Here is a 57671-nt window from a genome sequence, read left to right on the forward strand (position 1 = left end):
CCGAGGGCGCCTTCTCGGCCACAGGTTTCCAGGTCAGTTCGAAATCGCGGTCGGCCGGCACCGGACCTTCGGCCAGGCGAATGATGCTCGTGCCTGCATCTGGCTTTTCGGTCTTGATTGCATGGTGGTGGCTCTTGATCCCGCCGAGCGGGAAGCCGGCCTGCAGCCGCACGGTGATGCGGGTCGGATTGACCGGCGCGTTGGTTGCGGGGTCGAGTACTTCGGGCGAGATGCGGTTACGATCCGGCACGGGATCGGACTTGGCCGAACCCCAGCCGCCGCCGTCGGGCCGGAAGTCGACGCTTTGGACAACCGGCACGGGATTGTAGCGCGGGGCGACCACCATCGGCACCCGCAGCGAGAACTCGTTGCCGGATTGCTGGACCGGCTCCTGATATTCGATCTGCACCAGCACGGTTTCACCGGGACCGATATTGGCGACCGAGTTGGTGAAGATGTTCGGCCGTTCCTGTTCGGTCAGCGCCGCCTTCTGTCCATTTTGCTTGGCCTGTTCGTAGATGATCTTTGCCTGCTGCCGCTCCTTGATATCGCCGACCACGACGCGATCGCCGATCACCATTTTCAGCGTATCGACCGCGCCGCCCGACGGCAGCGGATAGACATAGACTGCTTCGACCCAGTCCTTCGTCGGATTGCGGAAGATCTGCGTGACGCGGGCGCGGACCGTCGGACCCGATACGGTGAGATCGACATCGATGCCGAGCCGCGTCGCGTCGGCATAGCCTTCTTCGTTCTTCAGCAGCAGCGAGCCGGAGCGCGCGTCACCGGGTTTGAGATAGGCGGCCTGCGGGCGTTCAGTCGACCACACCGGTTCAAAGCTCAAAAATAATGCCGCGAACCCGACCAGGATTACGGTAACGCCCTGCATCACGAAGAACAGCACCAGCCTGATCAGGCCGGGCTGTTCGCTGCGTTTGTCGGCCTCGATTTCGTCGCATGTCGTCATGTTGCTCACTCCGAACGGCGATTTCGCCGTGGTGTGAGGGTGCGGAAAGCCGCGATTTGGCGCGAGCGGAATGATCGGCCTAGTTCGGTCGCCCGCCACCGTGCGCCGCCACGGTCGGGACGGTTTTGTGCGGGTTTGTGATGGATTGTGCGTCTGCTAGACTGGCGCGGATAAGCCAGAGGTGACGATGCCGACGTCGGACAAGCAGCTTTCCGCCGAGCAAAGCCGGCAGATCGCCGACACCATTCGTGAGGAGATCGCCCGCCGCCGCATCTCCCGGCAATCGCTGGCCGAACTCGCGAAACTCAGCCTGTCGACGCTGGAGAAGGTGCTCGGCGGCCGCCGGCCGTTCACGCTTGCCACCACCGTCCGCCTCGAGCAGGCGCTCGGCGTCTCCCTGCGCAAGACGCCGGAGGGGCCGGCGCCCGCGGCCACCGCCAACGGCGAGGTTGCGCCGGATGGATTGGGCGCCTATTCGCGCCGCGCGGTAGCCTGGATCGAAGGAACTTATGTCACGGTGCGCCCCTCGTTCGGCGACAAGGACGCGATCTTCGCGTACCGCACCGAGATCACCTGGGACAATGCGGCATCCTCGCTGGTGTTTCACGAAAGTGAACGGCAGGACGCGGCCTTCACCCAGTTCGGCGAGGTGGCGGTGCCGAACCAGTCGAGACATATCTATCTCGTCACCAACCGGCACGGCCAGCATCGCCTGATCACAGTGGCGCATCTGGCGATTTCGGGCGAGATGTACGGGATCATCACGACGCTGCTCGCGGGGCGCGGCTCGTTGCTGACGCCGATCGCGGCACCAATCGCCTATTTGCCGATTAAAATGGTAGCTCATCCGACCTTTGGCAGGGTTTCGCCCGACGATCCCAATTATTCGCTGTACCGCCAGCATTTGCGGCGGACCACTGATGAATCCTTCGCGCTATTCCTGCCGGGATAGCGCCCTGCAGCCTTGCATTCCCAATGAAACCCACTATATGAGCCCTATTCGAATTATCGCTCTGCCTTGTTGACCACGCCGAACCGGCTCTAATCCCCAAGACATCGTTGAAATCGGATCAAACCTGCGCGGAGGTCGTGCGGGCAACAGCGCTTTCGCGCATCTTGGAGATAGTTACATGGCTACCGGAACAGTTAAGTGGTTCAACGCGACCAAGGGTTTTGGCTTCATTCAGCCCGATGATGGTGGAACGGACGTTTTCGTCCACATTTCGGCCGTCGAACGCGCAGGTCTGAGCTCGCTCAACGAAGGTCAGAAGATCTCGTTCGAAGCGAAGAAGGACCCGATGCGCGGCAAGACCAGCGCCGAGAACCTTCGCGTCGATTAAAGGTCGCCGATTTTAGGATTTCCACGGATGTACTGGGATCCTCTGATTGGCCTCTGATACAAGAGCCCGCCGGTGATGAACCGGCGGGCTTTTCGTTTGTCGCATGCCGACGCACGATCATGAGGCAATGGCCGCCTTGTCGGTTGGCCTCAGTGCGCTGAAATTCTTTCGCAATGTCGGCTTGTGGATTTTCCCCGTGGCGTTGCGCGGCAGGGCGTCGACGAACTCGATCAGGCGCGGACATTTGAACCGCGCCAGATTGGCCTGGCAGTGCGCATGGATCTCCTCCGGCCGGAGCGTATGGCCGGGCTTGATCGCCACGATCGCCATGCCGACTTCGCCCCATTGCTCGTTCGGGATACCGATCACGGCAGCCTCGGCGATAGCTGTCAGCTGATGCAGCACGCTTTCGACTTCGGCCGGATAGACGTTCTCGCCGCCGGAAATGTACATGTCCTTCCAGCGATCGACGATGTAGTAGAATCCTTCCTCATCGACGCGCGTGGCATCGCCGGTGTGCAGCCAGCCATCGGTGAATGACGACGCGTTGGCCTCCGGCCTGTTCCAGTAGCCCGGTGTGACGTTCGGTCCCTTGACCCAGAGTTCGCCGAGCTCGCCGACATCCGCATCCGTTCCATCAGGACGGACGATCCGCACTTCCGTGTGCAGCACCGGCTTGCCGGACGAGCCGGCCTTGCGCGCGGCGTCCTCGCGGTCGAGCGCCAGCACGGCCGGAGACGTCTCGGTCATGCCATAGCCCTGCTGCAGGGCGACGCCGCGTTCTTCCCACACTTTCAGGAGCGGTACCGGCATCGGCGCGCCGCCGACGCCGCCGATTACGAGACGGCTGAAATCTGATGTCGCGAACGAAGGATGCTGCGCCATGAACTGGTAGATCGCGGGCACGCCGAAGAATTGGGTAATGCCCCAGGAAGGGTCGCTGATCAGTTGCAGCGCCAGGCCGGGGTCGAACGCGCGCATGATCAACACGGTGCCGCCGGCATGCAGCACCGGGTTGGTGTAGCAATTGAGCCCGCCGGTATGAAACAGCGGCAGCACGGTGAGCAGCACCGTCGACGGCGAGACATAGGCGGGGCCGCCGAGATTGACGCAATTCCAGAACGTCATGCCATGGGTGATGATCGCGCCCTTGGGCAGGCCGGTGGTGCCCGAGGTGTACATGATGGTCGAGATGTCATCATGCGTAACGTCTTCGAACCGGTCGATCGGCTTTGAGTCCGCAATCGCTGCTTCATAGGATCCGCCGGGCCCGAGCAGCAGCGATGAGGAGACGTTGCAGAGCTTTGCGACCGTCAGCGCGATTTCGGCCAGATCAGTGTCGTGGATCATTATCTTCGGCGAGGAATCGCCGACGATGAACTGCAATTCGGGAACCGTAAGCCGCGTGTTCAGCGGCAGGAATACCGCGCCGATCCGGCCGCAGGCGAACTGCACCTCCAGTGTATCGGTCGTATTCAGCGCCAGCACCGCGACGCGGTCGCCACGCACGACCTTGAGCGTGTCCCGCAAGTGGGTGGCAAGACGCGAGATGCGCGCGTCGAACTGCGCGTAGGAAAGCCGGCGATTGCTGGCGAGGTCGATGGCCGCGATCTTGTCCGGCGTGCGGCGGCCGAAATGCGCGATCCAGTCGTAATGGCGAACCGACGACATGTTTCCTCCACGTCCAGCGGTCTCGCGCCGCCTGGTTTGCTTGATGGCATTCTGTCTAGCAGATGAGGGGTCATATGGGGACGCTGTCTTGCGTGGAGTGGCTGGGAGATGACACGACTTCACGATCTCGCGGCCCGATTTGCCCGAGGCTTGCTGTCGAATTTCCTTACCCTCCAGTCAGAGGGCGCAGGGAATGCCGGGTGCACGCTGCACCCGCGGTCTCGTGTGCAAAAATGTGCAAAAAGGCGCACACGAGCATACAGGTTCAGCGGAGGCATCCGACATTCCCTGCGCAATGGCTTTACGGCTTATATCGTGCTCTCCCCGGTCGGGCCGGGCTCGTTGTCACCGTCGCCGGCGGAATTGCTTCCGCCAACTTGACGCCAGCATCGGGGCGTCAGGACCACACGACTTCGCCGTACGCATCAGCGCCGTTCGTCAAAGGCACATCCACGTCCACCGCATCCCATCCCGCGCTTGTGACGATCGCGAAACGCCCCTCGTATCGAGACGGGACCAAATCGATATATTGCTGATTTGGGTCGGCCGTCAATGGAATTTCTGAAAATCAGAAATCAGCGGATGCGACCGCGCACATCAAGTCAGGCCGAGAAGTTCCGAAAGCGGAAGTCGCCTGTCGTTGATCTCGCAGTTCCTATGGTGGTTCTCTGAAATGCCACTCGTCATTCCGGTTAACCCTGTTGGCAAACGCCCTGCACGTGGGTCGGGTTGTGATGTCAGCCGCCGCCAAGTTGCCTCATTAGATCGGAGAATTTCACCGGCACAAATTTAAGTCGGAGGAGCATCATGCTGAGAATGATGTTGTTCGGCCTCCTCATCCCATTGGGTGTAGGAGTACTAGCCGCAATGGAACTCAGAACTCCACCGCGTCGTGCAGTAGCGGTCGTTCAGCCTGTCGCCGAGACAGTCGTGGGCATTTCCGATTCACATGGTGCGTTGGCGAAGGTTGATCGACTTGAAATTACCGCTGCGAGCAGCGAGACACCAGCGCCGCCTGCTCCAGTCGACGAACGCATTTCTCCGTCGGAACGCATTTCTCCGTCGGAAGGCATCGGTATCGGTTCTTCGGCGCCCCCGAGGGTGATCAACCGCCATCAGCATGATCCCAAATCGAAGAAGGTCGCTACCGCTGCCCTTCCTAAGTCGAAGCCAAAGGCAACCGATATCAAGCGAACTACCATTTCCGAGCGTTCAAAGGGCGCCAGCGAAACTGAGCCCTGTCGGCTGAGCGCGTTTGGTGGCCTGCGTAAGGCTTTGAATTCAGTCGACTGCGAAATCTGATTCAGCGAGCATAATCCTCTTGGAACGGCTTCGGTCGCGCTAACCTAATGTTATCTCCAGAACCTGGTGAGCAAGCCCGATCCCTGGCCCAATCCACCCGGCGCGACCGAGATCCGCATCGGATCAATCGCGTCGGTTTACCCCTGAGCCGATGACTTCCGGTCTACGCCGGACATGCCGCTGCAAAGCACTAATTGACGTGATGTGCCAAGAACCGAGGTTGGAGGCCGTGGATGCATGAGGTGCTGGATGATACCATTCAAGCACTATCCATCGGATCGGAGGACAGCATGACCCAGGCTCGGTCCGCGGCGTCACAGGGATATGTACTTGGCCCCGCCGAAGGCGAACATCTCGTTCATTTTCGCGACGTCGGCAATATCTTCATCAAGGTCGGCCCTGCCACGGGCTCGGACAGTCTTGCCTTGGGGACTCAGCAGGTGACGGTCGGTGCGGGTATTCCGATCCACCGACACTTGCTGATGGACGAAGCCTTCTACGTTCTGGAAGGCAGCGGAATTTTCACATTGAACGATACACGATACCCTTTCGAGAGGGGCGGAACGATATTCATTCCCAGGAATGCCTGGCATGGGTTCGCCAATCCCGATCACGAATTGCTCCTGCTCTGGATCATGGCGCCCGCTGGCCTGGATGGCTTTTTCCGCGACACCTGCAATCCGCCCGGGGTCCCGCCAAAGCAGCTGACTCGGGAGCAAGTCAACGAGATCGCCCGCAAATATGCAACCGAATACAGATAATCGGCCCTCGCAATATCCCAAGTGACCGGCTATGCCATTCCGACGATTACCATGGTGCTTTAGCGAAAGCCGTTCCTAGATTCCCGCGCCGCTGATGTCGCAAAGGGTTATTCGCGTTAGTTTGGCCGGGCTACGGCGACTTCCGGTCTACCCCGGTGAACGGACATTCTCGGGATAGGCGGGCATATCTCAAAAGTGCCACGAGCCGACGTGCCGCCAATGTGATCTTCGGCTAAAGTCAAAGGCGACATTAATGGCGGGTTGACGGAGCTTCGAGGGCTTGACTGATGTCAGGCTCCTCAAAGTCCGTCAGTACTGACGCACTCGCACGGCATGCCCGCCCCACACTGACAACCCGGCTCTTCGCTCCAAGCCCGCTTGGGATGATTTTCGCAAACCCGTCCTATTCCGAAGCAGGTGCGACAGTCAGGATTGGTCCTTCCGGGAAAGACTTTTGAACGCACTGGCACGCAGTAAGCCTTTCCGTGTACTTTTTCGTAATTCAGCGATCGACGAGCGCTGCCTCCGCAGGTGCGGCTTTATTGGGCTGCACGAATAGAAATCGGGACGTGGTGGCAATTTGCGCGTCGAGGCGGCCATCTTGGCCGATGAGGATTAATCCCGCTCCGCCATTGGCTACAGTCAAAATGACGGGTTCGGCCTGCCATGTCTTGATGGGCTCCATTCCGATGATCAGAAATTCACCGACCGGCTGATCTAAGTATTGAAGTCTCAGTTGCGGAGCAATCTCCGCTGCCGCAAGTTCGAAACCTAGCTGTTGAGCGCGGGCATAAATTTGTCCCAGCGACGCAGTCTCGGTCTCAAAGCCGAGTTCGGCCGCCGAAACTGCAAAAAGCTCCACGACTGTCTTCGAAGCGCTGAGGGTAAAGGCCGGTCGAGCAAGAATTTCCCTAGCCGAGCTCCCAACGGCACACCCTTTTGCACTCAGCGCGTTACGGAGAGCGAACGAATTTGCAAACGTCCCCACTGAAATCTTCTTCCACGCCGGAACACCGACGGCGGATTTGACCAGGACCTGCGGAATAGCAGGCGATGGGATCTTGTTGCTCCTCAGTTGGTTCTGCAAAACATCTCTCGCCGTGCATTGAGCTTTGGCTTCGCTCGCCAGTACGAGGATGCACGCGTTGCAGAGCATCAGATAGATAAGAGCACCACTGTTGTGCCATCCTGCCGAACGATGCGGGGTAACGATGCCTCGGTTCGGGGCCACGCAGTCGATCTCAATGCGCGTAATCCCAATGTCCATAAGCTCGCTGTCGGTCAGGCGGCATAATTCGGTTTGCAGCCTCCGGCGTTTGCGCCACTCCTGAAATGCCTTCCAGTATGCTTCGAGAGGACTATAGACCGGCCGGTCGGCAGTCGTTGGGTGCCGCAAATTGGTGATCTCTTGGACCGTCCTCATAGCCGCGTGTCCTATCGGGCTTTTTGATCAAATGAACTTGCCCCGGGATGCGGCAGCGCACTTTACATCCGGCTTACATTTTCCTTACCGGCGGCTTATTCTTTGCGTCCGAGCGGCGCCACAACCCGAAGATCGACGGCCGCCTGAGGATCGTCACTTGCGCTATTTCTTCGAGGAGTATGTATTCGACACGGATCGTCGCGAGCTACATCGCGGGGCGAGCCTCGTCTCCATCACGCCGCAGGTATTCGATATACTCGACTACCTGGTCCGCAATAGGGAGCGCGTCGTCAGCAAAGACGACCTTATCAGCGCGGTTTGGAATGGACGCATCGTCTCAGATGTCGCGCTGACGACCCGCCTGAATGCCGCTCGGACCGCAATCGGTGATGATGGCGAGAAGCAACGCCTGATCAAAACATTGCCGCGCAAAGGCTTCCGCTTTGTTGGCGCAGTGAAGGAAGACCGGATGCCCGCAAATGAGACGATTGGCCTAATTGAGCGAACCGGCGAAGCGCCGCCGCGCCTGTCCATCGTCGTGCTACCCTTCGCGAACCTGAGCGGTGATCGTGAGCAGGACTATTTCGCGGACGGTATAACCGAGAGTCTGACCACGGACCTGTCGCGCATCGGTGGTTCATTTGTAATGGCACAGAACAGCGCCGTCTCATACAAGGGCAGAGCTGTCGATGTGCGCCAAGTCGGCCGCGAATTGAATGTTCGCTACGTGCTCGAAGGCTCAGTGCAACGCAGCGGCAAGCGACTTCGGATGAATGTTCAGCTGATCGATGCCAGGAGCGGCCAGCATCTTTGGGCCGAGCGCTTCGAGAAGCCTGTCGTCGACCTGTTCGATATGCAGGACGAAATCGTGTCGAGGCTCGCCGGTACATTAGGTGCCCAGCTCATCGAGGCTGAGGCGCGACGAGCCGAGCGTACGCTGCATCCCGATGCGATGGACTTGTGCTTCCAGGGCCGGGCCTGGTTGATGAAGGGGATTAGCCTTGAATGCGTGACGCAAGCGCGGGGCTTCTTCGAACGCTCGCTGGAGTTCGATCCCGGCAACGTCGAAGCAATGATTGGTCTGGCAAATGTTGATACGGTAGTTGGAGGTAGCTTTACGACGGATGATGGGCCCGCGCGGCTTGCAGCGGCCGAGGCGATGGTGAACAAGGTATTGTCGATTAGGCCGAACAGTGCCTCAGCCCACATGGCTCGGGGTTGGGTCCAGACCTTTACGAACCGGGCCGCCCAAGGCATCCGTGAGTTCGAACATGCGTTGGCGCTGGCTCCGAATTTGGTCCACGCTCGTGCTGCCCTTGGTTTCGCCAAATCCTACATAGGTCGCGCTACCGAGACCGAAGGCCATATACTCGAAGCTTTACGGCTCTCTCCTCGCGACGTTTTCGCCTACCAGTGGGCGTGTTTTGCGGGCGTGGCCAAGCTGCTGCTTGGTTCAGACGTCGAAGCCGTCAGCTGGCTGCGACGAAGCACCGAGGCGAACCGTAACTTTCATCTCGCTCATATATCGCTCGCCGCTGCCTTGGCCTTGACCGGCGCGCTCGATGAGGCGCGAGCTGCTGCGAGAACGGGACTTGCGCTCAACTCAGGTTTCACCATTCGTCGCTTGCTCGCAGCTCAACAAAGCGACAATCCAATTTACCTTGCCGGGCTGCAGCGCTTGTGTGAAGGCTGGCGCCTCGCTGGCGTGCCGGAAGGGTGATGAGCGCTTCGGGCCGACTTCAGTGCTTTACTGCCCTACGTCGGCTTTGGGTCAATCGTGTCGATTTGACCGGACTACGCGACTTCCGGTTTGCCCCGGTGAACCGACATTCTCACCATAGGCAGACATGTCTCAAAGGTGCCATTACCTGCCGTCAGTCGGGCCAGAAAAAGCCCGGCCGTTAAGCCAGGCTCTCCCGTTGGCGTATTTATTTCACTGCGTCTTCTTGCGCGGGTCGTCAGCCGGGTTGATGTAGTCGATGCCTGCTGGCCCGAGATACTGAATTTGGACGATCGCCTCCTCGTTCCCTGTCCAAGCGTAATGTGGGTGTTTTGCCGGGTGCGTATACAACGAACCCGCCTTCAACATCTCGCTTTTCTTTTCTAACTTTTCACCCTCGCCGGTCCCGAAGGTACCGCTGATCACGGTGGCAACCTCGACAAAGGGATGAGTGTGTGGCGGAATTTGATAGTTGGGTGGAAACTTAACGCGTTGGACGACCATCTCAGCTTTTGTCGGATCGCCCAGAATGGTCGTGAATTGAGCACCCTTCGGAAGGCTCGGGCTGTCCTTCCACGTCAGCGCATCGGGTTTCACCACGATCCCCATCATGGCATCTTGCGCCAATGCCGAACCCGCCAACGCGATCAAGCCTACCAAGATCAGAAGCTTTTTCATGGAAGTCCTCCCTGGCATGGTTGACTAAAGTTCTGCGCGCCGCGACCGACACGCGTTCCAACGACGCGCCAAAGGTTCGTAACATTAGGGCAGTCAATGAGCGGCGGCTATATAAAATTGAGCACTACGAGTGACCTCGAAGCGCGCCCAGCCGCCTATGTCGGGCCTGGTTCCCAAACCATTTGGGGGACCGCGCTTGCGCCGGGCTTAGTGAACGGAGGGCTTCGCCTCGGCACTCGGTTGACGGAAGGCGCAGAGGACCGCTTAGGGTCAGAGACGGAAGTCGCCGAACGCTTCGATTAGCTTATGACGCCAGCGCATCGAGCAGCGTCCTGGCCTCTCTTAGATCGAGCGTGTCAAAGCCTTCGGTGAACCAGCCGTAGACCGGAGTGAGCAGTTCGCGAGCTTGTCGCGGCTTGCCCTGGGAGCGCCAAAGACGGGCGAGGCTCATTGCGGAGCGGAGTTCCCAGGATTTGGCCTGTTGTTCGCGGGCTACTGCAAGGGCGCGCTCGAAATACCTTTCTGAGTTCGATGGGTCGCTGAGGGGCGAGTGGAACGTGACTTCGCCTGCTATGCGATTGACCTCAGCCTCGTACCAGCGTTCATCGGTACTTTCGACCGCCATCATGGCCTCGCGGATACAGCGTTCGGCATTCTCGAACTGACCGACTTTCAGATAGGCGCTGGCGAGATAGGACAGATCGGTCGGCGCCCGGTTGGTTGAACCAGTTGACCGACAAGCGTCGCGGCTAGAACGGATCATACTGATAGCGTCGACCGCGTCGCCGACTTCAGCCAAGAGGTACCCTTGCGCTCGAATGCCATATGCCTTCCAAAAGGGCGTACCCTTCTCGTTCGCCAAGACGACGAGTTCGTCCGCCTGCATCTTTGCTCCGGCGTACTTTCCGCACCAAATGTTGGGAAGGAATGCGTAAAATAGGGCCCACATCAAAGTGGCGGCTTGGCCAAACTCGCGTGCATTCCTTAGACAGTCCTCCGCATTTGCGAGCGCCGCATCCGGATAGCCAAGCAACCAAAAAGTCTGAGATCGAAAGCCCAGACCGGATACCGCAGCATCGAGACCAAAGTGCGTCGCCAGAGAACGGTGCTCGGCCGGATTATAGAGCGCAAGTGCCCGATTGTAGTGTGGCAAACTTCCGACGATGTCTCCCGTCGTCATGAGCGAAGTACCCATGAGACGGCTCCCTATCATGAGTGGAGCCGTGGAAGGGTTTTTGTCAGCCAGCGTCAGGAACTGGCGAGCAAGCTCGCGCATCACCTTGCCATTGAAGGCCACGTAGTTATGGATCCAGAAGCTATAGAGTACCGAGAACAACAAGAGGGGGTCTTCATGGTGCTCTCCGAGCATTTCAGCTTGCTGGATCAAAGCGTACGCTTGTTCCGCCGCAGCCATGGTCTCTGGCGCGGCGAAACCCCTCACATGAACAAGCGGTGTAATTTGCGCCACCTGAAGTCTGATTTGCTCACGGCGCAGCGCGGGCGTGCCGGGTAAACTGGCTATCTGGTCGAGAGCACGCGTGAACTGCTCTACGGCCTCGACCAGCGCCGAGCGCTCCAGCGACCGCTGTCCTGCCTTGCCCCACCATTCGATGGCCGCTTCGGTGAGCCCGGCTTGAGTGAAGTGATGCGCCAACAGCTCCGGCACGGCCGCACAGGTGGCGGCAAAATCATCGCGCAACGTTTCGCCGACGCGGCAGTGCAAAACCCGGCGTCGACTCTTAAGCAAATTCTCATAGGCCGCATCCTGGATGAGCACATGCTTGAAGCGATATTCAGATTCCGGTGGCACGCCTCGCACAAGCAGAATGTCTGCCTTGGCGAGCCGTTCCAACGCCCTCTGAAGCGGCACGTCTTCCATCCCGGCCACAGCGCGAAGGAGCAGATAGGAAAAGTCGCGCCCGATGACGGCACCGATCTGCGCCACGTCGCGCGCTGGGCCAAGCCGGTCGAGCCGCGCCGCCAACGATTGTTGCAACGTCGGCGGTATCGCATGGATACCACCATTCTCGCCGCGCTCTATTAGAAGCCGGGTCACTTCCTCAATGAACAGCGGCACGCCGCCAGTGCGCTCGGTCACGCCATCAATCACTTCCTTCGGCAGCGCATGGCGGGCAGCAACCTCGCCAACCATGTGGCGCACTTGCGAGCGATCAAGCGGAGCCAAGGAGATCGTGGTGTGATGCGAGCGCATGCCCCATGGCGGCCTGAACTCCGGCCGGGCGGTGATCAGAACGAACGAGGGTGCGAATGCACCCCGCTCGGCGATGCCGCGCAAGAGATCGAGCGTCGTCGGATCAACCCAATGCACATCTTCCACTGCCAGCACCACCGGCTGAGTTCGCGCGCTGGCCATGACCCAATTGGTGAGCGCCGTCAGCTGTCGGCGCCGCAATTCTTCCGGCGCCAAGGTCGACGCACGCTCCTGTGGCAGCGGAATATCCAACAATGGTGCGAGTAAGGGGGCATTCTCCGCAGGGTCGAGCTTGACCAATTCCAGCGTATTCTCCAGGTCCGCGAGACGCTGCTCAGCAGGTATGTCGGCGCCGCCGAAGCGCTGGCGGCCCCAATCGGCAATCGGGTGCAGCGACGTGTTTTGCAGAAGCTGCGAGCAACTCCATTCTACCCAGGTGTGCGGCTGCTCGCGCAGCCGGGGATGGAATTCCTCGATCAGGCGGGATTTTCCCAATCCCGGCTCGCCCACGATCATCACCAGTTGACCGTCGCCCCGCCGCGCCCTCTCCCAGCGCCGCATCAACATCGCGACTTCTTCCTCGCGACCCACCAGCGGCGTGAGATGGCGCTGTCTCGCGCGGCGCCCGCCACCGCTCGCCCGTACGAGCCGGTACAGTGTCACCGGCTCCGGCACGCCCTTGAGTTCATGGCTGCCGCGTTCCTCAACGACGAACAGACCGGCGACCTGGTGCTGCACCCGCGCCGTTATTACGACCGTAGCTGGCTCCGCTAGCGCCTGCACCCTCGCCGCAATGTTAGGCGCGTCACCGTAAATCTCGCCGGCCGGATCGACCACAACAGCGCCGGTTTCAATCCCGATGCGCGCGTTAAGCGCTGGCTTGCCAGTATCAGCGTTCCCGCGGTTTACCTCAGCGAGCGCCCGTTGGATCGAGAGCGCAGCCCGCGCCGCTCGCTCGGCGTCGTTCTCCTGCGCCACCGGATAACCGAACAGCACCATTAGCCCGTCGCCCAACTTTCTGGCGACATGGCCGCCCATTTCGGTCACAGCAGCGCAGGCGGCATCGAGATAAGCGCAGAGGAGGTCGCGCCACTCCTCGGCATCGAGCTGCGCGGCAATGCTGGTCGAGCCGACGAGATCACAGAACATCACCGTGATATAGCGGCGCTCACCGCTGACCTCGGCTGCGGCGGAGATCGGCCGTGGCGTTGCGGTCGGGACTGGCGCTGACGCGACGGGTGTGTGACGCGGCGCCGCAGTTGCCTTGACGCGCACGGCTGGTGCGTACTTCTCGATTCCATCAATGTCGGCAATCGCACGCAACATTTTTCGGCGATCACCGAGGACGACACCGAGATCTTTTAGGTCCTGATCGGTCAGTTCGCGAAGGACCGAGAAATCAATGTGGTTTTCAGCAAAACGCTGAGCATACTCGGACATGCCGAGCTTTTCGAGCCAGTCGGCAATTTGCTGCATCGCGGCCACCCACGGACTTAACGAATGGCATCTACGCCGCCGTCCCCCACTATTTCCTGCGCCAGTGCCGGGAGCGCATCGACATTCCCTGCTGCGCTCCGAAACTCAAGACGAATATTGCGTCCTTCGACGTGACGAGGTTCGCGCAGAACCCTGCGGGTTAATTCAACCTGCGACGGAACGCCGACGGGGCAAGTTAGATGACGCGCGGCATTCCCGCCACTTGTTGTGCACTCGCCACTTACGGTTCCGCGAGGAGCGTGATGAAGACGCGGTGTCGCAGCGTCGCATATGACCTCGCTGGAAAACCGCTCCGCGCAATTGCCAGACTATAGCAGCCTCAGAGTGTCCGGCCGGTGGTACGGGACCACCGGTCGCAGGCGATAATCAGGTGGGGGATGTCCGAGTTGGGTCAAGAGCGTCGATTTAAACGTCGTCCGGTCATTTCCGATCCACCTCCAACTCCAGACATATCGCTGCGCTGCGCTAGCATACGCGATGGGCCAAGAGCCGACTTTCGCGCCTCGTCGTGACCTTCAAATGCTTAAGAAGCACATCCCAAGAATCTGCCAGCCTTCGGTGGGGGCGAGGCGATTCGATAGAATCTTAGCGATTGCGTTCAAGGGAATTTGAGCGCGAGGGTGGTACCTCGGTCGTATCGCAACCGGAGCTGAAGATCGATGCACCGCCGTAATGCCCTCGTCGTCGCATGGGTCCTTGGCGCGATGTCGTCAGCATCAGCTGTCGAATGCACCATGGGTCAAGTTGCGATCGACTCGGCGTCGGTCATCACGCCCTGCGGCGAACTGCTCGCTGCGCACAACTTGTCGGATCGCGACCGCGCACAGGCGCATTTCGTCCGTGGGCGCGGCTATCACCGCACGCAGCGTCTCAATGAGGCAGCCGAAGACTACCGCGCGGCCTTTGCGCTCGATCCGAAGAACGAGGAAATCCTCGTCTCATGGTCGAATGTCGATCTGCGCCTGCGGCGCATGGACGACTACAAGAGGCGGGTCGAGCAGGCCTATGCGCTCAATCCGAAGAATCCGCGCGTACTCAGGACGGTCGGCGCGCTGCTGTTTAACTTCGGGGAGGGCGACAAGGCGTTCGAGTTCTACAGCAAGGCGATCGAAGTCGATCCGACCGAGGGCTTCGCGCTCTATTATCGCGCGCGCGAATATCGTTTCAAGCGCAAATTCGCGGAGGCGATCGCGGACGCGAGTGCGCTCCTCGCCGTTTCGCAGGCCGGGCTCAACGACGCGCGGAGCTTTCTTGACGAGGACGGGATCGTTCGCGACTTCCGCGTCAAGGCGCTGCTTGAGCGCGCCTATAGCTACCAGGACTCCGGTCGGCTCGATCTTGCCGAAAAGGACTACGACGCGGCAGTCGATGTAGGGCGTTCGGCGCCTGCGCTCGCCGCACGGGCGCATTTCCTCGGCTTCTACGTCCAGCGCAAGGACGACGCGCTGCGCGACCTCACCGAGGCGGTGCATACGGAGCCGCGGAACTCCGCTGCGCTCTATGAGCTCGGCATTTCACTTGCGGGATTCAAGCGCTTTGAGGAGGCTTTCGCGGCCTTCGATGCCGCCGTGACGGCGCGCCCGGATTACACGAGAGGCCTGGTCATGCGAGCACGCATGCACCGCCAGTTCGGGCGCACCGATGCGGCGGTGCGCGACCTGAAAACGGCGGTCTCGCTGGATCGAAGGGATTTGGACGGGTTAAGGGAATTGAACGGGTTGATGAACGCGCTGCGCCACGCCGGCTATTGGAGCGAGCCGGGACTGCCGAGCGGACAAACGCGGGACCTCGATGACGCCATGCGTGCCTGCATGATCGATCCCCAATGCTAGCCGAGGACAGGATGCAAAGCAGAGCCGTATTCGTCGTTGCCTTCCTTCTTCTTTCCAACGCCGCCGCGCTCGCGGAGAGTCGGTCGGCCTGCCAATCCATGCCGCGGCCGCAGGCGAGTTCGTGCGACATAGCAGTTTTGCCCGGCACGCTACGGAGCGATGGGCCATTCGCGCAGACATCTGCAAGCAGCCTGTGTCGACGAAGGGCGCCTCTGTGCACCAGTGCGATCAACTACTCCATCCGGCAACAGTGAGCGTCGAGCCAATGATCGGTCGCCTTGTGCTCGTTGCGTTCGCGCTCGCGCTTGCCTCGCCCGCCTCGGCGAGGGACCCCATCGGCACGGCCGGCTCGTTCCGTTCGGTCGGGTGGGCGCAGTGCCGTGCGCCGTACGAGGAATGGAAGCAAGGCGCGTGCGACCCCGCGCCGGTCGATGCCGCGCTGTCGGGCTCGTCGCTCGCGCGCGCTCACATCGAGCGGTCGGTTGCGCTGCTTGCGCAGACGCGCACGGAGGAAGCGCTCAAGGCGGCGAATGCGGCGGTGGCCATCGATCCGGCGAATGTTTCGTCACTGACATTTCGCGGGCGACTGCTCTCAACGCTGCTGAAGCTCGATGCGGCCGAACGCGACCTCAATGCCGCCCTGATGATCGAGCCGACCAATCCGGTGCTGCTTGCCTCGCGCGCGGAGGTCCTGCTCAACGCCGGGAAGGGGCCCGATGCGATCGCGGACATCACGGCGGCGATCGCGCAGCGGCCGGACGACACCGACATGCTGTCGATCAAGGCGCGCATCCACCTGAGCCGCGGTCAGGTCGATCTCGCGGAGCGCGACCTCGAACATGCGGTTTCGCTCGACCCGAGCGATCCCCGCACGCGGCTAATGAAGGCGCAGGCGCAATTTCGCCTCGGACAGTTCGAGGGCGCGATCGATGACGCGACGAAGACGCTCGCAATTTCGGCGAGCGATCTCATGGCGCGTGAGACACGGGCGCTCGCGCTGATCGCCCTCGATCGGCCGGCGGAGGCGATCGAGGACCTGAATGTGTTGCTCGGCCCGCCCGGCCAGCCGACGACCGCCGTCACCTTGCGCCACAATCGCGAGATCCTGTTCCAGCGCGCGCTGCTGCTGGCGCAACTTGGCAAACGCGAGGAGTCCAACCGCGACATCGAGGCGCTGATGCTCTCGGGCGGCAAGCAGGCGATCCTGCGTGTGCAACTCTACCTGCGCCGCAACGGCTTTCCGGACGTGCGCATCGACGGCGAGCGCGACACTGACTTCGACAATACGCTCAGGAACTGCGTGCTCGACCGCGCATGCGGTCGCGGCATCACGCGGCACATTTGAGCGCGCCTTGCGTCGATCGAGCCGCATTCACCTGCGATGTCGCCATCCAGATGTCCGAAGCCGCCGGATAGATGGCGGCTGGGAGTCGGCTAAGGGGTCATTCGCGACCGGGGCGAGCCCGCAGCAAGGTCCGTCATGTCCGCTATGCCGCCGAAAGCTGAAGACTGTGATCCAGTTCACATTTTTTGCCGGAAGATAGGTGTTAATTGGAGCTGATGGTGCAGATCAACTCGAACAACGAGGTTGGATCATGCCTGCCATATTCGACCTCCTCTACCGCGAATACTGTCGTGCCCGCCTTGCCGAAATGCGGAAGCAACTTCTGATCTCGCCTGCGAGGCACGAGGTCCCGGAAGCGATTTGCGATGCAAAGGATGCTGTCAGTGCGACGGTGGATCGCTCGACAGAAGAACTTCCCAGTCGCCAGAGTGGCCCGCCGGTTCGCGGACGCTAACGCGGATCTATCCACCCACCGGCCACGGAGCAGCGCGCGCCGCTACGACCCCGGAAGTCGCCACGACGCGACTTCGGGTTCAAATTGGTCGAGCGCTCGGTCTTACTTGTGTAATGGCGATAGACTCTAACCTTGCGGGCGCTTGTTGGAGGCGCACGTAGCCGCCGCAGGATCGTCATTGATCCCGCGGCGACGCGATAAATTTATGCGACTTCCTGTTGAACGGCTTCCTGTTGCCGCGCCGGCTCGGCCGGCGTCGCAAGCTCCTTGGCGAGCCTGGTCGCGCCGACATAGTCGGTCTTGCCGGAGCCCAGCAGCGGCACGTTGCCGACCACGCGGATATCCGCCGGCACCGCCAGTTCCGACGCGCCGACGGTCTTGGCCTGGCGCTGCATCGCCGGGCGTTCGGCATCCTTCTGCGTGGTCAGGAGCACGATCCGCTCGCCCTTGCGGGCATCGGGTATAGATACCGCAACCGACATCGCCTGCGGCCACAGCGCTGCGGCCATGGCTTCGACCGCCGACAGCGAGACCATCTCGCCGGCAATCTTGGCGAAGCGTTTGGCGCGGCCCTTGATGACGATGAAACCCGCCGCATCGATGGTGACGATGTCGCCGGTGTCGTGCCAGCCGCCGGCGAGCGGCTCCAGCACGCCGGGATTCTCCGCACGGAGATAACCCAGCATGACGTTGGGCCCGCGCACCGACAGACGTCCGCCTTCCTCGATGCCGGGGACCGGATCGAGGCGGGCTTCCATCAGCGGCGACAGCCGGCCGACGGTGCCCGGACGGTTTGCCATCGGCGTGTTCATCGCGAGCACGGGCGCGGTCTCGGTGACGCCGTAGCCTTCGAGGACGCGGATGCCATAGCGCTCCATATACACTTGCCGCGTGCGGTCCTTCACCGCTTCCGCGCCGGCAATCACGAGGCGCAGGGTGCGGAAGTCGTAGGCATGGGCCGAGCGCGCATAGCCGGAGAGGAAAGTATCCGTGCCGAACAGGATGGTGGCGCCGGTCTGGTAAATCAGTTCCGGCACGATCCGGTAATGCAGCGGCGACGGATACATGAAGATCGGAATGCCGGCCAGCATCGGCATCATCATCCCGCCCGTCAGGCCGAAGGAGTGGAACACGGGCAGTACGTTGAACACCTTGTCATTGGCATTGGCGTCGACCCGCGCCAGCGCCTGCGCCGCATTGGCGAGAATGTTGCGATGGGAGAGCACGACACCCTTGGGCGTGCCTTCCGACCCTGATGTGAACAGGACGACCGCCGGATCGTCCGCCTTGCGGACGACGCGGGGGGCGGCGCCGGCGAGCAGGCCGCGGACCTTGTCGAGCGCACCGATCGAGGTGCGGACATCCTCGAGATACACGACCCTGGCCTGGCCGGCGATGACGGCAATGAGCTTGTCGAGCTTGCCCTTCTCGATGAAGGCCTTCGAGGTCAGCACGGTCTCGACTTGCGCGGCCTGCATCGCCGCCAGCACATTGACCGGACCGGCGGAGAAATTGAGCATCGCGGGCACGCGGCCGATGCTCTGCAGCGACATGAACACGACGGCGACGCCGGCCGAGTTCGGCAGCAGCACGCCGACATTCTCGCCGGCCGTGGTGCCGTTCTCCAGCTTCCGGCTCAGCACCTGCGCGCCGAGGATCAGCTTGCGATAAGTCAAGCTGGTGCCGAGCGCGTCCTCGATGATCGGCTTGCCGGTATCGCGGTCGCGATGGGCATGGGCCAGCGCTTCGAACAGGGTTTGATCCAGCATGGCGTTCTTGACCATGGCGTCGATCATGACGTCCTGCAGCGCCGCGCCTGCCGCGTTACGGCGGGTCTTGCCCTTCAGCGACGGGTCGACCGGCAATTTGACCGGCGGCAGGATCGTGATCGTCACCTTGGGGAACCACGAGCGCTTGATCTCGCCGTTCTTCAGGTAGCTCAGATACGAACGCTGCGCGCCCTCGATGCGGACGGGCACGACGACCGCATCGGCCTTGTCGGCGATCATCGCGGTGCCGTCATAGACCTTCATCAGCGAGCCCGACACCGTGATGCGACCCTCGGGAAAAATCACCACCGGCTCGCCCGATGCCACCAGCTTGATCAGGTCGCGCGCCGCCAGCGGCTTGGTCGGATCCATGGTGTAGTGCTTGATCAGCTTCAGGAACGGCTTCGCCCACCACGCCTTGGAAATCCCGGTGTCGACGGCAAAGCTGGCGTCGATCGGCAGCGTGGCATGCAGCAGCGGGCCATCGACCAGGCTGACATGGTTCGGCGCGATCAGCATGCGGGTGCCGGCCGGCGGCAGATTCTCCATGCCGCGGACCTCGACGCGGAACAGCGCACGAAACAGCAGCGCGCCGAAGTCGCGCACGCCTTCGCGGCCCCATTTGCCGAGCACGAACCAGACCGAGCCGAAGCTTGCGATCGCAAGGCCGAAGAAGATCCAGGCGACCGGAAAACCAAGCGCCTGCAATCCCGCGACGAACAGCGAGCCGGCTACCATGAAGGCAGCCTGCAGCACGTTGCCGGCGGCGATCACGCGGGCCCGTTCCGACGGCGCGGACCATGCCTGGACGGCGGCGAAGGACGGTACCACGAACAAGCCGCCGCCAACGGCGAACAGGAAGAAGTCGGCAAGCATCCGGACACCCGCGAAGGAGGTGGTGAATGCGGCTGCCGTTACGTCAGTTCCGTGCACCGTGCTTCCGATCGCCCAGGCCAGATCGAGACCGACGATGCCCATCACGATGGCGCCGATCGGCACCAGCGCGAGATTCGGACGCACGTGGCTGAGCTGCGCGGCAACCAGCGAGCCCGCGGCAATACCGATCGCGAACACGGCGAGGCAGACCGTCACGACGCCTTCGGTGCCGCCGATGCCGCCCTTGACCAGCGCGGGCAGCAACGACAGCACGATCGCGCCGACCATCCAGAACCAGGACACAATCAACATGCCGTCCCACAGGCGCGGTTCGGCGTGGAGCGTCTTCAAAAGGTGAACGGTGGAGGTCCAGGGATTGGCCGTGATCGGCAGATCAGGCGCGGACGGCTGGCTTACGGGGATACGGGCCGCGAACACCCAGGACAGGATCGATAGCCCGACCACGGCCAGGCAAATCCATCCCATATGCGAGGCGCCTGCGACAAACAGTGCGCCGGCGATTGTGCCGATCAAGATCGCCATGAAGGTCGCGCCCTCGACAAGGGCGTTGCCGGTTGCGAGTTCGGAAACCGACAGCTGGTCGGGAAGGAACGCGTATTTCACCGGGCCGAACAGGGCAGCTATCATGCCGAACAGCGCGAGCGCCACGAACAGCAATGGGATCGAATGCATGTAGAAGCCGGCGGCCGCAAAGCAGGCGGCAAATATTTCGGCAAACTTCAGGCGTCGCGCGACGGCCATTTTGACGAATTTGTCGGCCAGTTCGCCGCCGAGCGCCGAGAGCACGAAAAAGGGAAAGATGAAGACCGCACCGGCCAGCGTCACCAGTGGAGCGCCCTCCTCCGTGGCCACGCCATAGAGCAGCATGATGACGAGCGCATTCTTCAGCACATTGTCGTTCAAGGCCGAACAGAATTGCGACCAGAACAGCGGGGCGAAGCGGCGAGAGGACAGCAATTCCTTGATCATGACTATTTCCTGTTACTTCCGGCGGGCAATCCCGGATGTGGTCTGCAAATCGTGAGCTACTAACGTGAGCGTCGTCGGTGGTGCGAGGTTGTGGCCAATGCGCGAAGTGGTCGCCGGGCACGCTGCATCGAAAGGTTGTACGGAAAGTTATCCGGACATTGTCGCGCGGAACTTGCTGGACGGTTTGCCGCGGCATGGTGACCCCATTCTTACGATTGGAGGCACATTTGAACGAAAGCGGCGGCGCCTCAGGTCAGGTAGTGCAGGGAGGCGAACGGCGACAGCGAGCGCTCCCATGGGCTGCGAGGACGATGGGCCTTCATCATCGCGCGCAGGCGACGCGCCGCCTGCCGGCGGGCCAGAACGCCGCCGACGTCGCAGGCACTGGCAATGCGCTCGATCGGCGCGGTGGCGATATGGACGATAATCTTGCCAAATCCCTTCACGAGTTCGATGGCATCGTCGACGAAAGTGGTGGTCAGCTGGGAAACAAGGGTTTGCATCGGGGTAGCCTCCGGGTTAAATGAACATTGTTCAAAATGTATAGGACAAACGTGAGCGTTGCTCAAGAAGAATCTTTGCGGGACCGCAAAAAAACGTTGCGGCGCCATCTCATGATCGAGATCGCCCGTGGCTCTATTGCCGCTAACGGATTGAGATCATTGAAGGTTCGGGATGTCGCGGAGGCCGCCGATTGCTCGATCGGAAGCGTCTACAACGAGTTCGGAGACTTCGACGGCCTGATCCTGACCGTGAACCGGGAGACGGTTCGGGCCCTGACCGCCCGCCTGGCCGCGGTCCCTGCCGACGACCCGGTTCGCCAGCTCCACGGATTGGCCGAGAGCTACCTGACGTTCGCAACCGATCACGCCAATCTCTTGCGCTCGCTGTTCGAACACCGGATGGAGGGCGACCGGCCGTTCCCCGAAGACATCCTGCTGATGGTGATGCAGGCGTTTGCGCTGATGCATGAGCCGCTGGTCCGGCTCTTGCCCGACCGGGATCCGGAAGAGGTGGCGTTGCTGGCGCGCATGATGTTCTCCGCCGTGCACGGCATCATCTCGCTCGGCCTGGAAGAGCGAATGGTCGCGGTGCCGCCGGAAAAGCTGCGCCAACAGTTGGCGCAGTTCGTGGATACACACCTGGCGGGGCTGGGCATCCCCCTTGGCAAAGCGCGAGACGGCGAGGTCTGACCCTGCCGCGCGAGTGCCTTTCCAGCTCGCCAGTTCAGAAGCCGCGCAGCAATTCGCTGATTACGTTGAACTGGTTGTCCCGAAACTCGACCATATAACCGTCCTTGATCGGACGGTAGTCCGTCGGCGAGGTATTGAGTTTCACCCCTGGCATCAGCATCGGCAGCGCGACGCCCTTGAGGTTGGCCGCCTGCGCCATGATGTTTTCGCGGCTGAGGTCGTTCTTGCACTGTGTCAGCACCACGATCAGCGCCTGGGCCACCATGTAGCCGTATCCCGCTGCCATGTTGGCCGGATCGATATTAGGCAGCCGCGCCTTCATGAAGTCCCGGTAGGTGACCAGGTCCGCGTCGGTGGAATCAACCGAATAGGGTTTTAGCGCCCCGACCGACATGATGCCGGTCGCGGCTTCGAGCCCGGCCGGCACCATCACCGTTTCCTTGTTGGCGCAGCCCGAGGAGATGAACCGCATCGGACGCCAGCCGGTTTCGTACGCCTTTCGGATCGCTTGCGCACACGCGCGCGGTGTCACGCTGTAGATCAGGAAGACGTCGGCCTTGGTGTTGGCGAGCGTGAGGATCTGCGAATCCACCGTGGGATCGGCGACTTCGAAACTCGCAGCCATCGCGATCACCTTGTCGGCGTCCGCGCCAAGCGCTTCCTTGACGCCGCGCAGATAATCCTTTCCGGCGTCGTCGTTCTGATAAAGGATCGCAAAGCGCGCATTGGGATTTTTGGCGCGGGCGAAGCGCACCTCGATGCCGGCTTCCTCGACATAATTGGGCGCCCAGGGCAGCGCCATCAGCCAGCGCTGATTGGTTGGGTCGTTCCATTTCGATGCCGAGCTGATCAGGAACAGATGCGGCACCTTGGCGCCGTTGAGATACTTCGCGGTCGCCGAACTCGGCGCGGTGCCCATGGTTCCGAACATGAAGGCGACGCCGTCATTCTCGACCAGCCGGCGCGTCGCCTCGACCGTCTTCGGCGGCGAAAAACCGTCGTCGAGCGAGATCATGTTGAGCTTGCGTCCGTTGATGCCGCCCTTCTCGTTGATCAGGTCGAAATAGGCCGCAAAAGCCTTGCCGGTGACGCTGAGCGCCGACGCCGGGCCGCTATACGGCATGATGTTGCCGAACTTGATCTCGGTGTCTGATATGCCGGGCTGCTGGGCTGTCGCTGTCGTCGCTGCGCCAAGGGAGAGCAGCGCTGAAGCGAAAAACGCCGGGACGAACTTGCTCGATCGGATCATGCTTCATCCTCCCCGGCGAATGGCCGGCAATGTTGTTATTGGTTTTGAACCAAGGCTAGGGCATGCTCGGGCAACCGGTCTTGCGTTCAGTTGCTGCACACAGCGCGCGTCGGGTTCGCTGGTGCGGCAGACCGCGTCTGCACGATCATGCCAGCCGCTCAACGCAAGTTTGCGAGAGGCAAATCGGGGCATCGTGATTCCTCGGGAGGAAGCCATGCTGGAGCGAACGAAAGCGCAAAGCCCGTTCTATACGGCCGAGCACGAGGCGTTCCGAGACGTGATGCGCCGATTCGTGTCGCGCGAGATCGAGCCCTATGCCCATGAATGGGACGAGGCCGGCGAGTTTCCGCGCGAGCTTTATCGGAAAGCTTCCGAGATCGGGCTGCTCGGGCTCGGCTTCCCGGAAGAATATGGCGGTGTGCCCGCCGACCAGTTCATGAAGATCGTGGCGTCGCAGGAACTGGCGCGCGCCGGCGCGGGCGGGATCAGTTCGAGCCTGATGAGCCACACCATCGGCTCGCCGCCGATCGCGCGCGCCGCGCGGCCCGAGGTCAAGGCGAGGGTGCTGCCGCAAGTCCTGTCGGGTGAGAAAATTTCGGCGCTCGCGATTACCGAGCCGAGCGGCGGTTCCGACGTCGCCAATCTCAGAACCAAGGCGCGGCGTGACGGCGACCATTATGTCGTCAGCGGCGAGAAGACGTTTATCACCTCAGGGATTCGAGCCGACTATCTGACGGTCGCGGTGCGCACCGGCGGCGAGGGGCCGGGCGGTGTCAGTTTGTTGCTGATCGAGGGCGACACGCCGGGCCTGTCGCGCACGAAGCTGAAGAAGATGGGCTGGTGGGCGTCCGACACCGCCACGCTGCATTTCGACGAGTGCCGCGTAAGGTGCGAAAACCTGATCGGCGAGGAGGGCCAGGGTTTCAAGATCATCATGCATAATTTCAACAGCGAGCGCATGGGCATGGCGGCAAGCTGCACGGCCTATGCCCGCGTCTGCGTCGAGGAGGCGATTGCCTATGCCAAGGAACGCAAGACTTTTGGCAAGCCGATCGCACAGCACCAGGTGATCCGTCACAAGCTGGTCGACATGGCGCAGAAGGTGGCGGCGTCGCAGGCGATGCTGGAAATGCTGGCGTGGCGGCTCGGGCAAGGCGAGAGCCCAGTCGCCGAAATCTGCATGATGAAGAACCAGGCGACCCAGACCATGGCGTTCTGCGCCTCCGAGGCGGTGCAGATTTTTGGCGGCGCCGGCTTCATGCGCGGTGTCAAGGTCGAGCGCATCTACCGCGAGGTCAAGGTCAACGCCATCGGCGGCGGCACCGAGGAGATCATGAAGGATCTCGCTTCGCGGCAGATGGGATTGTGACAAGGAAATAAAATGCTCTTCACCGCCGACCACGACGAACCCCGTCGCATCCTGCAAAAGTTCATCGCCGCCGAGATCAACCCCTTCGTCGACGAATGGGAGAGCAACGGCATCTTCCCCGCGCATGAGCTGTTCAAGAAGCTCGGCGATCTCGGCTTCCTCGGCCTCAACAAGCCGGTCGAATTCGGCGGCCAGGGGCTCGATTACTCCTACGCGCTGATGATGGCCGAAGAGCTCGGCGCCATCAAATGCGGCGGCGTGCCGATGGCGATCGGCGTGCAGACCGATATGGCAACGCCTGCGCTGGCGCGGTTCGGTTCAGATGAAGTGCGCCGCGAGTTTCTTAGCCCTGCGATCGCCGGCGACGCGGTGGCCTGTGTCGGCGTGTCCGAACCCGGCGCGGGATCGGATGTTGCCTCGATCAAGACCCAGGCGCGCTCCGATGGTGATGATTACGTCATCAATGGCGGCAAGATGTGGATCACCAACGGCGTGCAGGCCGACTGGATTTGCCTGCTCGCCAACACCAGCGACGATCAGGTCCACCGCAACAAGTCGCTGATCTGTGTGCCGATGAAAGCCAAGGGCGTGCAGGTCGCGCGCAAGCTCGACAAGATGGGCATGCGCTCGTCCGACACCGCGCAGATCTTCTTCGACAACGTCCGGGTCCCCAAGCGCAACCGCATCGGCGAGGAGGGCAAGGGCTTTACCTACCAGATGGTGCAGTCCAGGAGGAGCGGCTGTGGGGCGCGGCCGCCTGCCTCAAGGCGCATGAATTCATCATCGCCGAGACCATCGAATACACGCGCAATCGAAAGGCGTTCGGAAAGTCGATCCTCGACAACCAGACCGTCCATTTCAAGCTGGCGGAGATGCAGACCGAGGTCGAACTGCTGCGCGCGCTGGTCTACCGCGCGGCCGAGGCGCTGGTCGCGGGCGAAGACGTGACACGGCTCGCCACCATGGCCAAGCTCAAGGCGGGTCGTCTGGGGCGTGAACTCACCGATGCCTGCCTGCAATTCTGGGGCGGCATGGGTTTCATGAACGAGACGCCGGTCAGCCGGGCCTATCGCGACAGCCGCCTGACCTCGATCGGCGGCGGCGCCGACGAGGTGATGTTGACAGTGCTGTGCAAGATGATGGGCACGCTGCCGAAAAACTAATAAAAGCCCGATCAGAACTCACGAGGGAATGACTGATGATCACGCTCTATCACTGCGACGGCGCACGCTCATTCCGTCCGCTCTGGATGCTCGAAGAGATGGGCTTGCCCTATGAGCTGAAGATGCTGCCGTTCCCGCCACGCGTGTTCGCCAAGGAATATCTTGCGATCAATCCGCTCGGCACCATTCCGTTCATGATCGACGGCGAGACCAAAATGACGGAATCCTCCGGCATCTGCTATTACCTCGGCACCAAATATGGTCCGACGCCGCTGGTAGTCGGGCAGGACGACCCCGCCTATGGCGCGTTCCTGAACTGGATGTATTTCAGCGACGCCACGCTGACCTTTCCGCAAACGCTGGTGCTGAGATACAGCCAGCTCGAACCGGAGGAGCGGCGGAACCCGCAGGTGGCCGGCGATTACGCGAAATGGTTTTTGGGCCGGCTGCGCGCTGTCGAGGCAGCCACCGCGAATGCCGAAACCTTGTGCGCCGGCCGGTTCACTGCGGCCGACATCGTCAACGGCTATGCATTGCGGCTGGCGGGCAATATTGGCCTGGCTAAGGATTTTGGCCCCAATGTCGCCGCCTATTGGGCCCGGTTGCAGGAACGTGACGGGTACCAGCGGGCGATTGCCGCGGAACGCAGGGCCGGCGTCGAGCAGAACGTGGCACCTCGGATCCGGGCCTGACGGAGCCCCCGTCATTCCGGGTTCGCTTCGCGCCCCGGAATGACAAACTCTTCTCTCGGTGACAGTCCCCAATTTTCCGCTATGGTTGACCCCATCGCAGCGGCCAAAGAGCCGCGCGAGGAGGACACACCATGGACGATGTCGGCCACAAATCCGGCCATCTGATGCTGATCACTCCGGAGCGCGTGTTCTATGCTGGCCTGCTCGGCCGCCCGCGCCAACGCTGTTCGGGCGCCTTCAACATCTATGTCTCGATCGAGGGCGGTCTCTGGCTCACCACCGCCGATGGCCGGGAAACCCATGGCGAAATGGTCGCCCTGTTGCCGAACATCAGGCACACCATCGCCAGCGATTATCGCTCGGTGCTCAGCGTCGTGATCGAGCCGGAGAGCGTTCGCCCCGGTGTGCTCGAAGACCTCGCACGGCGTCTCGCGGGACCTGAAGGCGCAGCGTTCACCAGCCGCATCCGCGTCGCCTATCGCGAACTGCGCGAGCATCACGCCGGCAATGAATATTCCAGCGCCGAATTCGATTGCCTGTGCCTTGGCGAGGCCCTGCCGCAGCGCATACTCGATCCGCGCGTGGTGCGCGCGATTCTGCAGATCGGAAAATTCTCCGGCGAGCCGGTGACGGCAGCGAGCTGCGCCGCGGAGGCGGGACTATCTCCGTCGCGCTTCCTGCATTTGTTCAAGGAAGAGACCGAAATATCATTCCGCTCCTTCCGCGCCTGGAAGCGCGCGCGGCATCTGCTGCACTTCGCCAACCAGGACATCAACCTTGCGCATCTCGCGCAGGATATCGGCTATCCCGACTCCACGCATTTCAGCCACTCGATCCGCCGCTTCTATGGCTTGAAGCCGCGCGCGATCTTTTCAGGTTCGCGCGATCTGGCGATCTATAGCCACCGCCATGCCGCCGCCGACAATAGCGGGTGGACGCAAGAAGCCGGCTGATGCCGGACGCATGATCGCGCCGGACATTTTCGCGATCCCTCGCGTCCCGCTTTCGAAGGTTGATCCATGGGCGACAAGGCCGTCATTACCTGCGCGCTGAACGGCGTGCTGACCGATCCGAAGCAGCACAACGTGCCAGTTACGCCGGAGCAGATGGCGCGGGAGGCCAGGGCCGCGTTCAACGCCGGCGCCAGCATCATGCATGTCCATCTGCGCCAGCAGGAGCCAAACAAGGGACATCTGCCGTCATGGGACGTCAACGTCTCCAAAGAGATCCAGCAGGCCATTCGCGAGGCCTGCCCCGGCGTCATCATCAACCACACCACCGGCACGTCGGGTCCAAAGTATCAGGGCGCGCTTGATTGCGTGCGCGAGACCAAACCTGAGATCGCGGCATGCAACGCCGGTTCGCTGAATTATCTCAAGGTGAAGTCCGACAACACCTGGGCATGGCCGCCGATGATGTTCGATAACGCGGTCGAGAAGGTGCAGGACTATCTCGACGTGATGAAGGAAGCTGGCACGATCCCCGAGTTCGAATGCTTCGACGTCGGCATCGTGCGCTGCGTCGGCATGTACAGGCAGACCGGGATGTATTCCGGCCCGCTCGAATATAATTTTGTGATGGGCGTCGCCTCCGGCATGCCGGCTGATCCGGAATTGCTGCCAATCCTGTTGAAGCTGAAACTGCCGGAAGCGCATTGGCAGGTGACGGCGATCGGCCGCGCCGAAATCTGGCCGCTGCACCAGCGCTGCGCCGATCTCGGCGGGCATCTGCGCACCGGGCTTGAGGACACCTTCTATCTCGCCGACGGCGCCAAGGTGACCTCGAACGGGCAGTTGATCGAGGCGATTGCCGCCTGCGCGCGTCGTGCGGGCCGCGAGATCGCGAGCCCCGCCGAAGCGCGGCAGATCTTTGGGACGAGGCATTGACCGTCTTGGCCGTCGTCATTGCGAGGGAAGCGAAGCAATCCATCGTGACGCACAAAAGGTATGGATTGCTTCGTCGCTTCGCTCCCTTGCGCAAACGCTCCGCGTTTGTCGCAGGCAATGACGAGCGGGGGAATTCATGGCAGTAATCGAATCAACGATCGTTCCCTCCAGCGCCGCCTTCAAGGCCAATCGCGACGGCATGCTGGCGCTGATCACACGCATGCGCGCCCTCGAAGATCGCACGCGCACCGCTTCGGCGGCGGCCAAGGACCGCTTCCACAAGCGCGGGCAGTTGCTGCCGCGCGAGCGCGTAGCGCTGGTGCTCGATCCCGGCTCGCCCTTCATCGAGCTTTCGACGCTCGCCGGCTACATGTTCGACGTGCCGGATGCGGATAAGAGCGTGCCCGGCGGCGGCGTGATCGCGGGCATCGGTTTCGTCTCCGGCGTCCGCTGCATGGTGAGCGCCAACGATTCCGGCATCGATGCCGGCGCGCTGCAGCCGTACGGCCTCGACAAGACGCTGCGGGTACAGGAGCTGGCGCTGGAGAATAAGCTGCCTTACGTGCAGCTCGTCGAAAGCGCCGGCGCCAATCTGCTGCGCTACCGCGTCGAGGATTTTATCCGGGGCGGCAACATCTTTCGCAATCTGGCGCGGCTGTCGGCGGCAGGGTTGCCTGTCGTCACCGTGACGCATGGATCGTCGACGGCAGGCGGCGCTTATCAAACGGGCCTCTCGGATTACATCGTGATGGTGCGCGGCCGCACCCGCGCTTTCCTCGCCGGGCCGCCACTGTTGAAAGCCGCGACGGGCGAGATTGCGACAGAGGAAGAGCTCGGCGGCGCCGAGATGCACACGTCCATCTCCGGTCTCGGCGACTATCTGGCCGAGGACGATCGCGACGCGCTACGCATCGCGCGCGACATCATGGCCAATCTGGAATGGGATCGGCCGAAGCCTGCGGAAGTTTCCTTCAAGCCGCCGCGTTACGATGCGGAGGAATTGCTCGGCATCATGCCGATGGATCACAAGCGTCCGGTCGATATGCGGCAGGCGATCGCACGATTTGTCGACGATTCCGACTTCACTGAGTTCGGCGCAAACTATGGTCCCGCCACCGTATGCGGCCACGCCCGCATCGAGGGGCAGGCGATCGGGATCATCACCAATAGCGGCCCGCTCGATGTGCCCGGCGCCAACAAGGCGACGCATTTTATTCAAGCCTGCTGCCAGTCGCGTACGCCGATCCTCTATATGAACAACACGACGGGCTACATGGTCGGCAAGGCCTACGAAGAGGCCGGCATGATCAAGCACGGCTCCAAGATGATCCAGGCGGTGACGTCGGCCACCGTGCCGCAGATCACGATCTATTGCGGCGCCTCGTTCGGTGCCGGCAATTACGGCATGTGCGGGCGCGGCTTCCATCCGCGCTTCTGCTTCTCCTGGCCGAACGCCAAGACCGCCGTGATGGGCGGCGAGCAGGCGGCCGAAACCATGGCGATCGTGACAGAGGCAGCGGCGGCGCGGCGCGGCAAGCCGATAGAAAAGGAAAAGCTGGACGCGATGAAAGCGCAGATCACGGGCGTGTTCGACGGCCAGATGGATGTATTCTCGACCAGCGCCCGCGTGCTCGACGACGGCGTGATCGATCCCCGCGATACCCGCAGCGTGCTTGCCGAAGTGCTCGCGATCTGCCGCGAGGCCGAGGCCCGCACGCCGCAGCGCATGCAATTCTCGGTCGCGCGGGCATGAGCGGGATGCAAGTGAAGCGGACGCCGTTTTTTAAAGTTCTCGTCGCCAACCGCGGTGAGATTGCGCTGAGGATCATGCGCACCGCGCGCCGGCTCGGTTATGGTGTGGTCGCCGTCTATTCCGACGCCGACCGCGATGCACTGCATGTTCGCGAAGCCGATTCCGCGGTGCGGATCGGAGAGGCGCTGCCGGCGCAGTCGTACTTGCGGATCGATGCGATCATCGCTGCCGCCAAGGCCAGCGGCGCCGGCGCGGTGCATCCGGGCTATGGCTTCCTCGCCGAGAACGAGGATTTCGCGCAAGCCTGCCGCGATGCCGGACTGGTCTTCATCGGCCCGTCGCCGGAGGCGATCCGGGCGATGGGCAACAAGGCGGGCGCCAAGGACATCATGCAGAAGGCGGGCGTACCTATCGTGCCCGGCTATCAGGGCGCGGACCAGAGCGACGCGACGATGCTGGCGGAGGCCAGGAAGATCGGCGTCCCCGTCATGATCAAGGCGGTCGCCGGCGGCGGAGGACGTGGCATGCGGCTGGTCACGGATGCGGCGGCATTTCCGGATGCGCTGCGCAACGCGAGGTCGGAGGCGCAGGGCGCGTTCGGCGATCCGACCATCATTCTGGAACGGGCCATCGTAAATCCCCGGCATATCGAGATCCAGGTGTTCGGCGACCGCTACGGCAACGCCATTCATCTCGGCGAGCGCGATTGCTCGGTGCAGCGCCGGCACCAGAAGCTGATCGAGGAAGCTCCGTCGCCCAAGGTGACGCCGGAGTTGCGGGCGCGGATGGGCGCGGTCGCCGTCGCTGCGGTCAAGTCGATCGCCTATGAGGGCGCAGGCACGCTGGAATTCCTGCTCGACCCAGGCGGCGAGTTCTACTTCATGGAGATGAACACGCGGCTGCAAGTCGAGCATCCCGTCACCGAGGCCGTCACCGGGCTCGATCTCGTCGAACTGCAATTGCGTATTGCAGCCGGCGAGCCGCTCGGGCTCAGGCAGGAGGATGTCAAATTCTCCGGCCATGCCATCGAAGTGCGGTTGTGCTCGGAGGACGCCAATCACGATTTCATGCCGCAGTCCGGCACAATGGCGTTGTGGCAGATGCCGGATGGCGTCCGCGTCGAGCACGCGCTGCAATCCGGCTCGGAGATTCCGCCGTTCTACGATTCGATGATCGCCAAGATCATTAGCCATGGCGCCGACCGCAGCGAGGCGCGGGGCCGGTTGATCTGTGGGCTGGAGCAGACGGCCGCGTTCGGCGTCACCACCAATCAGGAATTTTTGATTTCCTGCTTGCGTCATACGGGCTTTGCCAAGGGCGAAGCGACCACGGCCTTCATCGGCCAGCATCGCGACGAACTGTTGGCGCCGCACGCCAACGCCAACGCGGAGGCTGCGTTGGCGGCCTTGTTGCTCTACGTCACCAATCCCCATGCGCCACCCTGGCGCAGCGGGCGAAGTCTGGCGGCGACGTTTCCGCTGACGATGCGGATCGATCTTGGCCATGGCGTGCGCGAGGTGGATATCGTGCGGGAGCGCGATGGCGGGTATGCCGCCGCCGTCGATGGCAGTGAGCTTCGTTTCGAGATTGACGAGCTCGGCCGCGATGCGATCCGCTTCCGCACCGACGGCATGATGGAATCGGCAAGATTTCTGCGCGATGGCGACCGGCTGTATGTTCTGCATCGCGGTGTCACGATCGCCGTTCGCGACCTGACCCTTGCCGCACCGGTGTCGGCTGCGGCTGCCGGTGGCGACGGCAAGGTGCGTGCGGCGATGAACGGTCGCGTGGTCGCCGTGCTGGTCAAGCCGGGTGAGCAGGTCGCCGTTGGCCAGCCTGTGATGACGCTGGAAGCGATGAAGATGGAGCATGTGCACACGGCGGGCGTTGCCGGCACGGTTTCGTCGATCGATGTCGCCGAGGGCGAGCAGGTGACGACGGGCAGGATCGTGGTGGAGATCGCGGTGGCGCAAGTTGCGTAGTGCGTAGGGTGGGCAAAGCGTAAGCGTGCCCACCATTTCACGCACAGCAAGAATGGTGGGCACGTCGCTACGCTCCTTTGCCCACCCTACGAAACCTACTCCGGTCGCCCCGTTCCGTCGTTCAGCCAGCACGCTACCTCATGCCGTTCGCCAGCCGCCACCAGCGCCGGCCGCTCCACCTTGCAGCGGTCCATGGCATAGCGGCAGCGGGTGTGGAAGGCGCAGCCGGACGGCGGGTTGATGGGACTCGGGACGTCGCCGTCGACCATGGGCGCCAGTTTCTTCGCCTTGGGATCGGCGATCGGGACCGAGGCCAGCAGCGCCTGCGTGTAGGGATGGCGCGGGTTGGCAAACAACTCGCTTTTGTCCGCGATCTCGACGATGCGCCCGAGATACATCACGGCGACGCGGTGGCTGATATGGGCGACGACGGCGAGGTCGTGGGCGATGAACAGGTAGGAAAAATCATTCTTGCGTTGCAGGTCGATCAACAAATTGATCACCTGCGCCTGGATCGAGACGTCGAGCGCCGATACGGGCTCGTCGCACACGATCAGGCTTGGCCCAAGCGACAATGCCCGCGCGATGCAGATGCGCTGTCGCTGCCCGCCGGAGAACTGGTGCGGATAGTTCTTCATCTGGTCGGAACGTAGCCCGACCTGCGCAAACAGTTCGGCGACGCGTTCCTGTTGCGCGCGGCCGGTCGCAAGGCCGTGCACGCTGAGCGGCTCGCCGACGATATCGCCTGCCGTCATGCGCGGATTGAGCGAGGCAAATGGATCCTGGAACACGATCTGCATCGAGCGTCGATGCGGCCGCATCTCGGCCTTGCTGAGTCCTGTGATGTCGGTGCCGTTGAGCTTGATGGCGCCGCTGGACGGCTCCACCAGCCGCAGCACGCTGCGCGCGACCGTCGATTTGCCGCAGCCGGACTCGCCGACCAGTCCCAGCGTCTCGCCCTTGCCGACGGAGAAGCTGACGCCATCGACGGCGTGGACAGTGCCGATGCGACGTCGCAGCACGCCGCCGCGCACCGCGTAATGCTTGACGAGGTCGGTAACCTCCAGCAACGGGCGTTGATCGGTCATGGCGCGCCTACCAATTCTGTCGCGCGCCAGCACGCCGCAAAATGATCACCATCGACTTCCTGCAGCGGCGGGTATTCTGCGCGGCAGCGATCGACGGCGAGGCTGCAGCGCGGCGCAAAGGCGCAGCCCGGCGGCAGGTTGGTCAGCGACGGAACCATGCCGGGGATTTCGTTCAACCGTGCGTCGGTCTTGGCGCCGAATGAAATCACCGCCGGCATCGAGGCCATCAGCCCGCGCGTATACGGGTGCTTCGGATTCTCGAACAGGTCTTCCACGGTCGCTTCCTCGACCTTCTTGCCGGCATACATCACGATGACGCGCTGCGCGGTCTGCGCCACCACGCCGAGATCGTGCGTGATCAGGATCAATCCAGTTCCGAGCGTCTTCTGCAGATCGACGATCAGCGCCAGGATCTGCGCCTGGATCGTCACGTCGAGCGCGGTGGTCGGCTCGTCCGCAATCAACAGCGCCGGCCGGCACGCCAAGGCCATCGCGATCATCGCGCGTTGCCGCATGCCGCCGGAAAGCTGATGCGGATATTCCAGCGCGCGGCGTTCCGGCTCGGGAATGCGGACGAGGCGCAGCATCTCGACCGCCTTGGCCCACGTCTCCCTGGAGGTCATTTCCCGGTGCAGGCGCAGCACTTCGGTGATCTGGTCGCCGATCCGCATCACGGGATTGAGCGAGGTCATCGGCTCCTGAAAAATCATCGAGATCCGGTTGCCGCGGATCTTGCGCATCTCGGCCTCGTCGAGGCCGAGCAGGTCGGTCCCTTCCAGCGTCACCGAGCCGCCGACCACCCGCCCGGGCGGGTCCGGCACCAGCCGCATCACCGACAGCGCAGTCACGCTCTTGCCGCAGCCGGACTCGCCGACGATCGCCAGCGTCTCGCCGCGGCGGACGCTGAACGAGACATCGTCGACCGCGCGGAACAGACCTGAGTTGGTGAAGAACACCGTCTGCAGGTTCTTCACATCGAGAACCATGTCGTCCTTCTGCGCCTCGGTCATCAGCCGCGCTGCCTCGGGTCGAGGATGTCGCGAAGCGCGTCGCCGAACAGATTGGTGCCGAACACCGCAAGGCTGATGGCTACTCCCGGGAAGATCACCAGCCACGGCGCGGTGCGGACATATTCCGCCGCCGATTCCGACAGCATGCGTCCCCAGGACGGATAGGGTTCGGGAATGCCGAGGCCGAGGAACGACAGCGAGGCTTCGGTGAGGATGGTGGAGCCGAGTTGCGCGGTCGCCAGCACGATCAGAGGCGCCAGCGTGTTGGGCAGCACGTGGCGCAGCGCGATGCGGGTCTCGCTCATGCCGATCGATTTTGCGGCTTCGACGAACGGCAGTTCGCGCAGCGCCAGCGTATTGGCGCGAATGACGCGGGCGACCGTCGGGATCAGCGGGATCGCAATCGCGATGATGACGTTCGGCAATGACGGCCCGAGCGCCGCCGTCATCACCAGCGCCAGCACCAGCAGGGGCAGGGCCTGCAGAATATCGGTGATGCGCTGGAATAGCAGGTCGACCCAGCCGGACAGATAGCCCGATGCAAGGCCGACGACGACGCCGATTGACGATCCCAGTGCGGTGGCCCCGATGCCGACCGCCAGCGAAATCCGTGCGCCGTGGACGATCCGGCTCCAGACGTCACGGCCGAATGAATCGGTTCCCATCCAGTGCCGCGCGCTGGGCGAGGCCAGCCGTTGCGCGGAATCGACGCTGAGTGGATCGTAACGGCAGATCAGGTCGGCCGAGATCGCCATCCAGACGAACATCACCATGATGACAAGGCCGATCGTGCCGAGCAGATAGCGCTGCGCCAGAAACAGCAGACGGCGCCAGCCATGCGTCGAATGGGCGCCGGCCCGTCTTAACTCGCTGTCGAAATTGATCGTGGCCAAGCGGCTAATCCCCATAGCGGATGCGCGGGTCGATCGCGGCGTAAAGCATGTCGACGGTGAAGTTTGCGACCACCACGACCACGGCGATCAGCATCACGAGATTCTGGACGATCGGGTAATCGCGCCAGCGCAGCGCCTCGACCAGGAAGCGGGCGACGCCGGGAATATTGAACACAGTTTCGGTGACGATCAGCCCGCCGATCAGGAACGCCGCCTCGATGCCGATCACGGTAATGACCGGTAGGATGGCGTTCTTCAGCGCGTGGCGATAATTGACCGACGCCTCGGAAGCGCCCTTGGCGCGCGCGGTGCGGATGTAGTCCTGCCGCAGGATTTCCAGCATCGAGGACCGCGTGATGCGCATGGTCAGCGCGGCGCTGCGAAAGCCGACCGCCATTGCGGGGACGGCATAGATCGCAAAGGCCTCGGTCCAGGTCTTTGGATTCGGATTGTAGATCGGCATGCTGCCGAACAGCGAAACCGAGGCCATCAGGATCAGCAGGCCGAGCCAGAAGGACGGCAGCGACAGGCCGCTCAGGCTGACGACGCGCAAGGTGTAGTCGAGCCGCGAACCCTGATGGACTGCGCTGAGAACCCCTAGGGGAATCCCGATGGACGCAGAGAACAGCAGCGCCAGCGCCGCCAGCCGCGCGGTGATTGGAATGCGCGGCAGGATCTCCTGCAGCGCCGGCTTTTCCGACACGTAGGAATAGCCGAGATCGCCGTGCAGCAGCCCGCCGATCCAGTTCAGATATTGCTGGTAGATCGGCAGGTTGAGGCCAAGCTCCTTTTCCAAATTGGCCTTGTCGGTGGGGTCGACGAAGCCGGCGGCGTCGAACAGGATGTCGACGATGTTGCCGGGGACGACGCGCAGCAGCACGAAGATGATGATCGAGATCCCGATCAGGGTCACGAGCATCAATGCGAGGCGTCGCACGATATAAGCAAACACCTGGCGGTTTCTCCCTGGCAGGCTGGCGAACGGATTCCGCGGCTGAACTTTTACTTGTCCATCCAGACGTCTTCGTAACGATAGCCGTTATAGGAGCTGTTCACCATGATGGTGATGCCCTTGACGTAAGGCTGCCAGCAGGAGCCGTTCCGGCTATGGTATATGATCGGCCTCGCCACATCTTCCTGAAGCTTCTTGTCGATCTCCCAGACCAGCTTCTTGCGCTTGGCAACATCCTTCTCGACCGACTGCTGATCGAACAGTTTTTCGATCTCCTTGTTGCAGTAGTTGGTGTAGTTGCGCTCCGATCCGCAGGAATAGTTCTCGTAGAACGACTGGTCGGGATCGTCGACGGCGTTGCCGGTGAGGTTGAGGCCGAGCGCGTAGTCCTTGCGCGCGACCTTCGGGAACCATTGCGCGGTGTCGACGACGTCGAGTTCGCCATCGATGTAGATGCTCTTGATCTGGTCGATCAGGATCACGGCGGGATCGCGGTAAATCGGAATGTTGCGCGTGGCGACCTTGACGGCGAGGCGCTTGTCCGGGCCGTAGCCCGCCTTCTGCATCAATTTACGCGCCTCTTCCCGGTTGGCGTTGATGTCGGGGCCGTAGCCCGGGATCGATTCCAGCATTTCCTTCGGCATCGCCCACAATCCGCCCGGCGCAGGCAGCATGGTGCCGCCGATATCGGCCTGCCCCTCGAACAGGATCTGCACGAACGCCTTGCGATCCAGCGCCAGCGCTAGCGCCCGGCGAATGTCCGGATTGTCAAATGGAGGGGAGGACGAGTTGACGATGATGTTGGTCGAAACATTGATCGGCTCGACCACGCAAACCGCGTTCGGCGCCTGCGACTTGACCTCCTTGAGCAGCGGGATCGACACTTCGGTCGGGAACGTCATGTCGAATTTTCCGGAGACAAATCCGAGAATTGCCGTCGAGCGGTTGGTAATGATGGTGAATTCGATGCCGTCGAGATGCGGCAGGCCCTTCTTGAAGTAATCAGGGTTCTTCGTGAGCTTGATCGACTCGTTGGCCTTGAACTCGACGAATTTGAACGGGCCGGTGCCGATCGGCTTGGTGCGCATGTCGGCCGGAGAGACGTGGCAGGGGTAAACCGGCGTGTAGCCCGAGGCGAGCAGCGACAGCAACGCCGGCTGCGGCCGCTTCAATTCGAAGGACGCTTCGAAATCGCCGTTGACGGTCACGTCACTGACCTGATCATACCAGGACTTTCGCGGGTTCTGGCGGAACTTCTGCTGCGATTTGCCCATCACCATGTCGAAGGTGCATTTGACGTCGGCCGACGTGAACGGCTTGCCGTCATGCCATTTGACGCCCGGCTTCAGCTTGAAGGTCAGTTTCTTGCCGTCGCTGCTCCAGGCCCAGTTCTCCGCGAGATCGGGGACAATCGAATCCACGCTGTTCTGCGCCACGTCCTGCTTGAAGACGACGAGGTTGTTGAAAATCGGCATGAAGGGAATGTTGATCGAATAGGTCGCGCCTTCGTGGATCGAGGCGCTGCCCGGGCTGTCGCGGTGATAGACCCTGAGGATGCCGCCCTGTTTCGGCTCGCCGGCCGATGCAACGTCAAAAGCCGGCAGCAATAACAATGCCGCGACAACAAGCGCTTGCACGCTCCGCATGATCCCCTCCACATTTTTCGGTCTCAACCGGCCGATTGGTATCGAGGATACCATGGCGCGGCGTTGGAGCAACCTGCCAAGCCAATGCGAGGATCGGCAATTCGGACTAATCGAAATCCGCGTGGCGGAACGCGCGCGCTGCTTGGCCCATTTGCTGCGAAATCGGCAGGTTCGTTGCAGCGCAGCCGCTGCGTCGGCGCTCGCGCCGTAATGTCTCGCCTGATGATGCACTGCACCACCATGCCTCATGCTTGCGCTCGATTTGCGCGCCGGCCTCATACGATCCGCGAGGTCTTGTTGCCCCAATAGCGATCGCGCAACAGGCGTTTGTAGAGTTTTCCGGTCGGAAGCCGCGGCAATTCCGCTTCGAAATCGATCGAGCGCGGCACTTTCTGGCGCGACAGCGACAGGCTGCAGAAGGCGATCAACTCGTCGGCCAGTTCCTGCCCCGGCGAAACGCCCGGCATCGGCTGCACCACCGCTTTCACCTCTTCGCCGAGATCCGGATTGGGCACGCCGAACACCGCCGCGTCCGCGATCTTGGGATGGGTGATCAGGAGGTTCTCGCATTCCTGCGGATAGATGTTGACGCCGCCGGAGATGATCATGAAGGTCGCGCGATCGGTCAGATAGAGATAGCCGTCATCGTCGACATAGCCGACGTCGCCAACCGTGCTCATGCTGCCGTCGGCCGAGCGGGCCTCCCGGGTCTTGCCCGGATCGTTGAAATACTCGAACGGCGTGGCGGTCTTGAACCACACCGTGCCCGCTGTGCCGACCGGGCAGGGCTGCATGTTCTCGTCGAGAATGTGCAGATCGCCGAGCAGCACCCGGCCCACGGTGCCGCGATGGGCCAGCCATTCCTCGCTATTGCAGGAGGTGAAGCCGAGCCCTTCGGTGGCGCCGTAATATTCATGGATGATCGGTCCCCACCATTTGATGATGTCGTCCTTCACAGCCGCAGGGCAGGGCGCGGCGGCGTGGATCGCGATTTCGAGGGATGACAAATCATGGCGGGCGCGCACCTCTTGCGGCAGTTTCAGCATGCGCGAGAACATCGTCGGCACAAGCTGGGTATGCGTGACGCTCCATTTCGGAATCAGTGCGAGATATTGTTCGGGATCGAACCGTTCCATGATGATGGCGGTGCCGCCCATCTTGATCGTGAGGTTGACGGCCGCCTGCGGCGCCGAGTGGTAGAGCGGCGCCGGCGACAAATAGATCATGTCCTCGCGGTACTGCCAGATCTTCACCAGGAAATCGAACAGCGGCAATTGCTGGTCGGCCGGCAGTTCCGGCAACGGGCGCAAAATCCCCTTCGGCCGGCCGGTGGTGCCGGAGGAATAGAGCATCGCGGTGCCGACGCATTCATCTGATATCGGCGTGTGCGGCAAGTCAGCCGTTACTTCTTGCAGGCCAACGATGCGGTCGCTTTCGCCGTCACCATCGGCGACGATGCAAAGCTCTACCTGCGGGCATTCCTTCAGCGCCTCACGCGCGACATCGAGTTTTTCCCTGGATGTGATGAGGATGCGCGACTGGCTGTTGGTCAGGATATAGGCGAGCTCGCTCGCGGTGAGGTAAGAGTTCACGCAGGTGTAATAGAGGCCCGAGCGTTCGCCGGCGCCGCAGGATTCCAGATAGCGGCTGTTGTTCTCCATGAAGATCGAATAGTGATCGAGCCGCTTCAGGCCGCGGTTGCGAAGCAGATGCGCCAGCCGGTTGGAGCGCGCCTCCAGCTCGCGATAGGTAACGGTCTCGCCGGTATCAGCCATGATGAAGGCGGGCTGTAGCGGACGAAGATGAACGTGCTTGCCGGTGTACATTGTCGTTCTGGTCTCCCTAGGCGGCCAACTCGAGAATTTCGCGAAGCTGTGCCGGCCCCTCGATCTTGCGCGGATTGCGCGGTACCCAGGGCGTTGCCATCGCCTGTTGTGCGATACGGTCGAAATGCTCAGGTCCAACTTTGACCTCGCGCAGGCTGCGCGGCATGCCGAGGTTACGAATGAAGGCGTCGAGCACGTCGCCGGCGTCCTCGTTCGGGTGTCCCATCGCGGCTGCGACCTGCGCCTGCCGGTCGGCGTTGACAGATTTGTTCCAGCGCATCACCGACGGCAGCATGACGCAGGAGGTGTAACCGTGCGGCACGCCGAATTCCGCGCCGAGCACGTAGCCGATGCCGTGGCTGGCGCCCATCGGCACGCCCGAGGCCAGCGGTCCGGTCGAAAGCCAGGTGCCGATCTGGCAATCCATCCGCGCGTCAAGGTCTTTGGCGTCGGCCTTCACCCGCGGCAGCGCCTGCGCCAGCATCGACAGCCCCATCAGCGCCTGGGCGTCGCCGTAAGGATGCGCCTCGCGCGCGCAGATGCCCTCGACGCAATGATCGACGGCGCGGATGCCGGTCGAGAGCCACAGCCATTCCGGGGTGTGCTGGCTAAGCCAGGGATCGAGAATCACCGCGCGCGGCATCAGCAGTGGATGGCGCAGGCCTTCCTTGACCTTGGTGTTCTCGTTGGTGACTCCAGCCGCGGCTGAGAACTCGCCGCCGGCAATCGTCGTCGGTACGCTGATCTGGCGCACCGTCGGGGCGGTGAGCTGCGGCGAGGCGCCGCGGCCGGCCCTGATCCTGTCGATGTCGTCAGGATGGCGGATATCGTTGGCGAGGCAAAGCTGCACCGCCTTGGCGCCGTCGGTAATCGAGCCGCCGCCGATGGTAACGATTAGATCGGCATTCGCGGCGCGAGCCTGTTCGCTGGCGGCAATGACGGCCGCGCGCGGCGTGTGCGGCGGCATGGCATCGAAGGTGCCTGCGCAGCGCGGCCCCAGCCCGCGGCGAATGTTCTCGATTTCATCGGTTTCGCGGTTCAGCGTGCCGCTGACCATCAGGAAGGCGCGTGTGGAGCCGAGCCGGCTCAACTGCTCGACGAGCGCCTCGGATGCCGGCCGTCCGAACACGACCTCATCCATCGCGCCGAGTACGACACGCCCTTTGTGCACGCTTGTCCTCCCCGGACATTTTTGTTTGGCCCTTGTTGCGAGCCTTGGCGGCAAGGTTAGCGGAGGAAATTGGCGGCGTCATGCCCGAAGATGATGCGGCCCGGATGGAGCGAAGCGAAATCCGGGATGGAGTTGGAGTGATCCCGGATATCGCGGAGCCTGTCATCACTGTGCGCGCCCCGCGACGAGCGCAATTGCGCTCGCACAGTGATGACAGGCTCCGCGATCTCCGGAAAACGGTGTTAGAGCAACCCCGGATTTCGCTTCGCTCCATTTACGAAGCTGGTTTGCCCGTCGGCTATTTCGATGCAACTTGCCGCGGTCATTCCGGGGCCGACGTAACGCCTTCGCGTCACGTTTTCGTCATCGGCCAGCGGTTAGCTGAGCGCTCGCCGCAACGGTTCCGCCGTCATCGCAGTGCAAAAAACATGAGATCCGCATAGAGCGGCGCGTTGGCTACGCGGATGCATAACGATTGTGCTTGATCCCGCCGGGTTCTTGACGAGACTGGGAACCGATCACATCTGTGGCCTCCGCCATAAGTTCCACGGCGGCTTTCATCCATCAGGGATGTCGAGAGGGGAGATGGGGTTTGACTGCAACTGAGCAATTGAAACGTCCGGTTTTGCCGGCGGGGGTCGACATTCGCTCACCTCGTAGCCTCAAATGGTTGACCCCGCTGCTGGCGCTGGCGCTGTCGGCCTGCGGCGACAAGCCGGCGCAACAGGCGGCCCCCGCGGCGCCTGCCGTCACGGTCGCGCAGCCGGTGAAGCGCACCGTCACGGATTGGGATGAGTTCACCGGGCGGTTCGAGGCAATTCAGGAAGTCCAGGTTCGCGCCCGCGTCGGCGGTTTCGTCACCAGCGTCGAATTCCGAGACGGCTCCATCGTGCGCGCGGGCGATCTGCTTTATGTGATTGACGCCCGTCCGTTCGAGGCGGTCGCCGAGCAGGCCGATGGCCAGTTGTCGGACGCACGTGCGAGGGCCGAACTTGCCAGGCGTGAGCTCGACCGCGCGCTGACGCTGAACCAGACGCAAGCCGTGTCCGATTCGATCGTCGACCAGCGCCGGCAGACCCTGCAGGCGGCGCGCGCCGCGGAAATGCAGGCCGAAGGCGCGCTCAAGGCCGCCAAGCTCAATATCGAGTTCAGCCATGTGATGGCGCCGATCACCGGCCGGGTGAGCCGTCATCTGGTCACGCCGGGCAATCTCGTGCAGGGCAGCGAGGGCGGCGCGACGCTGCTCACCTCGATCGTCTCGCTCGATCCGATCTACATCTATTTCGACGTCGACGAGGCGACCTACCTGCGAAACAGCCGGCTCTGGTTCGAAGGCAAGCGCCCGAGTTCGCGCGATACGCCGAACCCGGTCGAGGTGACGCTGACCGGCGGGACCAAGCCCTCGCATGAGGGCAAGATGGATTTCCTCGACAACCGCCTGGATGTCTCGACCGGGACGCTACGCAGCCGCGCCGTCATCCAGAACAAGGATCTCTCGATCCTGCCCGGCCAGTTCGGCCGGGTTCGGATCATCGGCAGCGCGCCCTATGAGGCGCTGCTGCTGCCGGACACGGCTGTCGCGACCGACCAGTCGCGGAAGATCGTTTTCGTCGTCAAGGACGACAATACGGTCGAGGCAAAGCCGGTGACGCTTGGGCCGCTCGATGAAGGCCTGCGCGTGATCCGTGAGGGCCTGAAGCCGGAAGACCGCGTCATTATCGACGGTCTGCAACGGGCACGGGTGGGGGCAAAGGTCACCCCGCGGCCCGGCGACATCAAGCCGGCCGGTGCCAAGACATGAATCTCGGCCGGCTCTCCATCAACCAGCCCATTTTGGCGATGGTGCTGTCGATCGTGCTGCTTATTGTCGGCGCGATCGCCTATACGACGCTGCCGGTTTCGGAATATCCGCAAGTGGTGCCGCCGACGGTGACGATCACCACGCAATATCCCGGCGCCTCCGCGCAGACCGTCTCCGATACGGTCGCCGCTCCGATCGAGCAGGAGATCAACGGCGTCGAGGACATGCTGTATCTCTACAGCCAGGCCACCTCGAACGGACAGTTGACGATCACGGTCACGTTCAAGCTCGGCACTGATTTGGACAAGGCGCAGGTGCTGGTGCAGAACCGCGTCGCGATCGCGCAGCCGCGGCTGCCCGAAGAGGTGCAGCGCAACGGCGTCGTCACCCGCAAGAACAGCCCCGACATATTGATGGTCGTGTTCATGCTGTCGCCGGACGACACGTTCGACCAGCTCTATATCTCGAACTACGCGCTATTGCAGGTCCGTGACCAGTTGCTCCGGCTCGACGGCGTCGGCGACATCCAGATTTTCGGCGCGCGCGACTATTCGATGCGGCTGTGGCTCGATCCGGACAAGATCTCCACGCTGGGCCTGACCGCCGGCGAGGTGGTGGCGGCGATCCGCTCGCAAAACGTGCAGATCGCGGGCGGGCAGATCGCGGAACCCCCGATTGCCGACCGCGCCTTCTCGCCGAATCTCACCTTTACCGGCCGCCTGAAGGACCCGAAACAGTTCGAGGAGATCGTGGTCAAGGCCGGCGCCGACGGGCGCACGGTCAAGCTGCGCGACGTCGCGCGGATCGAACTCGGCGCGCTGGCCTATTCGACCAACAGCTTCCTGCTGCGGAAATCCGCCGTCGCCATGCTGGTGACCCAGCGGCCCGGCTCCAATGCGCTCGCGACCGCCAAGGGCATTTCGAACACCATGGAGCGGCTGAAGGCGAGCTTCCCGAAAGGGCTCGACTACAATATCGGCTACAATCCGACCGAATTCATCGCACAGTCCGTCAGCGAGCTGATCAAGACGATCTACGAGGCGATGGCGCTGGTCGTGATCGTGGTGCTGGTATTCTTGCAGGGCTGGCGGCCAGCCATCATTCCGATCATCGCGATCCCGGTGTCGCTGGTCGGCACCTTTGCCGTGATGGCAGCATTGGGATTCTCGATCAACAATCTCACGCTGTTCGGCCTCGTGCTCGCGGTGGGCATCGTGGTCGACGATGCGATCGTGGTGGTCGAGAACGTCGAACGCCATCTCGAGCACGGCATGAACCGGCGTGACGCCGCGCTTCGCACCATGCAGGAGGTCGGCAGCGCGCTGGTTTCGATTGCGCTGGTGTTGTGCGCGGTGTTCGTCCCGACGGCGTTCCTCGGCGGCATCTCCGGGCAGTTCTTCCAGCAGTTTGCCGTCACTATTGCGGTCGCGACCGCAATTTCCTGCTTCTGCTCGCTGACGCTGTCGCCGGCGCTGGCCTCGCTGATCCTGCAGCCGCACGAGGACAAGAGGCCGCCGGCACGCTGGAATTTCATCGCCCGCGGCTGGGGTGCTTTTACCGGCGTCTTCAATCGCGGCTTCGATCGGTTGGCACACGGCTATGCCAGCGCGGCCGATTTCGTGATCCGGCATTCGGTGGTGATGTTGCTGGTGTACGTGGCGCTGATCGGCGGCGCCGGATGGCTGTTGATGACAACGCCGCAAGGTTTCATCCCGGCGCAGGATCGCGGTTATGTCATTGTCTCCGTGCAATTGCCGGGCGCGGCGTCGCTGGCGCGCACCACCGAAGTGGTCCGCGAGATCGAGCGCATTGCGCTGGATACGCCCGGTATCGTTCGTGTAGCTGCCTTCGCCGGCTTCTCGGGTGCAACCCGAACGCAGGCAAGCAATGCCGCCGCGCTATTTCCTGTATTCGAAGATCCGGAAGCGCGCCACAAGAAGGGACTTTCCGCAGGCGCGATCGCCAACAATCTGCGCAGCCGGCTGGCGAGCATCCAAGGTGCCTTCATCATCGTCATCCCGCCGCCTGCGGTACCCGGCATCGGCACCGGCGGCGGCTTCACCATGCGGATTCAGGACCGCCAGGGCCGCGGCTCCGAGATGCTTGCCGCGGTGACGGGTGAACTGGTCGGTGCGGCGAGCAAGGCGCCGGGCCTGACACAGGTGTTCTCCACTTTTGCGGCCAACACGCCGCAACTGTTCGTCGACATCGACCGCGTCAAGGCTCAGAAGCTCGGCGTGCCGATTGCGAACATCAACGATACGATCCAGACCTATTTCGGCTCGTCCTATGTCAACGACTTCAACCTGTTCGGCCGCACCTACCGCGTCACGGCGCAGGCCGATCTGCCGTTCCGGAAGGAGACATCCGATCTCGCTCGCCTGCGCACCCGCAACGCCGCCGGCGACATGGTGATGCTCGGCAGCGTCGTGAGTTTCAGCGACATCTCCGGCCCCGACCGCGTCGCGCGCTACAATCTCTACCCCGCGTCCGAGCTGCAGGGCGAGACGCTGCCAGGCACGAGTTCGGCGACCGCGATCGACATCATGAAGAAGTTGACCGAGGAGACGCTGCCGAGCGGCTTCTCGTTCGAATGGACCGACCTGTCCTATCAGCAGGTCACCGGCGGCAACACCGGCCTTTACGTGTTTCCGATCTGCGTGCTGTTCGTGTATCTCGTGCTGGCAGCACAATACGGCTCGTGGAGCCTGCCAATCGCGGTCATCCTGATCGTGCCGATGTGTCTGCTCGCCGCCACCATCGGCGTGCGGATCATGGGGCAGGACGTCAATATCCTGACCCAGATCGGTTTCGTGGTGCTGGTAGGGTTGGCGGCCAAGAACGCCATTCTCATCGTCGAGTTCGCGCGCGATATCGAGCTCGAAGGCAAGCCGCGGCTGGAGGCCGTGATCGAAGCCTGCCGGCTGCGGTTGCGGCCGATCCTGATGACATCGTTCGCCTTCATCCTCGGCGTGCTGCCGCTGGTGATCTCCTCGGGCTCCGGCTCGGAGATGCGTCAGGCGGTGGGGGTCGCCGTGTTCTTCGGCATGCTCGGCGTTACGCTGTTCGGCCTGATCTTCACGCCGATCTTTTACGTGATCGTGCGGAATCTCGCGGACGGGAAGGGCAAGAAGCCGGCGGCGGCGTGAGTGGCGGATCCGTTCATTACCGTCGTCATTCCCCGGTGGGCAATTGCGCACCAGGAATGTCGGATGAGGCGTTGGCGCGCGCCTTGCCTTCAAGAGTTCCCCATACTTTTGGCTGATCCGAAATGGATGGGCAGTCGTGGGGTTATTGAATAGTGTTGCCGGGTTCCTCTGACAAAAAATTCCGGGAGAAAAAAATGAAGTCGGGATTGTTAGCCGCCGTTGCGGTGGGTGGTGTTTTGCTCGCCGCGCCGGCATCGGCGCAGGGCGTCAAGATCGGTGTTCTGAACGATCAGTCCGGGGTCTACGCCGATTACGGCGGCAAGTGGTCGTTCGAGGCCGCCAAGATGGCGATCGAGGATTTCGGCGGCGAGGTGCTGGGCCACAAGATCGAGATCGTCTCCGCCGATCACCAGAACAAGCCGGATCTCGGCACCGCCATTGCGCGGCGCTGGTATGAAGTCGAAGGCGTCGACATGATCACGGAGCTGACGACGTCCTCGGTCGCGCTTGCGATCCACGATCTCTCCAGGCAGATGAAGAAGATCGACATCGTCGTGGGTGCGGCGACCTCGCGCCTCACCGGCGATGCCTGCCAGCCCTATGGATTCCACTGGGCCTACGACACGCACGCGCTGGCCTATGGCACGGGCGGCGCGCTGGTGGAGTCCGGCGGCGACAGCTGGTTCTTCATGACCGCGGACTACGCGTTCGGCCACGCGTTGGAAAAAGACACCGGCGATTTCGTCAGGGCCAAGGGCGGCAAGGTGCTGGGCGCGGTCCGCATTCCCCTGAACTCGTCGGACTTCTCGTCGTTCCTGCTGCAGGCGCAGAGCTCGAAAGCCAAGATCATCGGTCTCGCAAATGCCGGTCTCGACACCACCAACTCGATCAAGCAGGCGGCGGAATTCGGCATCGTCAAGAGCGGCCAGAAGCTTGCCGGCCTGCTGCTGACGCTGGCCGAAGTCCATGGCCTCGGGCTTGAGGCCGCCCAAGGCCTGGTGCTGACGGAAGGCTATTACTGGGACCGCGACGCCAAGAGCCGCAACCTCGCCGAACGCTTCTTCAAGCGTACCGGCCGCATGCCGAACATGATCCAGGCCGGCACCTATTCGGCGACGCTGCAATATCTGAAGGCGGTCAAGGCGGCAGGCACCAAGGACACCGAGGCGGTGGCGAAGAAGCTGAAGGAGCTTCCGGTGGACGACGACTTCGCGCAAGGCGGCAAGGTGCTGGAAAACGGCCGCATGGTGCACGACCTCTATCTGTTCGAGGTCAAGAAGCCGACGGAGTCGAAGAAGCCGTGGGATTACTACAAGCAGCTTGCGGTCGTGCCCGGCGACAAGGCATTTCCGGCGGCGAAGGATTCCGGCTGCCCGCTGGTGAAGTAGGCGGCGCTACCGTCGTCATTGCGAGCGCAGCGAAGCAATCCATCTCTCGATACTAAGAAGTCGGCCGTGAAAAATTTCCCAAGCCGTTGAGAGGGAGTCGATTTTCCTGGCTCGGCGGCTTTTGAGATTGCCAGCTTTTGGGGCTTGATAGCGGGAAAGCTTGCAATTTTGTTTTTTTGGTTTCCCTCGAATCGGGGGTCGTGATTCTCTTGGTGGCATCGGAGGGGACGATGCGGCCAAAGGAACGACGAGAGACGGGACAGAGCGACCTTCTGCGCTCGCGGCTGGACGCGATCATCGATATGGGCCACCCGCTGGTGAAGCTGGCGCGGACGATCGACTGGCCCTTCCTCGAGCAGAAATTCGGAGCGGTCTACGAGGACAAGCCCGGCCGGCCGGCATTGCCGACGCGGCTGATGGCGGGGCTTGCGATCCTCAAGCACACCTACGACCTCTCCGATGAAGTGCTGTGCGAGCGCTGGGTGGAGAACCCCTATTACCAGTTCTTCTGCGGCGAGGAGTTCTTCCAGCACCGCCTGATGTTCGACCGCTCCTCGCTGACGCGCTGGCGGCAACGCATGGGCGAGGAGAAGTTGCAGGCCTTGCTGCAGGAGAGCCTTGCGGTGGCCAGCAAGACCGAGGCGATCAAACCGGCCGATCTTAATCGGGTCATCATCGACACGACGGTGCAGCCCAAGAACGTGATGTTCCCGACCGATGCCAGGCTGCTGAACCGCGCCCGCGAGATCCTGGTCCGGCTGGCGAAACGATATGGTGTCAAGCTGCGCCAATCCTATGCCAGAGTGGGCAAGTTCGCGCTGATCAAGCACCAGCGTTATGCCCACGCCAAGCAGTTCAAGCGCGCCAACAAAGCCTTGAAGAAGCTCAAAACCTATCTCGGCCGTATCATCCGCGACATCGGCCGCAAACTTGGTGGCAACGCCGACTTGCTCGGTGGGATCGTGTTGGAGCGCATGCTGGCACGGGCGCGACGCGTGCTTGAGCAGAAGCAGCACCAGCGTGGACCGAAGGTCTACTCGCTGCACGCGCCGGAGGTGGAATGCATCGGCAAGGGCAAGGCGCACCGACCTTACGAGTTCGGCGTCAAGGTCTCGGTCGCCACCACGCTGGCGCACGCCAAGGGTGGGCAGTTCGTGACCCATGTGAAGGCGCTGCCCGGCAACCCCTATGACGGCCATACACTTGCAACCGTCATCCCCGAGATGGAGGAGCTGATCGGCAACACCATCGAGCGCGCGCTCCTCGACAAGGGCTATCGCGGCCACAACGCCCCGCCCGATTACAAGTTCAGGGTGTTCATCTCAGGACAGAAGCGGCGGGTGACACCACAGATCAAGCGCGAGCTCCGACGGCGTTCCGCCGTCGAGCCGGTCATCGGCCATCTCAAATCCGAGCACCGCATGGGCCGCAATTACCTCTGGCATCGCCAGGGCGATGCCACCAATGCCGTCATGGCCGCCGTCGGCTACAACTTCCGCCGCCTCATCCGGTGGCTGAGCTTTCTGCTGTTCGAAATCCTCTCTCGGCTCAGCCTCAAATTGCGGCTCAGCCCAGCCTGAAATCCCGATTCTTCACGGACGACTAAGAAAGAATGGATTGCTTCGTCGCTTCGCTCCCTTGCGCAAACGCTTCGCGTTTGTCGCAGGCAATGACGGCGTGTTTCGGTCTCACGCCTGCACCAGCCGCCAGACGATCGCGCCGAACGCGCCGACCCACAGCGCGATCGTCGCCAGCGCCTGGATCGCAAAACCCAGGCTGCGGTCCTTGACCGCCCTGGCGTAGCCGAGCACGTAGAGAATCCGGCCGATCGCCCAGACCAGCCCGATGGCGGCCGCGATGCCATCGCCGATATAGATTGCGAACAGCCACAGCGACGGCAGGAAGATCGGCAGCCATTCCAGCGTGTTCATCTGCGCGCGAAACACGCGCTCGAAATCCGGATTGCCCGAAATGGCCGGCAGCTTGACGCCGAACTTGCCGCGCGCCCGCGACACCAGGATGGACGAGTAGAAGTAGACCAGGACCGCCAGCAAGGTGACGAGCGCGGTGAGATGATACATCGCTGAAATTCCCCTGTTTCGTGCGAGCGCCTAATAGCCCGTCATTTCCAGATAGCCCACCCCGGAATGGCTGCCGGCAAAGCGGATCGGGCCTTCCCAATAGGGAAAGCTCGTCCCCATCCAGCTTCTCGGATTGAGCGGCGTGCATTCAATCGACAGCGCCTTCTTTGGAATGGCGATACGCCATGTCGTCGGAATCTTCCGTTTCTCGATCTCGGTGAAGCTCAGCGGTGTCATCATGATATCGGCGGAGGCGAGTTGTTCGGCCGTGCCGTCGGGCGCGATCCATTTGCCGGAGCCATAATGCTGGCCGTCGGTCTGGCGCATCCGGTACAGCATCAGCTTATCGCCGGTATTGAAATGCAGCGAGAGCCAGTCCCATCCGCTTTGATCGGAGGCCAGCGGCTGGCTGCTCCACTCACGATCGAGCCAGGCCATCCCGGTGACGTCGACGGGCTTGTCGTCGATGGTGAGAATGCCCTTCGCCGTATAATGCGGCTGGCTGTAATAATACGAAGCTTGTTCGCGCAGCGATTTGCGGCTGTAGCCGCCGTCGCCCTGCAGCACCAGCGGCCGCTCCGCGTCGAGGCGCAGCGCGTAGCTGAAATCGGCGCCCGATGCTTTCAGCACAAGTGGTGCGATATTGTCGTCGTTGACAGGATCGAGCCCGCGCATCTCCCAGGCATCGATCCAGGCGTGAAACGGCTTGGCGTCGACGCCGGCCTGGCCGACCCCGCCGCGCGCGAACGTCTGAGCGAAGCGATGGGTATCGGCGCGGGTGACGGCGGCATGGCCCATCCAGATTTGCTGGTTGGCCCAGCCCTCCTGCGGGCCGCCGGCAGCGATTGCCTGGCGAAACAACGTCCATTGCGCGCCATAGGCCGTGCCATTCGCGTCGGCGAGATTGGCCGTCACATACCACCACTCGATGCGAAATTCCGGATGTGGCCCGTGGTCGGCGGGAAATGCGAACGTCCTGCCGGGGACGACCGACGCAAACCCCTCCGCGCTTTCACCAAGTCCAGCGAAGCCCTGCGCGAGCGCCTTGCCGCCCAATCCTGCGAGCAGCGTGCCACCGATGAAGCCGCGGCGGGTGATCGGGCCGCTACCGTTCATTGGCGAATATCCTGATCAGGCTCGTCGGCTGCATGCGCGCCAGCCTGATGACGGGAAGCGCCGCAGCGGCCAGCGCTGCCGCCATCGCCACGCCTGTCAGCCACAGCAGTTGCAGCGGAAAGACATGGAACGGCAACCGCCAGCCGAACGCCTTGACGTTGACGACCGCAAGCAGGCACCACGCGACCAGGAGACCGAGCGGAAGCGCGAAGATGGTGGTGATCAGCGCCACCGACATCGTCTTGAGAAGCTCGATCGCCGCGAGCCGCCGCCGCGTAATGCCGATCGCCCATAGCGGCGCCAGTTGCGGCAGGCGGGAATTGGCAAGCGTCAGCAGGCTCGTCAACAGCGCGATGCCGGCTACCCCAAGCGTGAAGGCGTTCAGCGCGGCGGTCACCGCAAAGGTGCGGTTGAAGATCCGCGTCGATTCCGCCTTCATCGTCGCCTGATCGGCGACATTGCGGTCGTCGAGCGCGAATTTTTCCTGCAGTGCCGATATCAATGCCGGGATATTTGGTGAGGCGACCCGCAATCCCATGCGCGTCAGCGGGATTTCAGGAAAGCGCCGCGTCAGCGCGGCGTAGTTCACCGCGATCTGGCCCTTGGGGTTGCCATAATCAGCATAGATGCCGACCACGTCGAGTGCCCAGCTTCCGCCTGACGCGGGCACCTCGATGCGGTCGCCGACCGAAAGGTGCAGGCGCCGCGCCAGTTGTTCGCTGACGAGGGCCGCATTGCCGGGACGAAGCTTGATCCAGGCATTGTCGGCCGATTGCAGCAGCGGCCAGTTGTCGCGATAGGTGGCGTGATCGGGCAGGCCCAGTACCTCGATCGGCGCACCCGCCAATTGCGTGTCGGCGCGGGCGCCGGGCAGGATCGCCTCGACCTCGGGGCGCTCGCGCAGCCACGCCTTGATCTCGGCTGCCTGGGCGTCGTTGGCGGCGTTGACATAGACATCCGCCGCCAGCCGCCCGTCGAGCCAGACCAGGAACGTACGGCTGAAACTCTCGACCATGGTGGAGACGCCGACATTGACGGATAGTGCGAGCAACAGCGCCATCAGGGCGAGCGACAGCCCGGATAGCTGCTGACGGCTGTCGGCCCAGAACCAGACGCTGACCGGGGTTCGCGCATAGCGCTGACCAAGCGACAGCATGAATTCCAGAAACATCGGCAGGATCAGCGCCGCGCCGAGCATCAGCGCCGCGAGCACGGCAAACCCCGAAATCAGGGAATCGCCGAACCAGAGCAGACCGGCCGCGGCCGCGAACGCTGCGAGCGCCAGCGCGCTCTGGTAGGTCAGCCAGCGCCGCTGAGCCTGTTGCCACGCGTAGGGCTGGGCGGTGGCGAGCAGCGGCAGCCGCAGCGCCTTGGTCAGGCTGGCGGTGGCGGCCGCGAGCGCGCCGGCTATGCTGATGGCGATGCCCGCGATCCACCATTGCGGCTTGAGCGTCAGATGCCCCGGAATCTGCGCGCCATAAAGTCCGCGTAGCGATGCGGCGACGTCGGGCAGCAGCGCACCGGCGATGAAGTAGCCGCACACGAGGCCAATCAGCCCCGCGATCAGCGCCAGCGACACCAGCTCAAGCACCAGCACGGCGTTGAGCATCCGCGCCGAGACGCCGCAGGCGCGCAACGTGCGCAGCACCGGCAGCCGCTGCTCGAAGGCAAGCCCGATCGCCGAATTGACGATGAAGAGCCCGACAAAGAATGACAGCAACCCGAACGCGGTCAGGTTCAGGTGAAAACTGTCGGTGAGGCGTTCGAGGTCGCTCTCCGCATCGGGTTCGATCAGGCGAAGCCTGTCGCCGGCAATGCTTTCAAGGGTTGCGCGTCTGGCCGCCGTCTTGCCGATCAGGAGGCGCGAAAGCTGATCCGGCATTTTCAACAGGCTCTGTGCGATGCCGATGTCGACGACCAATACGCCAGGTACGAGATTAGGCTGCACGCGAAGCGGCGGCAGCAACGCGCCGCCATTGGCCTCCGGGCGGGCGCCCTCCGCGAGCTTGAGATCGGAAAGCGTTTCCGGCGCCACCAGCATCGCGCCCGGCGGCGTCATGAAGGATAGCAGATCGGCTCTGCCGATCGCAGGCGCGTTGCCGACTTCCGCGGGCAGCGTCACCGGTTCGATGCCCAGCAGCCGGAACGACCGTCCCTCGATCTGGATGCGGCCTTCGAGCACCGGCGAGACCGGCCAGCCGGCGCGGCGCAAATCGACGAAGAGTTCTTGCGGAAAGCTTGCGCCGCTGCGGGCGACCAGCATGGCGGTGCGTGTGCCGCCGAACGTGGCGGCGGCGCGATCGTAGGAGGTGCGCGCCTGCTGATTGAGCGCCTGAACGCCGCTCCACAGCGCGGTCGCCGAGATCAATCCGATCAGCAGGGTCGCAAGCTGCATCGGATGCCGTCGCCAATGGCTCAGCAATACGGCCAGCGTCCACAGCGCGCGTTTCACGCGATCACCCCGGCATGGAGGTTCACCTTCCGGTCGAGCGTGGCGGCGAGCCGTTCGCTGTGGGTCACCATCAGAAAACCGCAGCCGCTGCGCGCCACCAGATCGCGCGCCAGCGCCAGCACCTCGTCGGCGGTGTCCTCGTCGAGATTGCCGGTAGGCTCGTCTGCCAGCAGCAGCAGCGGCTTTACCGCCAGTGCCCGGCCGATCGCGACGCGTTGTTGCTGGCCGCCGGACAATTGCTCGGGATAGCGTTTGAGGAAATTGCCGAGCCCGAGCCGCTCCACCAGTTCGCGGTGCCAGGCCGCGTCATGACGGCCGGCAATGCGCGACTGGAAAGCCAAATTGTCTTCCACCGTGAGACTCGGAATCAGGTTGAATTGCTGAAACACCAGGCCGAGCCGGTCGCGGCGCAATTCCGCGCGTCCGGCATCGTTGAGTTCGCAGACCTGTGCATCGGCCAGCCTGATCTCGCCGGCATCGGCTGCATCGAGCCCTGCGATCAGGTGCAGGAGCGTGCTCTTGCCGCTACCGGATTCACCCGTCAGCGCGACGCTCTCGCCCGCGGCGACCGAGAGGTTCACCCCGCGCAGCACCGCGACCTCTTCGCCGGCCGTGCGGTAGCTCTTGGTCAGGCCGGTCACGTGAAGCACGTTGGGATTGCCGTTGGTCATGCGCGACGATGGACCGATCTGACCATGAAAATCCCCGACGTGATGGCATGCAACATATCAGGGCGGACGCCCCGGATCACGCCTCAATCGCGCCGCGACGTGATCGTGATCCGGTTGTGGCTCGCGCCTGCCGCAGCAGCCGGCAGTTGCGCAAGCGGCATCCGCGGAAAAATCCGGGTTGCCTTGCCCGCGAGCCCCCTTGTAGCATTGGAACCGGCCGATCCTAAGAGCCAGCAAAGGTAAACGGGGAAACCAGCCATGACCGCGCAGCCGACGCCCAAGGGCGCATGGACAATCACCTTCCTGTTGTTCCTGTTCATGCTGGTGAACTTTGCCGACAAGATCGTGGTCGGCCTCGCCGGCGCGCCGATCATGGACGAACTGAAGCTCTCGCCGGAGCAGTTCGGCTTCCTCGGCTCCTCGTTCTTCATCCTGTTTTCAATCTCGGCCATCGTCGTCGGGTTCATCGTCAACCGCATCGACACCCGCTGGGTGCTGCTCGCGATGGCGGTGATCTGGTCGGTGGCGCAGTTTCCGATGGTCGGCACCGTCGGTTTCACCACGCTCGTGATCTGCCGCATCATCCTCGGCGCGGGCGAGGGGCCGGCCTTCGCGGTGGCGGCGCACGCAGTCTACAAGTGGTTTCCCGACGAGAAGCGAACGCTCCCCACCGCGATTCTCTCGCAGGGCTCGGCGTTCGGCGTGATCCTCGCGGTGCCCGCCCTGAACTGGATCATCGTCAATCATAGCTGGCACTATGCCTTCGGTGCGCTCGGCGTCGTCGGCCTGATGTGGGTGGTGGCGTGGCTGGTGATGGGCAAGGAAGGGCCGCTGGTGCAGACGGTCGCAACGGCGGCTGGCGACCAGCGCGTACCTTACTTCCAGCTTCTGACCTCGCGAACCTTCATCGGCTGCTGCGCCGCGACCTTCGGCGCTTATTGGGCGCTGTCGCTCGGGTTGACCTGGTTCACGCCCTTCATCGTCAAGGGGCTCGGCTTTTCGCAACAGGATGCAGGCTGGGTTTCTGTGCTGCCCTGGGTGTTCGGCGCCACTATCGTGCTGCTGACGGGCTGGATTTCGCAGGTGATGCTGACGCGCGGATACACCACGCGCGGCGCTCGCGGCGTGCTCGGGTCAGTGCCCCTGATCGTCGGCGGGTCGATCCTGGCGGCGCTGCCGCATGTCAACGGCGCGGGGCTGCAGATCGCATTCCTCGTGGTCGGCTCCGGGCTCTGCGGTTCGATCTATGTCGTCTGCCCGCCGATGCTCGGCGAATTCACGCCGGTGCAGCAGCGCGGCGCCGTGCTCGCGATCTACGGCGCGATCTATACGCTGGCGGGAATAATTGCCCCTTCCGTGATGGGCGTTGTGATCCAGAATGCGGCGGTGCCGCTCGACGGTTACATGACCGGCTTCACCATCAATGCGGTGGTGATGGCAGCGTCGGGGCTGCTCGGGCTGTTGCTGCTCTGGCCGAACACGGAACGCGCAAGGCTGATGCGCCAGGCGGCGGCGCAGCCGAAGTTCGCGTGAGGCTTACCCTCCCCTGGAGGGGGAGGGTCGACGCGAAGCGGCGGGGAGGGGTGACGGTCTCTCCGCGTCCGACAGCGTCTGGGATGAAACACCGTCACCCCACCTCGGTTCGCATTTCATGCGAACCGATCCTCCCCCTCCAGGGGAGGATGAAGCTCAACTCGCCGCCGCGTCGAACTGCGGCTTTGAGCCCTGCGCGCCGCGCACCAGCTTGCCGGGACGGGCGCCCGTCGCCTTGCCGCTGCGCTGCGTCACCACGCCGGAGACGATGGTGGCCTCATAGCCGTCGACCTGCTGCATCAGGCGACGGCCGCCGACCGGCAGGTCGTAATGCACTTTCGGTGGATGCAGGTGCAAGCGGTCATAGTCGATCACGTTGACGTCGGCCTTGAAGCCCGGCGCGATCACACCCCGGTCGTAGAGGCCGACCGACAGTGCTGTCTTGCGCGACTGCGCCGCCACCACGAACGGGATCGAAAGTTTTTCGCCGCGGCTGCGGTCGCGGGTCCAGTGTGTCAACAGATAGGTCGGGAAGCTGGCGTCGCAGATGATGCCGCAATGCGCGCCGCCGTCGGAGAGGCCCGGCACGGCGCTGGGTTCGCGCAGCATCTCATGTACGGCATCGAGATTGCCGTCGGCATAATTGAGGAACGGCACATAGAGCATGCCGCGGCCGTCGTCGGTGAGCATCGCGTCGTAGGCGAGCTCTTCCGGCTGCCGGCCCTGGCGGCGGGCTTGCGGGCCGAGCGCATTTTCCGGCGGCTGCTCGTAGTCCGGGGGATTACCGAGCAGATACATCTTGTCGTAGTTTGGCCGGAAGAACAGCGGATCGTCGGTCGCCGTCGCCGTCTCGCTCAGGATGGCGGCGCGCATTTCGGGCCGGCGCAAATGCGTCAGCCGCTCAGCCAGGGGCAGCTTGGCGATCGCGCGGTAGCTCGGATGGGTCTGGAATGGATTGCGCGACAATTCCAGCCCAAGCAGCAGCCCGACGGGACGCGCGGCAATCTGTGTCGTGATCGACAGGCCGCGGGCGGTGGCTTCGTTGATGGTGTCCATCGTCTGGCGCCAGCGTCGCGGCGCCTTGTCGGCTTGGGCTACAGAAAACGAGATCGGGCATTTGGTATTTTCAGCGACCCGCAGCATCATCGGCAGATCTTCGTCGACGGTGCTTTGGTCGAGCACGAATTGCAGCACGCTGCGGCCGACGCCGTGCATCGCAGCCGCAATCGCGGTCAATTCATCTTCGCCCGCTTTCAGCGTCGGTGTGTAGTCGCCGGTCGAGGTGCGGTGGTTGAGGGTGCGCGAGGTCGAGAAGCCAAGTGCGCCCGATCGCACGGCGTCTCCGGCGAGCGCCGCCATCGCCTTGTTGTCCTCAGGCGTTGCGGGATCGCGGCGCGCGCCGCGCTCGCCCATCACGTAAACGCGTAGCGCCGCATGCGGCAGTTGCGCGCCGATATCCATGTCGAAATTCCGCTTCGACAGCCAGCCCATGTAATCCGGAAAGCTTTCCCAGGCCCAGGGAATGCCGGCGCTCAGCACCGGCTCGGGAATATCCTCGACGCCCTCCATCAACTGGATCAACCTGAAATGATCGGCCGGGCGACACGGCGCAAAACCGACGCCGCAATTGCCCATGATCGCTGTCGTCACGCCGTTCTGCGACGAGGGCGTGATGTCCTGGCTCCAGGTGACCTGGCCGTCATAATGGGTGTGGACGTCGACGAAGCCCGGCGCAACCAGTTTGCCTTTGGCGTCGATCTCTTCCTTGCCCTTCGCGGAAACCTTGCCGACTTCTGTGATGCGGCCGCCGGAGATAGCCACATCGGCTTCGAACAATTCGCCACCCTTGCCATCGGCAATGGTGCCGCCGCGGATCACGAGGTCGGGGGTCGAGGTCATGGCTTCCATCCCGGTTATGGTTTTTGTTGGCGCATCATCCGACGTCCCCTGATGCTGTCAACCGCCCGGGATGAGCCTCAGGAATGCGTTAGGTCCTTGACCGAGCTCTCTGACCGGCTCTGCGGCTTGCGGTCAGTCACGAGCGCCAGCAGCACCGTCATGACCATAAAGGCGACGGAGGCGCCAAACACCCAATGCGGCATGTTCTGGTCCATGATCCAGCCGAACAACAACGGGCTGAGGATGCCGCTGAAATTGAAGCCGGTGGAGACGATGCCGAACGCCCGTCCGGCCGCGCCTGCCGGAGCGGCGTTGCGCACCAGCATGTCGCGGGATGGTGCGATGACGCCGCCGAGGAATCCGGCCAGCCCCATCGCGGCGGTCAGCACGGCCGACGGCAGGTTGATCGTCGCAATGATCGTGATGATGACGGCGTTGATTGCAAAGCACGCGGCGGCGACCTGTCCGTGGCGCGTGGTGCGGTCGGCCAGATAGCCGCCGGCCAGCACGCCGGCAGCACTGGCGCCGAGAAACGCTGTCAGCGCGATATTGGCGGCCGAGAAGGTCACGCCATAGCCGCTCATCAGCGCGACGACGCCGAAATTGCTGATGCCTGCATTGGAGAGGCCGAGCAGCATGAAGAAGAACGTCAGCATGATGATCGCGGGCGCGATGACGCTTTGCTTCGGCGCGTCAGCGCCATCTTCCTTGCGATCAGCCGAGCTCGCATCGGGAATGCGGACGATGATCAATGCCAGCGCCACCACGGGACCGACCGCGCCAGCCACGATCAGGGCGCCGAGGCCGCCGACGGTTGCGACCAGCGCGGCCATGATCGCGGGCGCCACCGCGCCGCCAAGGAAGCCCGCAA

At 62.8% G+C, this 57671-nt stretch carries 40 protein-coding genes and 1 pseudogene (2 of these 41 only partly in view); 20 read left to right on the plus strand and 21 right to left on the minus strand.

Translation table 11 applies throughout. The features are described from left to right. Window positions 1–967 carry the 5' portion of a marine proteobacterial sortase target protein gene (locus V1294_RS05375; protein ID WP_334495618.1) on the minus strand. 1322 nt of this gene lie to the left of the window's left edge, so 967 of the gene's 2289 nt are visible here — the first part of the coding sequence; it begins with the start codon at window positions 965–967; its stop codon lies beyond the left edge, outside the window. Window positions 968–1154: 187 nt separating this feature from the next. On the opposite strand from V1294_RS05375, the gene V1294_RS05380 reads away from it, so the two are divergent. Beyond that, window positions 1155–1919, plus strand: coding sequence for a helix-turn-helix domain-containing protein (locus V1294_RS05380; RefSeq protein WP_334495620.1), 765 nt, complete (start codon window positions 1155–1157; stop codon window positions 1917–1919). Window positions 1920–2097: 178 nt separating this feature from the next. Beyond that, entirely contained in the window at window positions 2098–2307 is a 210-nt protein-coding gene (locus V1294_RS05385) for a cold-shock protein (RefSeq protein WP_192735591.1), read from the plus strand. Between the two features lie 117 nt (window positions 2308–2424). Here V1294_RS05385 and V1294_RS05390 read toward each other — a convergent pair whose 3' ends face one another. Further along, window positions 2425–3978: an acyl-CoA synthetase gene (locus tag V1294_RS05390; protein WP_334495621.1), complete on the minus strand. Its 1554-nt coding sequence runs from the start codon at window positions 3976–3978 to the stop codon at window positions 2425–2427. Window positions 3979–4785: 807 nt separating this feature from the next. Between V1294_RS05390 and V1294_RS05395 the strand changes: the two genes are divergently transcribed. Both V1294_RS05395 and V1294_RS05400 read left to right on the plus strand, forming a co-directional pair. Continuing rightward, on the plus strand, window positions 4786–5280 hold the full coding sequence (locus V1294_RS05395) for a hypothetical protein (RefSeq protein ID WP_334495623.1): 495 nt from the start codon (window positions 4786–4788) through the stop codon (window positions 5278–5280). Between the two features lie 233 nt (window positions 5281–5513). Then, entirely contained in the window at window positions 5514–6041 is a 528-nt protein-coding gene (locus tag V1294_RS05400; RefSeq protein ID WP_334495625.1) for a cupin domain-containing protein, read from the plus strand. Between the two features lie 502 nt (window positions 6042–6543). On the opposite strand, the gene V1294_RS05405 is transcribed toward V1294_RS05400, so the two are convergent. After that, the gene (locus V1294_RS05405) at window positions 6544–7464 is read right to left on the minus strand and encodes a DUF1127 domain-containing protein (RefSeq protein WP_334495627.1); all 921 of its coding nucleotides are present in this window, start codon (window positions 7462–7464) and stop codon (window positions 6544–6546) included. Window positions 7465–7621: 157 nt separating this feature from the next. On the opposite strand from V1294_RS05405, the gene V1294_RS05410 reads away from it, so the two are divergent. Continuing rightward, the gene (locus V1294_RS05410; RefSeq protein ID WP_334495629.1) at window positions 7622–9184 is read left to right on the plus strand and encodes a winged helix-turn-helix domain-containing protein; all 1563 of its coding nucleotides are present in this window, start codon (window positions 7622–7624) and stop codon (window positions 9182–9184) included. A gap of 213 nt (window positions 9185–9397) precedes the next feature. Here V1294_RS05410 and V1294_RS05415 read toward each other — a convergent pair whose 3' ends face one another. Together V1294_RS05415 and V1294_RS05420 are read right to left on the minus strand one after the other, a co-directional pair. Beyond that, window positions 9398–9862: a cupin domain-containing protein gene (locus V1294_RS05415; protein WP_334495631.1), complete on the minus strand. Its 465-nt coding sequence runs from the start codon at window positions 9860–9862 to the stop codon at window positions 9398–9400. 304 nt (window positions 9863–10166) lie between these two features. Further along, window positions 10167–13550, minus strand: a complete 3384-nt coding sequence (locus V1294_RS05420; RefSeq protein ID WP_334495634.1) for an adenylate/guanylate cyclase domain-containing protein — start codon at window positions 13548–13550, stop codon at window positions 10167–10169. A gap of 680 nt (window positions 13551–14230) precedes the next feature. Between V1294_RS05420 and V1294_RS05425 the strand changes: the two genes are divergently transcribed. Continuing rightward, complete coding sequence (locus tag V1294_RS05425; protein ID WP_334495636.1) at window positions 14231–15403, plus strand: tetratricopeptide repeat protein; 1173 nt, start codon at window positions 14231–14233, stop codon at window positions 15401–15403. A gap of 265 nt (window positions 15404–15668) precedes the next feature. Further along, window positions 15669–16748, plus strand: coding sequence for a tetratricopeptide repeat protein (locus V1294_RS05430; RefSeq protein ID WP_334495638.1), 1080 nt, complete (start codon window positions 15669–15671; stop codon window positions 16746–16748). A 657-nt stretch (window positions 16749–17405) separates the two neighbouring features. Here V1294_RS05430 and V1294_RS05435 read toward each other — a convergent pair. Together V1294_RS05435 and V1294_RS05440 are read right to left on the minus strand one after the other, a co-directional pair. Next, window positions 17406–20837, minus strand: coding sequence for an acyl-[ACP]--phospholipid O-acyltransferase (locus tag V1294_RS05435; protein WP_334495640.1), 3432 nt, complete (start codon window positions 20835–20837; stop codon window positions 17406–17408). Window positions 20838–21085: 248 nt separating this feature from the next. Next, complete coding sequence (locus tag V1294_RS05440; protein ID WP_334495643.1) at window positions 21086–21340, minus strand: hypothetical protein; 255 nt, start codon at window positions 21338–21340, stop codon at window positions 21086–21088. Window positions 21341–21451: 111 nt separating this feature from the next. Between V1294_RS05440 and V1294_RS05445 the strand changes: the two genes are divergently transcribed. Further along, complete coding sequence (locus tag V1294_RS05445) at window positions 21452–22030, plus strand: TetR/AcrR family transcriptional regulator (RefSeq protein WP_334495645.1); 579 nt, start codon at window positions 21452–21454, stop codon at window positions 22028–22030. A 34-nt stretch (window positions 22031–22064) separates the two neighbouring features. Here the strand turns inward: V1294_RS05445 and V1294_RS05450 are convergent, their stop codons facing one another. After that, window positions 22065–23279 (minus strand): ABC transporter substrate-binding protein, encoded by a 1215-nt coding sequence (locus V1294_RS05450; RefSeq protein WP_334495647.1) that lies wholly within the window; start codon window positions 23277–23279, stop codon window positions 22065–22067. Window positions 23280–23493: 214 nt separating this feature from the next. Between V1294_RS05450 and V1294_RS05455 the strand changes: the two genes are divergently transcribed. The 7 genes and pseudogenes from V1294_RS05455 to V1294_RS05485 all read left to right on the plus strand — a co-directional run bounded on the left by V1294_RS05455 (window position 23494) and on the right by V1294_RS05485 (window position 32124). Next, window positions 23494–24648 (plus strand): acyl-CoA dehydrogenase family protein, encoded by a 1155-nt coding sequence (locus tag V1294_RS05455; RefSeq protein ID WP_334495648.1) that lies wholly within the window; start codon window positions 23494–23496, stop codon window positions 24646–24648. A 12-nt stretch (window positions 24649–24660) separates the two neighbouring features. Beyond that, window positions 24661–25811 (plus strand): annotated as a pseudogene (locus V1294_RS05460) (acyl-CoA dehydrogenase family protein). A 35-nt stretch (window positions 25812–25846) separates the two neighbouring features. Next, window positions 25847–26503 (plus strand): glutathione S-transferase family protein, encoded by a 657-nt coding sequence (locus V1294_RS05465; protein WP_334488516.1) that lies wholly within the window; start codon window positions 25847–25849, stop codon window positions 26501–26503. Between the two features lie 131 nt (window positions 26504–26634). After that, window positions 26635–27456 (plus strand): helix-turn-helix domain-containing protein, encoded by an 822-nt coding sequence (locus tag V1294_RS05470; RefSeq protein WP_334495650.1) that lies wholly within the window; start codon window positions 26635–26637, stop codon window positions 27454–27456. A gap of 66 nt (window positions 27457–27522) precedes the next feature. Next, window positions 27523–28389 carry a 3-keto-5-aminohexanoate cleavage protein gene (locus tag V1294_RS05475; RefSeq protein ID WP_334495652.1) on the plus strand — a complete coding sequence of 289 codons (867 nt, stop codon included), beginning with the start codon at window positions 27523–27525 and terminating at the stop codon, window positions 28387–28389. Between the two features lie 136 nt (window positions 28390–28525). Next, a complete protein-coding gene (locus V1294_RS05480) occupies window positions 28526–30142 on the plus strand; it encodes an acyl-CoA carboxylase subunit beta (protein WP_334495653.1) in 1617 nt (538 codons plus the stop codon). Next, on the plus strand, window positions 30139–32124 hold the full coding sequence (locus tag V1294_RS05485) for an acetyl/propionyl/methylcrotonyl-CoA carboxylase subunit alpha (protein WP_334495654.1): 1986 nt from the start codon (window positions 30139–30141) through the stop codon (window positions 32122–32124). The genes V1294_RS05480 and V1294_RS05485 overlap by 4 nt, the downstream gene beginning before the upstream one ends. A 95-nt stretch (window positions 32125–32219) precedes the next feature. On the opposite strand, the gene V1294_RS05490 is transcribed toward V1294_RS05485, so the two are convergent. The 7 genes from V1294_RS05490 to V1294_RS05520 form a co-directional block, all read right to left on the minus strand. Continuing rightward, the gene (locus tag V1294_RS05490) at window positions 32220–33212 is read right to left on the minus strand and encodes an ABC transporter ATP-binding protein (RefSeq protein ID WP_334495656.1); all 993 of its coding nucleotides are present in this window, start codon (window positions 33210–33212) and stop codon (window positions 32220–32222) included. Next, entirely contained in the window at window positions 33209–34222 is a 1014-nt protein-coding gene (locus V1294_RS05495) for an ABC transporter ATP-binding protein (RefSeq protein ID WP_334488532.1), read from the minus strand. The genes V1294_RS05490 and V1294_RS05495 overlap by 4 nt, the downstream gene beginning before the upstream one ends. Then, entirely contained in the window at window positions 34222–35115 is an 894-nt protein-coding gene (locus V1294_RS05500) for an ABC transporter permease (protein WP_334495659.1), read from the minus strand. Before V1294_RS05500 ends, V1294_RS05495 begins: the two co-directional genes overlap by 1 nt. 4 nt (window positions 35116–35119) lie before the next feature. Continuing rightward, the gene (locus V1294_RS05505) at window positions 35120–36067 is read right to left on the minus strand and encodes an ABC transporter permease (protein ID WP_108519652.1); all 948 of its coding nucleotides are present in this window, start codon (window positions 36065–36067) and stop codon (window positions 35120–35122) included. 50 nt (window positions 36068–36117) lie between these two features. Further along, window positions 36118–37713 carry an ABC transporter substrate-binding protein gene (locus V1294_RS05510; protein WP_334495661.1) on the minus strand — a complete coding sequence of 532 codons (1596 nt, stop codon included), beginning with the start codon at window positions 37711–37713 and terminating at the stop codon, window positions 36118–36120. Window positions 37714–37988: 275 nt separating this feature from the next. After that, window positions 37989–39539 carry an AMP-binding protein gene (locus V1294_RS05515; RefSeq protein WP_334495663.1) on the minus strand — a complete coding sequence of 517 codons (1551 nt, stop codon included), beginning with the start codon at window positions 39537–39539 and terminating at the stop codon, window positions 37989–37991. 16 nt (window positions 39540–39555) lie between these two features. Next, the gene (locus tag V1294_RS05520) at window positions 39556–40710 is read right to left on the minus strand and encodes an iron-containing alcohol dehydrogenase (RefSeq protein WP_334495666.1); all 1155 of its coding nucleotides are present in this window, start codon (window positions 40708–40710) and stop codon (window positions 39556–39558) included. A gap of 643 nt (window positions 40711–41353) precedes the next feature. Between V1294_RS05520 and V1294_RS05525 the strand changes: the two genes are divergently transcribed. The 4 genes from V1294_RS05525 (at window position 41354) to V1294_RS05540 (ending at window position 48628) form a co-directional block, all read left to right on the plus strand. After that, the gene (locus V1294_RS05525; RefSeq protein WP_442895425.1) at window positions 41354–42511 is read left to right on the plus strand and encodes an efflux RND transporter periplasmic adaptor subunit; all 1158 of its coding nucleotides are present in this window, start codon (window positions 41354–41356) and stop codon (window positions 42509–42511) included. After that, a complete protein-coding gene (locus V1294_RS05530) occupies window positions 42508–45660 on the plus strand; it encodes an efflux RND transporter permease subunit (RefSeq protein WP_334495668.1) in 3153 nt (1050 codons plus the stop codon). Before V1294_RS05525 ends, V1294_RS05530 begins: the two co-directional genes overlap by 4 nt. Window positions 45661–45854: 194 nt before the next feature. Continuing rightward, the gene (locus V1294_RS05535; RefSeq protein ID WP_334495670.1) at window positions 45855–47048 is read left to right on the plus strand and encodes an ABC transporter substrate-binding protein; all 1194 of its coding nucleotides are present in this window, start codon (window positions 45855–45857) and stop codon (window positions 47046–47048) included. 230 nt (window positions 47049–47278) lie between these two features. Continuing rightward, entirely contained in the window at window positions 47279–48628 is a 1350-nt protein-coding gene (locus V1294_RS05540; RefSeq protein ID WP_334495671.1) for an IS5 family transposase, read from the plus strand. 108 nt (window positions 48629–48736) lie between these two features. Here the strand turns inward: V1294_RS05540 and V1294_RS05545 are convergent, their stop codons facing one another. The 4 genes from V1294_RS05545 to V1294_RS05560 are packed head-to-tail and all read right to left on the minus strand — an operon-like array spanning window position 48737 to window position 53368. Further along, window positions 48737–49129: an MAPEG family protein gene (locus V1294_RS05545; RefSeq protein WP_334495675.1), complete on the minus strand. Its 393-nt coding sequence runs from the start codon at window positions 49127–49129 to the stop codon at window positions 48737–48739. Window positions 49130–49159: 30 nt separating this feature from the next. Next, complete coding sequence (locus V1294_RS05550) at window positions 49160–50245, minus strand: lipocalin-like domain-containing protein (protein WP_334495676.1); 1086 nt, start codon at window positions 50243–50245, stop codon at window positions 49160–49162. Beyond that, entirely contained in the window at window positions 50235–52697 is a 2463-nt protein-coding gene (locus tag V1294_RS05555) for an ABC transporter permease (RefSeq protein WP_334495678.1), read from the minus strand. Before V1294_RS05555 ends, V1294_RS05550 begins: the two co-directional genes overlap by 11 nt. Beyond that, window positions 52694–53368 carry an ABC transporter ATP-binding protein gene (locus V1294_RS05560; RefSeq protein ID WP_334495680.1) on the minus strand — a complete coding sequence of 225 codons (675 nt, stop codon included), beginning with the start codon at window positions 53366–53368 and terminating at the stop codon, window positions 52694–52696. Before V1294_RS05560 ends, V1294_RS05555 begins: the two co-directional genes overlap by 4 nt. 258 nt (window positions 53369–53626) lie before the next feature. Here V1294_RS05560 and V1294_RS05565 point away from each other — a divergent pair, with 258 nt between their 5' ends. Then, complete coding sequence (locus tag V1294_RS05565) at window positions 53627–54901, plus strand: MFS transporter (RefSeq protein WP_334495683.1); 1275 nt, start codon at window positions 53627–53629, stop codon at window positions 54899–54901. Between the two features lie 156 nt (window positions 54902–55057). Here V1294_RS05565 and V1294_RS05570 read toward each other — a convergent pair whose 3' ends face one another. Further along, window positions 55058–56800 carry an N-acyl-D-amino-acid deacylase family protein gene (locus V1294_RS05570; protein WP_334495685.1) on the minus strand — a complete coding sequence of 581 codons (1743 nt, stop codon included), beginning with the start codon at window positions 56798–56800 and terminating at the stop codon, window positions 55058–55060. A gap of 77 nt (window positions 56801–56877) precedes the next feature. After that, on the minus strand, window positions 56878–57671 hold the 3' portion of the coding sequence (locus V1294_RS05575) for an MFS transporter (RefSeq protein WP_334495687.1). It continues 445 nt past the right edge of the window; only the last 794 of its 1239 coding nucleotides appear in the window; the start codon falls outside the window, past its right edge; the stop codon is at window positions 56878–56880.

The sequence above is a fragment of the Bradyrhizobium sp. AZCC 1678 genome (assembly GCF_036924765.1).
GTDB lineage: Bacteria > Pseudomonadota > Alphaproteobacteria > Rhizobiales > Xanthobacteraceae > Bradyrhizobium > Bradyrhizobium algeriense.

Coding starts and splice junctions, on each gene's coding strand:
- V1294_RS05515 (WP_334495663.1), bottom strand. CDS start 39,539: ATGTACACCGGCAAGCACGTTCATCTTCGTCCGCTACAGCCCGCCTTC.
- V1294_RS05430 (WP_334495638.1), top strand. CDS start 15,669: ATGATCGGTCGCCTTGTGCTCGTTGCGTTCGCGCTCGCGCTTGCCTCG.
- V1294_RS05440 (WP_334495643.1), bottom strand. CDS start 21,340: ATGCAAACCCTTGTTTCCCAGCTGACCACCACTTTCGTCGACGATGCC.
- V1294_RS05435 (WP_334495640.1), bottom strand. CDS start 20,837: ATGATCAAGGAATTGCTGTCCTCTCGCCGCTTCGCCCCGCTGTTCTGG.
- V1294_RS05395 (WP_334495623.1), top strand. CDS start 4,786: ATGCTGAGAATGATGTTGTTCGGCCTCCTCATCCCATTGGGTGTAGGA.
- V1294_RS05380 (WP_334495620.1), top strand. CDS start 1,155: ATGCCGACGTCGGACAAGCAGCTTTCCGCCGAGCAAAGCCGGCAGATC.
- V1294_RS05455 (WP_334495648.1), top strand. CDS start 23,494: ATGCTGGAGCGAACGAAAGCGCAAAGCCCGTTCTATACGGCCGAGCAC.
- V1294_RS05425 (WP_334495636.1), top strand. CDS start 14,231: ATGCACCGCCGTAATGCCCTCGTCGTCGCATGGGTCCTTGGCGCGATG.
- V1294_RS05450 (WP_334495647.1), bottom strand. CDS start 23,279: ATGATCCGATCGAGCAAGTTCGTCCCGGCGTTTTTCGCTTCAGCGCTG.
- V1294_RS05530 (WP_334495668.1), top strand. CDS start 42,508: ATGAATCTCGGCCGGCTCTCCATCAACCAGCCCATTTTGGCGATGGTG.
- V1294_RS05470 (WP_334495650.1), top strand. CDS start 26,635: ATGGACGATGTCGGCCACAAATCCGGCCATCTGATGCTGATCACTCCG.
- V1294_RS05570 (WP_334495685.1), bottom strand. CDS start 56,800: ATGACCTCGACCCCCGACCTCGTGATCCGCGGCGGCACCATTGCCGAT.
- V1294_RS05445 (WP_334495645.1), top strand. CDS start 21,452: ATGATCGAGATCGCCCGTGGCTCTATTGCCGCTAACGGATTGAGATCA.
- V1294_RS05550 (WP_334495676.1), bottom strand. CDS start 50,245: ATGAACGGTAGCGGCCCGATCACCCGCCGCGGCTTCATCGGTGGCACG.
- V1294_RS05540 (WP_334495671.1), top strand. CDS start 47,279: ATGCGGCCAAAGGAACGACGAGAGACGGGACAGAGCGACCTTCTGCGC.
- V1294_RS05415 (WP_334495631.1), bottom strand. CDS start 9,862: ATGAAAAAGCTTCTGATCTTGGTAGGCTTGATCGCGTTGGCGGGTTCG.
- V1294_RS05465 (WP_334488516.1), top strand. CDS start 25,847: ATGATCACGCTCTATCACTGCGACGGCGCACGCTCATTCCGTCCGCTC.
- V1294_RS05565 (WP_334495683.1), top strand. CDS start 53,627: ATGACCGCGCAGCCGACGCCCAAGGGCGCATGGACAATCACCTTCCTG.
- V1294_RS05490 (WP_334495656.1), bottom strand. CDS start 33,212: ATGACCGATCAACGCCCGTTGCTGGAGGTTACCGACCTCGTCAAGCAT.
- V1294_RS05475 (WP_334495652.1), top strand. CDS start 27,523: ATGGGCGACAAGGCCGTCATTACCTGCGCGCTGAACGGCGTGCTGACC.
- V1294_RS05510 (WP_334495661.1), bottom strand. CDS start 37,713: ATGCGGAGCGTGCAAGCGCTTGTTGTCGCGGCATTGTTATTGCTGCCG.
- V1294_RS05480 (WP_334495653.1), top strand. CDS start 28,526: ATGGCAGTAATCGAATCAACGATCGTTCCCTCCAGCGCCGCCTTCAAG.
- V1294_RS05420 (WP_334495634.1), bottom strand. CDS start 13,550: ATGCAGCAAATTGCCGACTGGCTCGAAAAGCTCGGCATGTCCGAGTAT.
- V1294_RS05385 (WP_192735591.1), top strand. CDS start 2,098: ATGGCTACCGGAACAGTTAAGTGGTTCAACGCGACCAAGGGTTTTGGC.
- V1294_RS05400 (WP_334495625.1), top strand. CDS start 5,514: ATGCATGAGGTGCTGGATGATACCATTCAAGCACTATCCATCGGATCG.
- V1294_RS05535 (WP_334495670.1), top strand. CDS start 45,855: ATGAAGTCGGGATTGTTAGCCGCCGTTGCGGTGGGTGGTGTTTTGCTC.
- V1294_RS05390 (WP_334495621.1), bottom strand. CDS start 3,978: ATGTCGTCGGTTCGCCATTACGACTGGATCGCGCATTTCGGCCGCCGC.
- V1294_RS05405 (WP_334495627.1), bottom strand. CDS start 7,464: ATGAGGACGGTCCAAGAGATCACCAATTTGCGGCACCCAACGACTGCC.
- V1294_RS05495 (WP_334488532.1), bottom strand. CDS start 34,222: ATGACCGAGGCGCAGAAGGACGACATGGTTCTCGATGTGAAGAACCTG.
- V1294_RS05545 (WP_334495675.1), bottom strand. CDS start 49,129: ATGTATCATCTCACCGCGCTCGTCACCTTGCTGGCGGTCCTGGTCTAC.
- V1294_RS05485 (WP_334495654.1), top strand. CDS start 30,139: ATGAGCGGGATGCAAGTGAAGCGGACGCCGTTTTTTAAAGTTCTCGTC.
- V1294_RS05560 (WP_334495680.1), bottom strand. CDS start 53,368: ATGACCAACGGCAATCCCAACGTGCTTCACGTGACCGGCCTGACCAAG.